Source organism: Burkholderia sp. 9777_1386, from assembly GCF_015712265.1.
In the GTDB taxonomy this organism is placed as follows: Bacteria; Pseudomonadota; Gammaproteobacteria; order Burkholderiales; family Burkholderiaceae; genus Burkholderia; species Burkholderia cenocepacia.
In genome coordinates, this window is record NZ_JACCQB010000014.1 from 56,663 (window position 1) to 112,815 (window position 56,153).

General features: G+C 68.8%; 51 protein-coding genes (2 of these 51 running past the window's edge). 25 read left to right on the forward strand and 26 right to left on the reverse strand.

The window, feature by feature from the left end:
- On the forward strand, positions 1-548 hold the 3' end of the coding sequence (locus tag H0X91_RS13630) for a glycerophosphodiester phosphodiesterase (protein WP_058903068.1). Its footprint begins 610 nt before the window's first position; only the last 548 of its 1,158 coding nucleotides appear in the window; its start codon lies beyond the left edge, outside the window; it ends in the stop codon at positions 546-548.
- A gap of 45 nt (positions 549-593) precedes the next feature.
- Here the strand turns inward: H0X91_RS13630 and H0X91_RS13635 are convergent, their stop codons facing one another.
- Positions 594-2,219, reverse strand: a complete 1,626-nt coding sequence (locus tag H0X91_RS13635) for a rhodanese-related sulfurtransferase (protein ID WP_058903067.1) — start codon at positions 2,217-2,219, stop codon at positions 594-596.
- A 105-nt stretch (positions 2,220-2,324) separates the two neighbouring features.
- Positions 2,325-2,891 carry a cysteine dioxygenase gene (locus H0X91_RS13640; protein ID WP_006482085.1) on the reverse strand — a complete coding sequence of 189 codons (567 nt, stop codon included), beginning with the start codon at positions 2,889-2,891 and terminating at the stop codon, positions 2,325-2,327.
- A gap of 17 nt (positions 2,892-2,908) precedes the next feature.
- On the opposite strand from H0X91_RS13640, the gene H0X91_RS13645 reads away from it, so the two are divergent.
- Positions 2,909-3,883 carry a LysR family transcriptional regulator gene (locus H0X91_RS13645; RefSeq protein WP_171984061.1) on the forward strand — a complete coding sequence of 325 codons (975 nt, stop codon included), beginning with the start codon at positions 2,909-2,911 and terminating at the stop codon, positions 3,881-3,883.
- 61 nt (positions 3,884-3,944) lie between these two features.
- On the opposite strand, the gene H0X91_RS13650 is transcribed toward H0X91_RS13645, so the two are convergent.
- The gene (locus tag H0X91_RS13650; RefSeq protein ID WP_058903065.1) at positions 3,945-5,309 is read right to left on the reverse strand and encodes an acyl-CoA dehydrogenase family protein; all 1,365 of its coding nucleotides are present in this window, start codon (positions 5,307-5,309) and stop codon (positions 3,945-3,947) included.
- A gap of 226 nt (positions 5,310-5,535) precedes the next feature.
- On the opposite strand from H0X91_RS13650, the gene H0X91_RS13655 reads away from it, so the two are divergent.
- The 8 genes from H0X91_RS13655 to H0X91_RS13690 all read left to right on the forward strand — a co-directional run bounded on the left by H0X91_RS13655 (position 5,536) and on the right by H0X91_RS13690 (position 13,648).
- Complete coding sequence (locus tag H0X91_RS13655; RefSeq protein ID WP_006494954.1) at positions 5,536-6,621, forward strand: LLM class flavin-dependent oxidoreductase; 1,086 nt, start codon at positions 5,536-5,538, stop codon at positions 6,619-6,621.
- Between the two features lie 23 nt (positions 6,622-6,644).
- Positions 6,645-7,484, forward strand: coding sequence for a class II aldolase/adducin family protein (locus H0X91_RS13660; protein WP_006482666.1), 840 nt, complete (start codon positions 6,645-6,647; stop codon positions 7,482-7,484).
- Between the two features lie 31 nt (positions 7,485-7,515).
- Positions 7,516-8,550: an ABC transporter substrate-binding protein gene (locus H0X91_RS13665; RefSeq protein ID WP_006494956.1), complete on the forward strand. Its 1,035-nt coding sequence runs from the start codon at positions 7,516-7,518 to the stop codon at positions 8,548-8,550.
- Positions 8,551-8,554: 4 nt separating this feature from the next.
- On the forward strand, positions 8,555-9,652 hold the full coding sequence (locus H0X91_RS13670; protein WP_058903064.1) for an ABC transporter permease: 1,098 nt from the start codon (positions 8,555-8,557) through the stop codon (positions 9,650-9,652).
- Complete coding sequence (locus tag H0X91_RS13675; RefSeq protein ID WP_058903063.1) at positions 9,646-10,467, forward strand: ABC transporter ATP-binding protein; 822 nt, start codon at positions 9,646-9,648, stop codon at positions 10,465-10,467. The genes H0X91_RS13670 and H0X91_RS13675 overlap by 7 nt, the downstream gene beginning before the upstream one ends.
- Positions 10,468-10,517: 50 nt before the next feature.
- Positions 10,518-11,699, forward strand: coding sequence for a c-type cytochrome (locus tag H0X91_RS13680; RefSeq protein ID WP_058903062.1), 1,182 nt, complete (start codon positions 10,518-10,520; stop codon positions 11,697-11,699).
- 33 nt (positions 11,700-11,732) lie between these two features.
- Positions 11,733-12,686, forward strand: a complete 954-nt coding sequence (locus tag H0X91_RS13685; RefSeq protein ID WP_006484257.1) for an ABC transporter substrate-binding protein — start codon at positions 11,733-11,735, stop codon at positions 12,684-12,686.
- Positions 12,687-12,781: 95 nt separating this feature from the next.
- Positions 12,782-13,648, forward strand: a complete 867-nt coding sequence (locus H0X91_RS13690) for an MOSC domain-containing protein (RefSeq protein ID WP_062885504.1) — start codon at positions 12,782-12,784, stop codon at positions 13,646-13,648.
- 19 nt (positions 13,649-13,667) lie between these two features.
- On the opposite strand, the gene H0X91_RS13695 is transcribed toward H0X91_RS13690, so the two are convergent.
- The 4 genes from H0X91_RS13695 to H0X91_RS13710 form a co-directional block, all read right to left on the reverse strand.
- Positions 13,668-14,564 (reverse strand): hypothetical protein, encoded by an 897-nt coding sequence (locus H0X91_RS13695; protein WP_143272472.1) that lies wholly within the window; start codon positions 14,562-14,564, stop codon positions 13,668-13,670.
- Positions 14,565-14,704: 140 nt separating this feature from the next.
- Positions 14,705-16,132: a sensor histidine kinase gene (locus H0X91_RS13700; RefSeq protein WP_062885665.1), complete on the reverse strand. Its 1,428-nt coding sequence runs from the start codon at positions 16,130-16,132 to the stop codon at positions 14,705-14,707.
- Positions 16,133-16,211: 79 nt separating this feature from the next.
- Positions 16,212-16,892 (reverse strand): response regulator, encoded by a 681-nt coding sequence (locus H0X91_RS13705; RefSeq protein ID WP_006484260.1) that lies wholly within the window; start codon positions 16,890-16,892, stop codon positions 16,212-16,214.
- Positions 16,893-17,018: 126 nt separating this feature from the next.
- Positions 17,019-18,254 (reverse strand): multidrug effflux MFS transporter, encoded by a 1,236-nt coding sequence (locus H0X91_RS13710; RefSeq protein ID WP_058903059.1) that lies wholly within the window; start codon positions 18,252-18,254, stop codon positions 17,019-17,021.
- Between the two features lie 101 nt (positions 18,255-18,355).
- Between H0X91_RS13710 and pdxR the strand changes: the two genes are divergently transcribed.
- The 5 genes from pdxR (at position 18,356) to H0X91_RS13735 (ending at position 25,318) form a co-directional block, all read left to right on the forward strand.
- Entirely contained in the window at positions 18,356-19,834 is a 1,479-nt protein-coding gene (pdxR, locus tag H0X91_RS13715; RefSeq protein ID WP_012493301.1) for a MocR-like pyridoxine biosynthesis transcription factor PdxR, read from the forward strand.
- Positions 19,835-20,030: 196 nt separating this feature from the next.
- A complete protein-coding gene (locus H0X91_RS13720; protein WP_006490712.1) occupies positions 20,031-21,131 on the forward strand; it encodes an ABC transporter substrate-binding protein in 1,101 nt (366 codons plus the stop codon).
- A 108-nt stretch (positions 21,132-21,239) separates the two neighbouring features.
- Positions 21,240-23,012, forward strand: a complete 1,773-nt coding sequence (locus H0X91_RS13725) for an ABC transporter permease (protein WP_058903058.1) — start codon at positions 21,240-21,242, stop codon at positions 23,010-23,012.
- Positions 23,005-24,072: an ABC transporter ATP-binding protein gene (locus H0X91_RS13730; RefSeq protein WP_034202413.1), complete on the forward strand. Its 1,068-nt coding sequence runs from the start codon at positions 23,005-23,007 to the stop codon at positions 24,070-24,072. The genes H0X91_RS13725 and H0X91_RS13730 overlap by 8 nt, the downstream gene beginning before the upstream one ends.
- Before the next feature lie 154 nt (positions 24,073-24,226).
- A complete protein-coding gene (locus tag H0X91_RS13735; RefSeq protein ID WP_034202414.1) occupies positions 24,227-25,318 on the forward strand; it encodes a porin in 1,092 nt (363 codons plus the stop codon).
- 144 nt (positions 25,319-25,462) lie between these two features.
- Here the strand turns inward: H0X91_RS13735 and H0X91_RS13740 are convergent, their stop codons facing one another.
- Together H0X91_RS13740 and H0X91_RS13745 are read right to left on the reverse strand one after the other, a co-directional pair.
- The gene (locus tag H0X91_RS13740; RefSeq protein ID WP_058903057.1) at positions 25,463-26,425 is read right to left on the reverse strand and encodes a quinone oxidoreductase family protein; all 963 of its coding nucleotides are present in this window, start codon (positions 26,423-26,425) and stop codon (positions 25,463-25,465) included.
- A gap of 30 nt (positions 26,426-26,455) precedes the next feature.
- Positions 26,456-26,707 (reverse strand): hypothetical protein, encoded by a 252-nt coding sequence (locus H0X91_RS13745; RefSeq protein ID WP_058903056.1) that lies wholly within the window; start codon positions 26,705-26,707, stop codon positions 26,456-26,458.
- Between the two features lie 95 nt (positions 26,708-26,802).
- Here H0X91_RS13745 and H0X91_RS13750 point away from each other — a divergent pair, with 95 nt between their 5' ends.
- Positions 26,803-27,594: an AraC family transcriptional regulator gene (locus tag H0X91_RS13750; RefSeq protein ID WP_006490701.1), complete on the forward strand. Its 792-nt coding sequence runs from the start codon at positions 26,803-26,805 to the stop codon at positions 27,592-27,594.
- Positions 27,595-27,672: 78 nt separating this feature from the next.
- Here the strand turns inward: H0X91_RS13750 and hpaI are convergent, their stop codons facing one another.
- From hpaI to H0X91_RS13785, 7 genes are read right to left on the reverse strand one after another with little or no spacing between them, the layout of a single operon-like run.
- Positions 27,673-28,479, reverse strand: coding sequence for a 4-hydroxy-2-oxoheptanedioate aldolase (gene hpaI, locus H0X91_RS13755; RefSeq protein ID WP_034202416.1), 807 nt, complete (start codon positions 28,477-28,479; stop codon positions 27,673-27,675).
- A 12-nt stretch (positions 28,480-28,491) separates the two neighbouring features.
- Positions 28,492-29,295, reverse strand: coding sequence for a 2-oxo-hept-4-ene-1,7-dioate hydratase (hpaH, locus tag H0X91_RS13760; RefSeq protein ID WP_006490710.1), 804 nt, complete (start codon positions 29,293-29,295; stop codon positions 28,492-28,494).
- Between the two features lie 20 nt (positions 29,296-29,315).
- The gene (locus H0X91_RS13765) at positions 29,316-29,708 is read right to left on the reverse strand and encodes a 5-carboxymethyl-2-hydroxymuconate Delta-isomerase (protein WP_006494969.1); all 393 of its coding nucleotides are present in this window, start codon (positions 29,706-29,708) and stop codon (positions 29,316-29,318) included.
- Between the two features lie 44 nt (positions 29,709-29,752).
- The gene (gene hpaD / locus H0X91_RS13770) at positions 29,753-30,601 is read right to left on the reverse strand and encodes a 3,4-dihydroxyphenylacetate 2,3-dioxygenase (RefSeq protein WP_006494970.1); all 849 of its coding nucleotides are present in this window, start codon (positions 30,599-30,601) and stop codon (positions 29,753-29,755) included.
- 46 nt (positions 30,602-30,647) lie between these two features.
- Positions 30,648-32,111 carry a 5-carboxymethyl-2-hydroxymuconate semialdehyde dehydrogenase gene (gene hpaE / locus H0X91_RS13775; protein WP_006490715.1) on the reverse strand — a complete coding sequence of 488 codons (1,464 nt, stop codon included), beginning with the start codon at positions 32,109-32,111 and terminating at the stop codon, positions 30,648-30,650.
- Positions 32,112-32,137: 26 nt separating this feature from the next.
- Positions 32,138-32,902 (reverse strand): fumarylacetoacetate hydrolase family protein, encoded by a 765-nt coding sequence (locus tag H0X91_RS13780; protein WP_034202418.1) that lies wholly within the window; start codon positions 32,900-32,902, stop codon positions 32,138-32,140.
- On the reverse strand, positions 32,899-33,588 hold the full coding sequence (locus tag H0X91_RS13785) for a fumarylacetoacetate hydrolase family protein (protein ID WP_062885503.1): 690 nt from the start codon (positions 33,586-33,588) through the stop codon (positions 32,899-32,901). The genes H0X91_RS13780 and H0X91_RS13785 overlap by 4 nt, the downstream gene beginning before the upstream one ends.
- A 153-nt stretch (positions 33,589-33,741) precedes the next feature.
- Between H0X91_RS13785 and hpaR the strand changes: the two genes are divergently transcribed.
- Positions 33,742-34,182, forward strand: a complete 441-nt coding sequence (hpaR, locus tag H0X91_RS13790) for a homoprotocatechuate degradation operon regulator HpaR (protein WP_006490704.1) — start codon at positions 33,742-33,744, stop codon at positions 34,180-34,182.
- 129 nt (positions 34,183-34,311) lie between these two features.
- On the opposite strand, the gene H0X91_RS13795 is transcribed toward hpaR, so the two are convergent.
- The gene (locus tag H0X91_RS13795; RefSeq protein WP_196433092.1) at positions 34,312-35,523 is read right to left on the reverse strand and encodes an SDR family oxidoreductase; all 1,212 of its coding nucleotides are present in this window, start codon (positions 35,521-35,523) and stop codon (positions 34,312-34,314) included.
- A 649-nt stretch (positions 35,524-36,172) separates the two neighbouring features.
- On the opposite strand from H0X91_RS13795, the gene H0X91_RS13800 reads away from it, so the two are divergent.
- The 4 genes from H0X91_RS13800 to H0X91_RS13815 all read left to right on the forward strand — a co-directional run bounded on the left by H0X91_RS13800 (position 36,173) and on the right by H0X91_RS13815 (position 40,769).
- On the forward strand, positions 36,173-36,520 hold the full coding sequence (locus tag H0X91_RS13800; RefSeq protein WP_006483554.1) for a DUF3564 family protein: 348 nt from the start codon (positions 36,173-36,175) through the stop codon (positions 36,518-36,520).
- Between the two features lie 414 nt (positions 36,521-36,934).
- Entirely contained in the window at positions 36,935-38,830 is a 1,896-nt protein-coding gene (locus H0X91_RS13805; protein ID WP_062885502.1) for a peptidoglycan D,D-transpeptidase FtsI family protein, read from the forward strand.
- A gap of 159 nt (positions 38,831-38,989) precedes the next feature.
- Complete coding sequence (locus H0X91_RS13810; RefSeq protein WP_058903052.1) at positions 38,990-39,985, forward strand: arabinose ABC transporter substrate-binding protein; 996 nt, start codon at positions 38,990-38,992, stop codon at positions 39,983-39,985.
- 19 nt (positions 39,986-40,004) lie between these two features.
- Positions 40,005-40,769, forward strand: coding sequence for an SDR family oxidoreductase (locus tag H0X91_RS13815; protein ID WP_006483553.1), 765 nt, complete (start codon positions 40,005-40,007; stop codon positions 40,767-40,769).
- Between the two features lie 70 nt (positions 40,770-40,839).
- Here H0X91_RS13815 and H0X91_RS13820 read toward each other — a convergent pair whose 3' ends face one another.
- From H0X91_RS13820 to H0X91_RS13835, 4 genes are all read right to left on the reverse strand, one after another.
- Complete coding sequence (locus H0X91_RS13820) at positions 40,840-42,555, reverse strand: cation:proton antiporter domain-containing protein (protein WP_006493088.1); 1,716 nt, start codon at positions 42,553-42,555, stop codon at positions 40,840-40,842.
- Between the two features lie 209 nt (positions 42,556-42,764).
- Positions 42,765-44,192, reverse strand: a complete 1,428-nt coding sequence (locus tag H0X91_RS13825) for a cytochrome c (protein WP_060265898.1) — start codon at positions 44,190-44,192, stop codon at positions 42,765-42,767.
- Positions 44,189-45,967 carry a GMC family oxidoreductase gene (locus H0X91_RS13830; RefSeq protein ID WP_011547848.1) on the reverse strand — a complete coding sequence of 593 codons (1,779 nt, stop codon included), beginning with the start codon at positions 45,965-45,967 and terminating at the stop codon, positions 44,189-44,191. Before H0X91_RS13830 ends, H0X91_RS13825 begins: the two co-directional genes overlap by 4 nt.
- Positions 45,967-46,707, reverse strand: a complete 741-nt coding sequence (locus H0X91_RS13835; RefSeq protein WP_006494978.1) for a gluconate 2-dehydrogenase subunit 3 family protein — start codon at positions 46,705-46,707, stop codon at positions 45,967-45,969. The genes H0X91_RS13830 and H0X91_RS13835 overlap by 1 nt, the downstream gene beginning before the upstream one ends.
- A 400-nt stretch (positions 46,708-47,107) precedes the next feature.
- On the opposite strand from H0X91_RS13835, the gene H0X91_RS13840 reads away from it, so the two are divergent.
- Positions 47,108-47,419, forward strand: coding sequence for a 2'-phosphotransferase (locus tag H0X91_RS13840; protein ID WP_012493299.1), 312 nt, complete (start codon positions 47,108-47,110; stop codon positions 47,417-47,419).
- A 19-nt stretch (positions 47,420-47,438) separates the two neighbouring features.
- On the opposite strand, the gene H0X91_RS13845 is transcribed toward H0X91_RS13840, so the two are convergent.
- A complete protein-coding gene (locus tag H0X91_RS13845) occupies positions 47,439-47,855 on the reverse strand; it encodes a DUF3995 domain-containing protein (protein WP_043204794.1) in 417 nt (138 codons plus the stop codon).
- 296 nt (positions 47,856-48,151) lie between these two features.
- On the opposite strand from H0X91_RS13845, the gene ald reads away from it, so the two are divergent.
- On the forward strand, positions 48,152-49,267 hold the full coding sequence (ald, locus tag H0X91_RS13850; protein WP_006494982.1) for an alanine dehydrogenase: 1,116 nt from the start codon (positions 48,152-48,154) through the stop codon (positions 49,265-49,267).
- Between the two features lie 40 nt (positions 49,268-49,307).
- Here ald and polX read toward each other — a convergent pair whose 3' ends face one another.
- The 4 genes from polX to H0X91_RS13870 form a co-directional block, all read right to left on the reverse strand.
- Positions 49,308-51,086 carry a DNA polymerase/3'-5' exonuclease PolX gene (gene polX, locus H0X91_RS13855; protein WP_058903049.1) on the reverse strand — a complete coding sequence of 593 codons (1,779 nt, stop codon included), beginning with the start codon at positions 51,084-51,086 and terminating at the stop codon, positions 49,308-49,310.
- A gap of 149 nt (positions 51,087-51,235) precedes the next feature.
- On the reverse strand, positions 51,236-51,628 hold the full coding sequence (locus H0X91_RS13860) for a TraR/DksA family transcriptional regulator (protein ID WP_012493297.1): 393 nt from the start codon (positions 51,626-51,628) through the stop codon (positions 51,236-51,238).
- 384 nt (positions 51,629-52,012) lie between these two features.
- Positions 52,013-53,419 carry an undecaprenyl-phosphate glucose phosphotransferase gene (locus H0X91_RS13865; RefSeq protein ID WP_034203353.1) on the reverse strand — a complete coding sequence of 469 codons (1,407 nt, stop codon included), beginning with the start codon at positions 53,417-53,419 and terminating at the stop codon, positions 52,013-52,015.
- 11 nt (positions 53,420-53,430) lie between these two features.
- A complete protein-coding gene (locus H0X91_RS13870) occupies positions 53,431-54,213 on the reverse strand; it encodes a Crp/Fnr family transcriptional regulator (protein WP_006494985.1) in 783 nt (260 codons plus the stop codon).
- A gap of 920 nt (positions 54,214-55,133) precedes the next feature.
- Between H0X91_RS13870 and H0X91_RS13875 the strand changes: the two genes are divergently transcribed.
- Together H0X91_RS13875 and H0X91_RS13880 are read left to right on the forward strand one after the other, a co-directional pair.
- Complete coding sequence (locus H0X91_RS13875) at positions 55,134-55,916, forward strand: Crp/Fnr family transcriptional regulator (protein WP_006494986.1); 783 nt, start codon at positions 55,134-55,136, stop codon at positions 55,914-55,916.
- Positions 55,917-56,096: 180 nt separating this feature from the next.
- Positions 56,097-56,153, forward strand: partial view of an acyl carrier protein gene (locus H0X91_RS13880; RefSeq protein ID WP_006490451.1) — the start only. The gene runs 195 nt beyond the window's last position; only the first 57 of its 252 coding nucleotides appear in the window; the start codon lies at positions 56,097-56,099; its stop codon lies off the right edge, out of view.

The following is a 56,153-nucleotide window of genomic DNA, read 5'->3' on the forward strand; positions in this document are numbered from 1 at the left end:
ACGCGCTGCTGAAGGATGCGTACACGTCGCGCACGGCGACCGTCTACATCCAGTCGTTCGAAGTCGCGAACCTGAAGGCGATCCGCAACCGGATCAAGTCGAGCCAGCCGAACTGGAAGCTCGTGCAGCTGATGGACGAAGCGCAGCAGCGCCCGTACGACTTCGTGAAGGCGAACGACACGCGCACCTACGGCGACCTGTCGACGCGCGACGGCATGCGCGAGATCGCGACCTACGCGAACGGCGTCGGGCCGTACAAGACGTCGATCATCGCGGTCGCCGCGGACGGCACGCTGCAGCAGCCGACGCCGTACGTGCGCTATGCGCACGAGGCCGGCCTCGTCGTGCATCCGTACACGTTCCGTCCGGAGAACAACTTCCTGCCCGCGTCGCTGAAGGACGGCGGCACGCCGGCCACGCGCAACACGGCCGGCTCGGTGCGCGAGATCCAGGCGTACCTGCGCGCCGGCATCGACGGCTTCTTCACCGACGATCCGGCCGTCGGCCGCACGGCCGTCGATACGTTCACGCGCCGATCCGCATCGTGACCGGGCGCGGCGCGCGACGCGCCGCAGCCGGTCGCCTCGCGTCGGTCAGATCACGTTGAAGTGGTGCGTGCCGTCCCGCTTCAACTGGTCGACGAGTCCGTATTCCCAGTCGAGATACGCCTGCATCGCGGCAGCCGCGTTGTCGGTGCCTTCGTACGGGCGCCGGTAGCGGTCGACGCGCGGCGACGCGAGACGGGTCTCGCCGCTCTCCAGCGGCAGCCCGGCGTCGATCCACGCGGCCGTGCCGCCGGTCAGCACGCGGATGTCGGCCGACTCCGGCAGCAGCGCGCGCGCATCGTCCGCCGCGAACCGTGCCAGCAGGCTCGATCCGCACGTGAACACGTAGCGCTTCGCGGGCGGAATCGCCGCCAGCGCGTCGCGCAGCTGGGCGCGCACCGCGAACCACGCGCCCGGAATATGACGCTTCACGTAGTTCGCGCTGGCCGTCACGTCGACGATCGCGAGCTCGCCCGGCGCGGCCTCCTTCAGCCAGCCGGCGAGCGTCGCGGGCGACACGTCGGTCGCGGGCGGCGTTGCCGGCACGTCGCGCGGCGGCTGGCCGCGCTCGGCGAATGCCGCGGTGCCGGCCGGCTCGACGACGCACACGTCCCAGCCCATCTGCGCGAGCCACGACGCGGTCATGTCCGCGCGCACGCCGTCGTCGTCGGCCAGCACGATCCGCGCGCCGCGCACGGCCGCGTGATGGTCGGTCTCCTGCACGAGCTGGCCGCCCGGCGTGCTCAGGAAGCCCGGCAGATGGCCGGCTTCGTATTCCTCCGGCGTACGCACGTCGAAGCGATACAGCGTGCGGCCCGGTTCGTCGAGCGCGGCGACGTCGGCCAGCGCGATACGCGGCACGCCGGCGCGCTCGGCCACCGCGCGGGCGGCCCGACGCGCATCGGCGCGCTGCGCCGCGTCGATCTCGTCCGGAAAGCGGCGCGCCGCGCCGCGCTCGAGCGTCTGGCCGGCCAGCGTCCAGCCGATCGTGCCGTTGCGCAGCGCGGCGACCGGATTCGGCAGCCCCGCGTTGACGAGCGACTGCGTGCCGATGATGCTGCGCGTGCGGCCCGCGCAGTTGACGATCACCTGCGTGTGCGGATTCGGCGCGAGCGCCCGCACGCGCAGCACGAGTTCCGCGCCCGGCACGCTGGTCGACGTCGGGATGTTCATCGTCTGGTATTCGTCGAAGCGCCGCGCATCGACGATCACCACATCGGCTTTCGCGTCGATCAGCGCCTGCACCTCCTGCGCGGACAGCGACGGCGTATGGCGCTCGGCCTCGACCCATTCGCCGAACGACTTGCTCGGCACGTTCACGTCGATGAACAGTTCGCCGCCCGCCGCGACCCAGCCCGCGAGGCCGCCGTCGAGCAGCCGCACGTCGGTGTAGCCGAGCCGCGCGAGCGTGGCGGCCGCGCGCGGTGCGAGATCCTCGCCGCCCGCTTCGCCGAACACGACGATCGGCGTGTCGCGGCGCGGAATCCGGGTCCACGCGTCGAGTTCGAGCTTCGACAACGGAAAGTTGGCGGCCCACAACGGATGGCCCTGCGCGTACGGATCTTCCTCGCGTACGTCGATCAGCGCGATCTCGTCACGGGCCAGCAGGCGCGCGCGTACGTCCTGGTACGACGCGACGGGAAAGCGGGAAATGGAATCGGCGGATTGCGTCACGATGTCTCTATGTTGAATACGTTGAAGTCGGTGAATGAAGCGGAACGGCTCGATCTTCGCCCTGCCGGCGCGCACCCGCAACGGGCCACGCCAGCGGGCTGTACGTCAGGCATTCGAATAGCCCGACACGAACGGCTTCACGGTCCCGTCGTCCAGGTACACCGCGCGCTCGACCTTGCCGATGTTCGCGCCGTACACGTGGATGCTGATCGATACCTGGTCGGCGAACGCGTTGGTCACGCGATGCACGTCGCCGATGCGCGGCGACACGGCCTCGACCTCGCCCGGCTGCAGCCGCACGGCGTCGCCCGCGGGCACCGGCTTGCCGGCCGCATCGAACCGGTACGGCTGCGAGAACTCGCCGCCACGCAGCATCCCGATCAGCCCCCACACCGTGTGGTCGTGGATCGGCGTCGCCTGGCCGGGCCCCCACACGAAGCTGACGACCGAGAAGCGCTCGTCCGGATCGAGATGCAGCAGGTACTGCCGGTAGCGCTCGGGATCGGGCTGCGCGAACGCGTCGGGCAACCAGTCGTCGTGTTCGACGAGCGCGGCGAGCAGCGCGCCGCCCTCGTCGAGAATGCGCGCCTCGTTCGCGCCGGACGCGAGCAGCGCATCCAGACCCTCGACGAACGGACGCAGCGGCGTCTGTTGCAACGAAAGCGTACTCATCGGCTGTCTCCTCGAATATGATGCCGAATATGATGGATCGTCATGATGCACCCGAAAGACCATGCAGAACAAACATGAAAATTAGCGATATCGACGCTTTTGCAGCGGTCGTCCGCTGCCAGACCCTGAGCCAGGCCGCAGCCGAGCTCGGGATGACGCAGCCCGCGATCACGCGGCGCGTCCAGAATCTCGAGGAAGCGCTCGGCGTGACGCTGCTCGACCGCAACACGAAACCGCCACGCCCGACCGACATCGGCCGGCAGGTATTCGACCAGTGTCGCGCGATCCTGCGCGAGGTCGATGCGCTGCGCGAACTGACGGCCGGCGGGCAACCGCCCGCTGGCGAATTCCGCATCGGGCTCACGCAAGGGCTCGGCGAGCTGATGCTGCCGGCGCTCATCGCGGATCTCGGCGCGCAGTGGCCCGCGCTCGCGACGCAGGTCACGACCGCATGGGGCGGCCAGCTCGTCGAACGCATCGCCCGCCGCGAACTCGAGGCGGCGCTGGTCTTCCTCGCGCGCGAGATGGTGCTGCCGGCGCAGGTCGAAGGCGTTCGGTTGCTGGCCACACGGCTCGTCGCGGTCGGCCGCAAGGGCGACTGGCCGCGCCGCAGCTACCGGCTCGCCGATTGCCACGCGCGCGGCTGGGTGCTCAATCCGGACGGCTGCGGCTTTCGTGCGGGCCTGCGGCGCGCGCTCGACGCGCAGGGCCTGCCGATGCCGGTCACGCTCGATGCGTACGGCCGCGACCTGCAACTGCAGAGCGTCGCGAACGGCTTCGGCCTCGGGCTGATGCCGTTGCCGCTCGTCGAAGGCAGCCCGCTGCGCGATGCGCTCGACATCGTGCCGCTCGCCGATTTCAAGCCGCAGATCGACCTGTGGCTGCTGCGCCGGCACGATGCGGCCCGCTTCGACGCGCCGCTCGCGGTCGTCGCCGCGCATGCGCGGACCGCGTTCGCGGTCGCCGAGCAGACGCACGACCAGGCCGCGTGACCACACCGGGCGGCGTCGGCAACGCGCCGCCCCAATGACCTGCGGGGCCACCCGACCCCGTTCACGCATCGCGTCGGTCGCGTTCGATCCCGTCGCGTGACGTTCCGCCCGCCGCCGCGTTCGTTGCTCCGGGCGTCGCCGCATCGAGCGCCGCCCGCCCCGCCGCCACCGCGATCGCATCGTCCTGCGGCGTATGCACGCGGCTGCACAGCACGTCGCGATAGTGGCGCTCCAGCGGATTGGTGCGGCTCAACCCGTGATTGCCCGACAGCTTCAGCGCCTGCTCGACCGTGCGGATCGCCTGCTCGGTCACGGTCCGCTTGACGAGGCCGCTGGTCGTCACCGACGGCGCATTGCCGGCGTCGGTGCGCGCGATGTGATCGTCGAGCAGCACGCGATTCGCGTGCAGCCAGCCCTCGATTTCGCCGACCGCTTCCTGCACGCGCGGCAGCGTCGCGAGCGGTGCGCCGAGCCCGCTCGGCGCACGCGTCGTCGCGAACTCGACCAGCCAGTCGCGCGATGCGCGCGCCACCGCGTCGTACAGGCTGCCGAGCAACGCGACCATCCACGCCTGCTGATCGGCCTGCGCGTCGGCATCCGCGTGCGTGGCAGCCGACACGACCCATGCGTCCGGCGCACGCACGTCGACCGCATGATCGGCCGGCAGCGGCACGTCGTCGAACACGACTTCATGGCTGCCCGACGCGCGCAGGCCGAGGTGATTCCAGCTTTCGATCACGCGGATGCGATCGCCGTCGGTGTCAGGGTCGCGCGGCACGAGAAACACGCCGACGCGCGGCGTCGGCTCGTCGGTGCGCGCCCACACGGCCAGCCAGCGCAGCGCCGGAATGCCGGTGCTGTACAGCTTGTGACCCGAGAGCCGCCAGCCGTCGCCATCGCGGCGCGCGATGGTCGCCGGCAGCCCGCCGCGCGACGGCGAACCGAGCGCCGGCTCCACGCGCAGCGCATTGATCAGCGCACCGTGCGCGACCGCGCTGTCGAACACCGCGCGCCGCACCTGCGCCGGCCAGCGGTTGTCGGCGCGGCCGAGCGCGCGATGCTGCAGGTACGTCATCGTCAGCACCAGCGCGGTGGCGGGATCGGCCCGCGCGACGGCAGCGACGATCCGGCTCGCCTGCGCCAGCGTCGCCCCGGCGCCGCCGTGCTCGCGCGGCACGACCTGCGCGATCAGCCCGGCACGATGCAGCCGCGCGAGGTTCTCGTGCGGAAACCGGCCGTCGACGTCGTTGCGGGCCGCATCGGCGGCGAGTTCGGGGGCGAGGTGTTCGAGCCGCGCGGCGAGGCGCGCGTCGTTCGTCCCGTCGGCGTCTGCGTCCGCAACGTCGGCGGTGCCGGCGGCATCGGCAGGCAGAAGGCGCAGCGCAGGTTGCGGCGGCGGCGAGGAAGCGGCAAGGCTGGCGGACATCGAAACGGATTCCCTGGGTAGTTCGGACACGGCGACGAGAACGGCGCCAACGCGCGCCCGATCATTCGCGAGCCCATAGCGTATGCGCAACGCATGCGGCCCCAAACCATGCAAATCTGATATTCAAATCGGGATTGATTATTTCCATTCCGCATGATCCCGGCGTTAACCTGCGCTCCATTCCTGCCCGGCCGTGCGCCGGGACGTCCCTGCACCGGAGACCCAGATGAGCGTCGAATTCATCGGCATGATCCAGAGCCAGAAGCAGTCGGAAATCCACCCGGCGTCCGGCCCCGTGGTCGATCCCGACTATGTGCGCGACTTTGCCCGCGCCCACGAAACAGCCGGCTTCGACCGGATCCTCGTGCCGCATCACTCGACCGGCCCGTCGGCGACGCTGACGATCGCGTTCGCGGCGGCCGCGACCGAACGCATCCACTTCATGCTCGCGCATCGCCCGGGCTTCACCGCGCCGACGCTCGCCGCGCGGCAGATCGCGACGCTCGACCAGTTCAGCCGCGGCCGACTCGCCGTGCACTTCATCTCCGGCGGCTCGGACAGCGAACAGCAGCGCGACGGCGATTTCCTCGATCACGACGCACGCTACGCGCGCACCGACGAATACCTGGGCATCCTGCGGCGGATCTGGACGGAAACGCAGCCGTTCGATCACGACGGCGCGCACTACCGGTTCAAGCAGGGCTTTTCGGAAGTGAAGCCGTTCCAGCAGCCGCATGTGCCGATCTACTTCGGCGGCGCGTCGGAAGCCGCGCTCGCGGTGGCCGGCAAGCACGCGGACGTCTATGCGCTGTGGGGCGAATCGCTCGACCAGGTGCGCGACCTGACGACCCGCGTGCGCGCCGAAGCCGCGAAGCACGGCCGCCAGGTGCGCTTCTCCGTGTCGTTCCGCCCGATCCTCGCGGCGACCGAGGACGAAGCGTGGGCGCGCGCGCACCGCATCCTCGACGAAACGCGCCGGCTGCGCGAAGCGGCGGGCCTCGGCGCCGGCGGCCCGCAGCAGAGCGAAGGCGCGCGCCGCCTGCTCGCCGCGGCCGAGCGCGGCTCGCGCGTCGACAAGCGGCTGTGGACCGAGATCGCGAAGCTCACCGGCGCGCGCTCGAATTCGACGGCGCTCGTCGGCACGCCCGAACAGGTCGCCGACGCGCTGCTCGACTACTACGACCTCGGCGTGACGACCTTCCTGATCCGCGGTTTCGACCCGTTGGAAGACGCGATCGACTACGGCCGCGAACTGATTCCGCGCGTGCGCAACGCCGTCGCCGAACGCGACGCGGCACGCCGCGCCGCCTGAGCCCAACGGAGCCCTACGCGATCATGTCCGCCGTCCTTTCGCCCCCCAACCGTACCGCATCGGGCCTCGTGCTCGCCGACACCCCGCGCCAGCACTTCTGGTTCGATCCGCCCGCGCCGCGCATCGACGTGGCCGCCGAGCGCCGCCACCGGCAGGAGCGGCTCGCAGCCGCGTTCCGGCTGTTCGCGCGCTTCGGCTTCGCGTCGGGCCTCGCCGGCCACATCACCGCGCGCGATCCGGAGCTGCCCGACCATTTCTGGGTGAACCCGCTCGGCGTGCATTTCTCGCAGATCAAGGTGTCCGACCTGCTGCTCGTCAACGCACGCGGCGAAACCGCGATCGGCCAGCGGCCGCTGAACAAGGCCGCGTTCGCGATCCATGCGGCGATCCACGAAGCCCATCCGCACGTGGTCGCCGCCGCGCACACGCATTCGACCTACGGCAAGGCCTGGTCGACGCTCGGTCGCCCGCTCGATCCGCTCACGCAGGACGCGTGCGTGTTCTACGAGGATCACGCGCTGTTCGACGATTTCACGGGGATGGTCGTCGACACCAGCGAAGGCGCGCGGATCGCCGAGGCGCTCGCGAAGCCGGACGGCACCACGCACAAGGGCGTGATCCTGAAGAACCACGGCATCCTGACGGCCGGCCCGACGGTCGAGGCCGCCGCGTGGTGGTACATCGCGCTCGACAACGCCGCGCACACGCAGTTGCTGGCCGAAGCGGCCGGCACGCCGCAGCCGATCGATCACGCGACCGCGCGCCATACGCACGGCCAGATCGGCGGCCCCGACGGTGCGCTGCATGCGTTCGACAGCCTGTTCGCGCGCGTCGTCGCCGACGAACCCGACCTGCTCGACTGAGCCGCCCTTGCGCTACCCCGGAGACCACACAATGACCCACACCACCGCACCCGCGCCCGCCGACGCACACGACGACCAACGCCGCCGGCTGCTGCGCGCGGCCGGCGCCGCCGCGCTCGCCGTACCGGCGATCACGCTCGGCCGCAAGGCCTGGTCCGCGCCGCCGCTGAAGAAGCTGACGTTCGCGTGGAACCAGAACGCGTTCTGCCTGACGCCGATCGTCGTCGCGCAGGAGCGCGGCTTCTTCGAGAAGAACGGGCTGAAGGTCGAGCTGATCAACTACAGCGGCTCGACCGACCAGCTGCTCGAGTCGATCGCGACCGGCAAGGCCGACGCGGCGGTCGGGATGATCCACCGCTGGCTCAAGCCGCTCGAGGCCGGCTTCGACGTGAAGATCATCGGCAGCTCGCACGGCGGCTGCGTGCGCCTGCTCGGCGCGAAGGCGGCCGGCGTCACGACGCTGCAGGCGCTGAAGGGCAAGACGGTCGGCGTCAGCGATCTGGCCGCGCCCGGCAAGCACTTCTTCTCGATCCTGCTCGCGAAGAACGGCATCGATCCGGAGCGCGACATCACGTGGCGACAGTATCCGGCCGACCTGCTCGGCGTCGCGGTCGACAAGGGCGAGATCCACGCGATCGCCGACGGCGACCCGAACCTCTATCTGCTCGAAAAACGCAGCAACGGCGCGTATACCGAACTCGCGACCAACCTGTCCGGCGAATACGCGCGCAAGGTGTGCTGCGTGATCGGCGCGCGCGGCGACCTCGTGCGCAACGACCGGCCGTCGGCCGCCGCGCTCGCGCGCTCGATCGTGCAGGCCACCGAGTACACGCACGACAACCCGAACGAAGCCGCGAAGGTGTTCGCGAAGTATTCGCCGAAGATCAGCCCCGAGGATCTGCGCAAGCTGTACGCAACGCTCACCTACACGCATCACCCGACCAACGTCGACCTGCAGCAGGAAATCGCGTTCTATGCGGACGATTTCCGCCGCATCAGCGTACTGAAGAAGAGCACGGACCCGCAGCGCTTCGCGCAGCAGGTCTATGCGAACGTACTGGGGTAATGCGATGTCGACGATCGAACACGCTTCCGCCGCACGCACCGCATCGGCTCCGGCCGGCGCCGCCGCCAACGCTACAGCTTCCGCTCGCCCGGCCTGCACGACGTGCGAGGCCACGCTGGCCGCGCAAGCGCGGCGCGAGCGTACCTGGCCGACCGGGATCGCCGCCGCAGTCGCGTGGGCCGCGCTCGGCGCGCTCACGCAACTGTGGCCGAACCGGATCGTCGGCTTCAGCGACTGGGCGTACACCGACACGTTCGGCACGGCCGCGTGGACGATCGCCGCGCTGCTGCTCGTCGCCGCGACGCTCGGCCATCTCGTTGCGGCGACCCGCACGCGGCTCGCACGCGTGCGTCCGGCCGGCCCGTGGCTCGTCGCGCTGCCGCTCGTGCTCGCCGCGTGGGAAATCGTCACCGCGAAAACCGGCTGGCTGCCGACGCCGTTCTTCGCGCCGCCGCAGGCGCTGATCGAAGTCTACGTCGACGACTGGCCGCGCCTCGCCGGCAGCGCCGCCAACACGCTGAAGCTGCTCGCGCTCGGCTTCGCGTACGGCGTCACGGTCGGCTTCGCAGTGGGCGTGTCGATCGGCTGGTCGCGCCGGATCGGCTACTGGGTGCATCCGGTGCTGCGCGTGCTCGGGCCGGTGCCGGCCACCGCGCTGCTGCCGCTCACGTTCTACTTCTTCCCGTCGAGCTATTCGGCCGCCGCGTTCCTGATCGCGCTCGCCACCGGGTTCCCGGTCGCGGTGCTCACGTGGTCGGGCGTCGCGAGCGTGAACAAGCAGTACTACGACGTCGCGCGCACGCTCGGCGCGAACGCACGCTTCCTCGTGCTGCGCGTCGCGATTCCGGCCGCACTCCCGCACGTGTTCGTCGGCATTTTCATGGGGCTCAGCGCGTCGTTCACGGTGCTGGTCGTCGCCGAGATGATGGGCGTCAAGTCGGGGCTCGGCTGGTATTTGAGCTGGGCGCAAGGCTGGGCGTCGTACGTGAACATGTATGCGGCGCTGATCGTGATGGCGCTGCTGTTTTCCGGGCTGATCGCGCTGCTGTTCGCGCTGCGCGACCGTGTGCTCGCGTGGCAGAAAGGAACCGTCAAATGGTAAGCGCCGCCGTACTCGAACCGTCCGCGGCCACTGCCGCGGCGCCCGCCGTCACGCCGCCGCGCGGCGCGCGCATCGACATCCGCCGCGTGAGCCACGCGTTCGACGGCCCCGGCGGCGCGCTGCCGGTGCTCGACGACGTGTCGCTGTCGGTCGCGGCCGGCGAATTCGTCGCGCTGCTCGGCCCGAGCGGCTGCGGGAAATCGACGCTGCTGCGCCTCGTCGCGGGGCTCGACGCCGCGCGGCAAGGCACCATCGCGCAGGACGGCGTGCCGATCGAGCGCCCCGATCCGTCGCGCATCGTCGTGTTCCAGGACCCGACGCTGTACCCGTGGCGGCGCGTGCGCGCGAACGTCGCGCTCGGCCTCGAAGCGCGCGGGGTGGCGCGCACCGCGCAGCATCGCGTCGACGATGCGCTCGCGCGCGTCGGGCTGCAGGAGTTCGCGAACGTGTTTCCGCATCAGTTGTCCGGCGGGATGGCGCAGCGCGTCGCACTCGCCCGCGCGCTCGTCAACGATCCGCGCCTGCTGATCCTCGACGAGCCGCTCGGCAAGCTCGATTCGCTGACGCGGCTCACGATGCAGGCCGAGCTGACCGCGCTGTGGCAACGCGACGGTTTCTCCGCGCTGCTCGTCACGCACGACGTGGAAGAAGCGCTGTTCCTCGCGCAGCGCGTGATCGTGTTCGGGCCGCGGCCGGCCCGGATCGTCGCCGAACTGCGCGTCGACCTGCCCTACCCGCGCCATCGCGGCGACCCGCGCCTCGCCGCCTTGCGCCACGACGCGCTGCGGTATCTCGGGCTCGATGCGAGCTGGTAGATGCCGGATGCCGTTCGACGTTTGATTACCGTCCGGCGGAGACGCGCGCGATGAATGCGCCGCCGTTCGCCGACTGGGCCATCGCATTCCTGCAACTGCTGTATCGCGCGCAAATCGCGCTGGCGCATGGGCTCCACGCGATCGGCCTGACCGGCGACGCCGATGGCCAGGCCGCGTGGCCGTGGGCGCATCGCATCGCGCTCGAAACGCTGCGCATCGATGCGGGGCTCACACGGCAGCTCGCGCTCGCCTGCGGCGTGACGGCGCTGGCCGTCGTGCTCGCGTGCACCGCGCTCGCTTCGCGCAAGTGGCGTATCGCATCGGCCATCGCCGCACTGGCCGTCGCATGGTTCGCGCCGTGGCCGCCCGCTTCGCTGTGGCTCGCGCCGGCCGTGCCGACGAGCTTCCAGCGCGATCCCGCGCCGTTTTCCGTAGCGAACGTGATGCGCGGCGCGCACCTGTATACGCAACATTGCGCGGCCTGCCACGGCGCGGACGGACGCGGCGAAGGGCCGCTCGCCGCCACGCTCGCGCACTGGCCGCCGACCTTCGCCGGCACGCTGCTCGCGCGTCGCCTCGACGGCGAACTGTTCTGGCGCGTGCGCCACGGCACGCAGGACGAGCACGGCGCGTCGACGATGCCCGGCTTCGCGGCGACACTCGGCCCGCAGGACACCTGGGCCGTGCTCGACTACCTGAAAGCGCTGGCCGCCGGCAGCGGCGCGCAGGCGCAAGGCGCGTGGCCGGTGCCGGTCCCGCTGCCGGCCCTCGACGTGCGGTGCGGCGACGCCGCGCCTCAAGCGCTCGAGCGCTGGCGCGAAGGCCAGCGCGTGCGCGTCGTCGCGCTCGAGCCGGGCACCACGCCACCGCCGGAAGATGCGCGCTGGCAGACCTTGCTGGTCACGGAAAACGGGGGGGCGGTGCCGCCGTCGACCGGCTCGCGCGCGAACTGCGTCGCGACGACCGCCGATGCGTGGCGCGCGTTCGCGACGATTGCCGGCGTCGCGCCCGAGGCACTCGGCGGCACGCAACTGCTTGCGGATCGACGCGGCTGGCTGCGCGCGCGGGCGTTGCCGGGCAGCGCCGGCTGGTCGGACGCCGACCTGCTGTGCCGCTCGGATGCGGTGGCCCGGCCGGCCGCGCGCGCCACCAGCGGCGACGCACTGACCGCGCTGCTGCTGCGCGTCGACAACGAACCCGTGCGCGACGTACAGGCCGGGCTCCCGCATTGAACCCACGAATCCTTCCTTCAACCGAACTTCACGATGAATCCGACCCGACGCCACTTCCTCGCGCAGGCGAGCGCCCTTGCCACGATCGCCGCCGCCCCGACTGCGCTGCGCGCGCAATCCGGTACACGGCCGCTGCTGCGCGCCGGCGACCAGAAAGGCGGGCTGCGCGCGCTGCTCGAAGCGGCCGGCGAACTGAACGGCCTCGCGTACGACATCGCGTGGACCGAATTTCCGGCCGCCGCGCCGCTCGCGGAAGCGCTGAACGCGGCCGCGGTCGACTGCGGGCCGATCGGCGACGCGCCGGTGATCTTCGCGCTCGCATCGGGCGCCCGCATCAAGGTGATCGGCGCGAACCGTTCCGATCCGTACGGCACGGCCGTGCTCGTGCAACCCGACGCCGCGCTGAAAGGCGCGGCCGACCTGAAGGGCAAGCGCATCGGCACCACGCGCGGCTCGATCGGCCATTTCGTCACGCTGAAGGCGCTCGATGCGGCCGGCCTGCCGCCCGATGCCGTGTCGTTCCGCTTCCTGCCGCCGGCCGACACGATGCTGGCGCTCGCCACCGGTTCGATCGACGCGTGGGCGACCTGGGAGCCCTACACCGCGCTCGCCGAAACGAGCGGCCGCGCGCGCGTGCTGGTCAACGGCCGCGGACTGTGGTCGGGCCTCAGCTATCTCGCGGCAACCGACGCGGCGATCGCCTCGAAGCGCGACGTGCTGCACGATTTCCTGCGACGCGTCGTGCGCGCGCAGGCCTGGTCGTACCGGCACGCCGACGCGTATTCGGCGGCGCTCGCGCGCATCATCGGCATTCCGCCGGCCGCCGCGAAGCTGCAATTCGAGCGCCGCGGCACGCGTTGGCTACCGATCGACGCGACGGTGATCGCCGAACAGCAGCGCACGGCCGACTTCTACCTGAAGGCCGGGTTGCTGCGCCAGCCGCTCGACGTGCGCACGACCTTCGACACCGGCTTCCCGCTCGGGTGACGGATACGTGGCGGTAGGCGGTACGCGGCCGCCCAAACGGCTTCGGCCCGATCTGGCACAATCGCGATTCGATCATCCCGCCGTCAGCCAGCGTCATGCCAGCCATCACCGAACTCTTCGTCTACCCGATCAAATCCTGCGCCGGCATCGCGCTCACGCGCGCGCAACTGCTTGAAACGGGCCTCGCCTACGACCGCCACTGGCTGATCACCGATCCGCGCGGGCAGATGCTCACGCAGCGCACGCATCCGCGTCTCGCGCTGATCCGTCCGACGCTCGACAACGATGCGCTCGTGCTGAACGCGCCGGGCATGCCGGCACTGCGCACGCCGCTCGACGGCGACGCGACGCCCGCCACGCCGAAGATGGCGGCGACCGTGTGGCGCGACACCGTCGACGCGATCGACACGGGCGCCGAAACGGCCGCGTGGCTCACCGAATTCCTCGGCGTGCCGACGAAGCTCGCGCGCTTCGGCCCCGATGCACGCCGCGGCTGCAATCGCAAATGGACCGGCGAGATCGATACGCATACGCAGTTCGCGGACGGCTATCCGCTTTTGGTGATCGGCCAGTCGTCGCTCGACGACCTGAACGCGCGGCTTGCCGCGAAAGGCGCGCCGGCGATCCCGATGAACCGCTTCCGGCCGAACATCGTCGTGTCGGATCTCGACGCGTACGAAGAGGATTTCGTCGAGCATCTCGACGTCGACGGCGACACGCCGGTGCGGCTGCGACTCGTGAAGCTGTGCACGCGCTGCCCGATGCCGACGATCGACCAGGCGACCGGCGCGCCCGATCCCGCATGGCCGCACGAGCCGACCGACACGATGCAGACCTATCGCGCGAATCCGAACTACGACGGTGCGCTGACGTTCGGCATCAATGCGATCGTCGTCGAAGGTGCGGGTGCGTGGCTCGAAGTCGGGCAGCCGGTCGAAGCGGAGATCGGCTTCGGCGATTGAGCGGCACTCAAAGCGGTGCTCAAGGAACCGTATAGCCCTCGCAATCGGGAAGCGGCCGGTCGGGCGTATAACTGCCGGCTGACGGATCGAACCGGAACGTGCGCCGATACGTGCAGGTGCGATCCACTGCCGTCACCAGGTCGCGCTTGCGCAGCGGCGGCGCGGCAAGCGAGTCCTTGTCGCGCGACACGTGCCCGGGAAAGCTCGAGGCGCGCGTGGCATACAGCAGTCGCGGCAAACCGGCGCGGACGCTCCGGTCCAGACTCAACGTCGCGTCGAACGCGTAGTCGTCGTGACAAGCGCCGAGCCGCCTTCGCTGGTCGCGTTCGGAAAAGCATGCCCGGATCGTCGCCGATCCCGACAGTGGCACCGCAAGCACCTGTTGCGTCCGCGGTACTCGATCGCCGGCCACGACGCGGATCAGGCGCAACTCCGAAGCCGATGCCCCTCCGCCCGAGTAGCCGGTGGACATATCGAACCTGACGCCGACGATCACGTCCCCACCCGCGCCCCGCAGCACGCGCGGCCACAATGCAAAGCGCCCGTGGCCGTCGGACGGATCGTCGAGATCGACGTGCACGTCGGCCGGTTGCCCGGCGAACCGCGTGATTCGCAACGCAGGTTCGTGATCGGCATCTCCCCGAACGATCTCGACGCAGAGCTGCCGGTCGGCGGTACAGCCTTCCTCGTCGTTGGACGATTGCGCAGCGGTCATCGGGTTCAACGACTCCAGGCGATTGCCCGCGCGATCGACTTCGATCGCCTGATCGGCCTGGTCGGCCGCATGTACATGTGAAGGCACACCGACCGTGAACACGGACAGTACCGCGGCCATGCCGAATGCGGCACCACGGACGCCTCGCGCGGATGCGAACGAGAAACGGAAGCGGGAACGCGAACAAGTTGTGAAATTCATCGGAATATCCTGACATTTATGAGGCTACGGAGCGCGCTTTTCGGCACGATGCGCGGCCTCGGTATGTGGGGCGTGGTTGAAACGTGCGCGGTTCAGCCCGTCCGCGCCGTCACGCACGTCACCGTACGCTTGCCCGCCCCTCATGCGCCGTCCGACCGCGCACGCTCCACAGCCCGCGCCGCCGGCAGCCGGATCGTCACGATCAGCCCGCCGCCGGCCGCATCGGCCAGCGTCACGCTGCCCTGATGCACACGCGCGATTTCCCGCACGATCGACAACCCGAGCCCCGTTCCTTCGACCGTCTGCGTCTTGCTGCCGCGATGGAAGCGCTCGAACACCGCGTCGCGTTCGTCGGCCGGAATGCCGGGCCCGTTGTCGATCACGTCGAGCCGCGCGTCCGCGCCGTCGCGCGAGACGCGCACCGTGATCACCGCACGGTCGCCCGCATAACGGATCGCGTTGTCGATCAGGTTGCCGACCATTTCACCGAGCAAGTCGGACTGCCCGAGCACGTCGACGTCGGCCTCGTGCTCGAAGCCGAGATCGATGTCGCGTGCGCGCGCGACGGGCGACCAGTCGAGCGTCACGCTGCGCGCGAGCCGGTGCAGCGCGACCGGCTTGTGCGCGACCGCATGGCCGCTGTCCGAATCGAGCCGCGACAGCGACAGCAATTGCTGGACGATCTTCGCGGCCTGCCGCACCGCGCCGTTCGCGCGCCGCAGGTGCACGTTCGCGCGCGGCTGCTCGTCGGGCCGCAACGCGAGCTCGACGCCCGCCTGCACGGCCGCGAGCGGCGTCTTCAGCTGATGGGCCGCATCGGCGAAGAAACGCCGCCGCGCCACCTGCATCCGCTGCGTGCGGCCGATGTACTGGTTGATCGAATCGACGAGCGGCGCGAGCTCGCTCGGCATCGCGCCGGTGTCGAGCGGCGTCGTGTCGTCCTCGCTGCGCGCGGCGACGGTGGCCGACAGCCGGTTCAGCGGCCGCAGCCCGCGGCCGACGCCGAGCCACACGATCCCGAGCGCCAGCACGACGAGCAGCCCTTCCTGCAGCAGCGACCCGATCAGGATCTCGCGCGCGAGCGCCTGGCGCGCCTCGATCGTCTCGCCGACCATCACCCAGACGATGCGCGACTGCGCGGTCGGCACGTCGTGCACCGGAATGCGCAGCGCGGCCATCCGCAATTGCTCGCCGCGATACACGACGTCGTAGTAGCGCGTGACGAACGGCGCGCCGTCGCCCGCGTCGCGCCCCTGCGGCAGCGGCAGGTCCGGATAGCCGGTGATCGTGTGGCCGTTGTCCTCGCGGATCAGGTAGTAGATCTTGCCGCCGTCGCTCGATTCGAGCATTTCGAGCGCGAGATACGGCAGGTCGACCTCGACCTCGCCGTCGTTGAGCCGCACGCCTTCGCGGATCGACTTCAGCGACGACGACAGCGTGCGGTCGAACGCGACGTGCGCGGCGCTCATCGCACGCTGGTACGTGAGCCACGAGTCGAGCGCGAGCAGGCCGAGCAGCGGCAGCAGCAGCCACAGCGCGACCTGCGCGCGCAGGTTCGGGCGGGTCATCATGCCTGCCGCCGCGCCGCCCCGAGGAACGCATGCGCTCCCTCGGGAGGCAGCGAATGACCGTGAGCGCGGGGGCCGCTCATTCAGCCGTCTCCGCCTTCGCTTCGAGCAGATAGCCCAGGCCGCGCAGCGTGACGATCGCGACGCCCGTGTTCTCCAGCTTCTTGCGCAACCGGTACACGTAGATCTCGATCGCGTCCGCGTTGACCGATTCGTCGAGCCCGAAGATCTTCTCCGACAGCGTGTCCTTGTTGATCGCGCGACCGTTGCGCAGGATCAGCACCTCGAGCACCGAGCGCTCGCGCGGCGTGAGCGACAGCGGCTCGCCCGCGAGATGGAAGCTGCGGTCGATACTGTCGTACGAAAGCGGCCCGCATTCGACGCGCGAATGCTCGTGACCGAGGCTGCGCCGGATCAGCGCGCGGGCGCGCGCCTCCAGTTCGGTCAGCTCGAACGGCTTCGCGAGGTAGTCGTCGGCGCCGAGATCGAGCCCCTTCACGCGGTCCTCGACCGACCCGTGCGCGGTAAGGATCAGCACCGGCACCGGATTGCGGCGCGCACGCAATCGCCGCAGCACCTCCAGCCCGTCGAGCTTCGGCAACCCGAGATCGAGGATCACCAGCGCGTAGTCCTGCGTGCGCAGCACGTGGTCCGCCGCCTCGCCGTCGGCCATGTGATCGACCGCGAAGCGCGCGGCGCTCAGCGCGTCGTTCAGCGACTGGGCCAGGTTCGGGTTGTCTTCGACGAGCAGCACACGCATGGGGATTCCGGTGAGGTCAGCGAACAGCCCGCTACATTACATGATCCTTTCCGTCTCCACGCCTCGCGGAAACACGGGTTGCGCGGGTGTCGCGAACCCGCCGCGCGCGATGCCGGCCACCGCGCCTCAGCGTTCGGCCGCCGCACGGTTGCGCGCCGCGATGCGCGCCTCGCCGGCCACGCCGCGCTCGCGAAAACCGGCCACCACCGCGACGAACGCGATGCTCGCGCCGGCCGTGACGACGATCATCGGGTGCGCGGTACCGTCCGACAGCCACGCCAGCACGCCGCCGCACGCGGCCGTGATCGCCATCTGGATAAAGAAGAACAGCCCCGACGCGGTGCCGGCGATCTGCGTGTACGGCTGCATCACCGCGAACTGGCAGGCCGGAATCGCGATCCCGACCGCGATCATCACGACGAACATCGGCACGACGAGCGCCGTCACCGACGTCGGGGCGATCGCGCCGCCGACCCACAGCGCGGCGGCGCCGGCCAGATTGACGACCGCCGCCGCCGCGATGACCGAATCGGCGGACCAGCGCACGCTGGTCCGCGCGAACGCATTCGAGCCGATCAGGTAGCCGAGCACGGTCACGCCGAAGATCGCTGCATAGACCGGCCCGGACACCCCGATGTGCCGCTGGAACAGCGTCGACGATTCCGCGATGAACGGATAGTAGGTGCAGTAGGCAAAGCTGATCGCGAATGAATAGCGCAGGAAACGCCGGTCGCGCAGCAGGCCGGCGTAGGTCCGCAGCAGCCCGGCGCCGGCGGGCGGCCGCGCGTCGCGTTCACGGGTTTCAGGCAGGTAGCGCAGCACCATCGCGGTCGCGACCAGCCCGCCCGCCGCCAGCCAGCCGAACACGCCGCGCCAGCCGAGCCACTCGGCAATCGCGCTGCCGGCCAGCGGCGCGACCACCGGCGACAGCGCCATGCCGGCCGAAATATGCCCGAGCATCGTGGCCTGCGTCGCGGCCGGAAAGCGCTCGCGCACGATCACGCGGCCGATCACCGTGCCGCTGCAGCCGCCCAGCGCCTGGCACACGCGCGCGGCGATCAGCGCCGGGATGCTGGTCGACCATGCGCACGCGACGCTCGCGACGACGTACAGGCACAGGCCGCCGAGCAGCACCGGGCGTCGGCCATAGCGGTCGGACAGCGGCCCCGACACCAGCATCGACAGCGCATAGCCGACCATGTAGAGGGTCAGCGTGAGTTGCAACTGCGCGTCGGTGCCGTGCAGCGCATCCGCCATCGCGGGCAGCGACGGCAGGTACGCATCGATCGTGACGCGCGGCAGGCACACGACGAGCATCAACAGGAACAGCCAGCCCCGGCGGGGTAGTGAGCGCGTCTTCATGCGGTAGGTCCGTGTGGGTCGGATGAGTGGGGTCGACAGCAATCTAAGGCGAAAGTGATATAAGCTGAAGGACCATTAAATCGCCCATTGACTGGACCACTATGCCGCGAGGCAAAGCCGCGATTCCGCTGGACCTGCCGCGCCCTGCCGGGCTGTCGGGCGGCAGCCCGCAGTCGAAGCAGGAATGCATCGCCGACACGATTCGCGACGCGATCCTGAAACGCCTGCTGCCGGGCGACAGCCCGCTGCCGTCGAGCCGGACGCTGGCCGCGCGCTGGGATGTCGCGCGCGGCACCGTCGAAGCGGCGTACGACATCCTGTGCGCCGAGGGTTACATCGCCCGTACGCAAGGGTCCGGCACGCGCGTGTGCGCGGTCGTGCCGGACAGCTATCTGCGCGCGACGGCTCAGTCGCGCGGCGGCGCCCCGCGCCCCATCCCGGCTTCGCCGGCGCCGGCCGCCCCGGCCGAGCCCGAGCACGGCGTGCGCCCCGGCGTCCCGTTCGTCGCGCGGCTCGCCGATCCCGGCCTGCTGCCGATGCAGCAATGGAAGAAGGCGCTCGGCGCCAGCCTGCTCGCCGCGACGGCGGACGATCTCGGCGCGACGCCGGCGCAAGGCGTCGAGGGCCTGCGCGCGGGAATCGCCGCGTACCTGCGGGAATACCGCGGCATCCCGTGCGGGGCCGCCGACATCGTCATCACGACCGGGATCCGCCACGCGATCGACCTCGTCGCACGCACGCTGCTCGCGCCCGGCTCGACGGTGCTGATGGAGGACCCCGGCTATGCGTCGGCGTGGCAGATCTTCACGTTCGCGGGCGCGACCGTGATCGACGTGCCGGTCGACCGGGAAGGAATCGACACCGCGTCGCTGGAGCGCCATCCCGATGCGCGCGCCGCGTACGTGACACCCGCCCATCAGGCGCCGCTCGGCGTCACGATGTCGGTCTCGCGCCGGCTCGAACTGCTCGACTGGGCGCAGCGCCACCGCACGTGGATCATCGAGGACGACTACGACGGCGAATTCAGCTACCAGACCGCCCCGCTGCCCGCGCTGAAATCGCTCGACGCGTGCGACCGCGTGATCTATTGCGGGTCGTTCAACAAGACGCTGTTTTCCGGGCTGCGCATCGGCTTCATGGTGGTGCCGGCGGCACTGCGGCCGGCGCTGTCCGCCGTCTGGCACGCGACCGCGCGCTCGGTCGGCGTCGCGCCCCAGCTGGCGCTGGCCCGCTTCATCGGCCACGGCGATTTCGCGAAGCACCTGCGCGCCGCCCGCCACGCGTACCGCCAGCGGCGCGACATCGTGCTCGACCAGTTGGCCAAACATGCCGGCGGCCGGTACACGGTGACCGGCGAGCACGCGGGCTTTCATTTCGTGCTGTGGCTGCCGCCCGGCCTCGACGACGCGGGCTGGGTCGCGCAAGCCCGCGCGGCCGGCATCGCGCTGCAGCCGATCCGCGGCTTCTGTCGAAGCGCCCGGTGCGAAGCGGGCGTCGTCGTCGGCTATGCCGCGCTGACGGCCGCGCACGCGCGGCATGGCGGCCGCGTCCTCGGCCAGTTGCTGGCCGCCTCCGCATAGCGCGCGACCACGCGCCGCGTCCTCCCCCTTCACGCCCCGCCGCACGCCGCGCAACCCGCGGCGGCGGCCGCGTCGACCTCGGGAAATCCATGACACGGACGGCGCGATTGCGCACCGGAATGAAAGCAGGCTGAAAGTGCCCCGCAATTAACATCCGCGTCACTCGAACAAAACCCACGCATCACTGGAGGAAGACATGCCGTTTGCACCGAAGCAACTCGCCGCCGCGCTCGCGGTCGTTCTGGGCACTGCCGCCGGCAGCGCCGTCGCGCAGGTTCCGGCCGGCTACCCGGGGAACTACCAGGGCGTGATCGACGCCGCGAAGAAGGAAGGCAAGCTGATCGTCTACTCGACCACCGACACGGGCCTCGTGCGTCCGCTGATCAAGGACTTCGAAAGCCTGTACGGCGTGAAAGTCGAGTACAACGACATGAACAGCACCGAGCTGTACAACCGCTACATCAGCGAGAACGCGGCGAGCAGCACCAGCGCCGACGTGCTGTGGAGCTCGGCGATGGACCTGCAGGTCAAGCTCGTCAACGACGGCCTGATGGCGTCCTACGATTCGCCCGAAAGCCCGAACGTGCCGCAATGGGCGCAGTACCAGAAGCAGGCGTACGGCACGACGTTCGAACCGCTGGCGATCGTCTACAACAAGCGCCTGATCCCCGAGAACGAGGTGCCGAAGACCCGCGCCGACCTGATCAAGCTGCTCACCACGCAGGCCGACAAGTTCAAGGGCAAGGTCACGACCTACGACATCGAGAAATCGGGCGTCGGCTTCAACTACCTGACGCAGGACGCGCACGTGAACGAGAAGGTCACGTGGGAACTCGTGAAGGCGATCGGCGCGACCGGCCCGAAGCTGCAGTCGAGCACGGGCGCGATGATGGAGCGCATCTCGTCGGGCGAGAACCTGATCGGCTACAACATCATCGGGTCGTATGCGTACGCGAAGGCGAAGAAGGACAAGTCGATCGGCTACGTGTTTCCGAAGGACTACACGCAGGTCGTGAGCCGCCTCGCCACGGTATCGAAGAAGGCGAAGAACCCGAACGCCGCGAAGCTGTGGGTCGACTACCTGCTGTCGAAACGCGGCCAGACGCTGATCGCGAACCAGGCGAACCTGTACGCGATCCGCACGGACGTGAGCGGCGAAACGTCGGCCGCGAGCCTCACGAAGGAGCTCGGCGATTCGCTGAAGCCGATCCAGATCGGCACCGGTCTGCTCGTCTATCTCGACCAGTCGAAGCGCCTCGCGTTCCTGAAGCAATGGCAGCAGGCGATCAAGCGCTGATGCGCTGAGCCGCTGACCTCGGGCCGCCCGCCGCACGTCGCGCGGACGGCCCCTTCCCCTTACCGACTTCCTTGAGGCGGCCATCCGGATGGCCGCAGGGGCGAACTCATGCTTTCAACCAGCACCCGCGGCACGGCACCGGCCGTTCCGCCCGCCACCGGCCCGCGCGACGCGATTCCCGCGCTGCCGGTCAGCAGCCTGCAGCCGCTCGCCGGCATGCTGCGCTGGATCGTCGTCGCGGTCCTGACCGTCGCGGTCGCGCTGCCGCTCGGCTTCATCCTGTTCCAGAGCCTGCTGTCCGCGCCGTTCTTCGACGCGAACAAGACGCTCGGCATCGAAGGCTTCCGCTTCATCTTCAGCGATCCCGACTTCTGGTCGGCCGTGAAGAACTCGTTCATCATCGCCGGCGGGATGCTGTTCATCTCGATCCCGCTCGGCGGCATCCTCGCGTTCCTGATGGTGCGCACCGACCTGCCCGGCCGCCGCTGGCTCGAACCGCTGCTGCTCACGCCGGTGTTCGTGTCGCCGATGGTGCTCGCGTTCGGCTACGTGGTCGCGGCCGGCCCGGTCGGCTTCTACTCGGTGTGGTTCAAGGAACTGTTCGAGGTGCAGAGCGTACCCTGGAACGTGTATTCGATCTTCGCGATCACGGTGATCGTCGGCCTCACGCACGTGCCGCACGTGTACCTGTATTCGTCGGCCGCGCTGCGCAACCTCGGCTCGGACGTCGAGGAAGCCGCCCGCGTGACGGGCGCCCGCCCGTTTCGCGTCGCGCTCGACGTGAGCCTGCCGATGACGATGCCCGCGCTGCTGTTCGCCGGCGTGCTGGTGTTCTTCCTCGGCTTCGAGGTGTTCGGGCTGCCGCTCGTGCTCGGCGATCCGGAAGGCCACCTCGTGCTCGCGACCTACCTGTACAAGCTGACCAACAAGCTCGGCGTGCCGTCGTATCACCTGATGGCCGCGGTCGCGGTGTGCATCGTCGCGATCACGTTCCCGCTCGTGCTGCTGCAGCGCCGCCTGCTGAAGACCGCGAACCGCTTCGTCACCGTGAAGGGCAAGGCCGGCCGCGCGACGGTGCTGCCGCTCGGCGTGTGGCGCTGGGTCGCGCTCGCGATCGTCGCGCTGTGGCTGATGCTGACCGTGATCGTGCCGATCTCGGGCATCGTGCTGCGCGCGTTCGTGACCAACTGGGGCGAAGGCGTGCCGCTCGCCGACGTGCTGACGCTGTCGAACTTCATCGAACTGTTCGAGCAGGACAACCTGGTGCGCGCGATCGTCAACACGCTCGGCATCGGCGTGATCGGCGGCGCGCTCGCGATCGGCTTCTACTCGCTCGTCGCGTTCGCCGGCCACCGCCGCCCCGACTGGGCGACCAAGCTGCTCGACTACCTCGTGCTGCTGCCGCGCGCGGTGCCGGGTCTCCTCGCCGGTCTCGCGTTCCTGTGGATCTTCCTGTTCGTGCCCGGCCTGCGCGAGCTGAAGAACTCGATGTGGAGCATCTGGATCGCGTACACGGTCGTGTGGCTCGCGTACGGGATGCGGCTCATCCAGAGCGCGCTGCTGCAGGTCGGCCCCGAGCTCGAGGAAGCCGGCCGCAGCGTCGGCGCGACCCGCAGCCGCGTATCGCTCGACGTGACCCTGCCGCTCGTGCGCTTCGGCCTGCTCGCCGCGTGGCTCCTGATCTTCATGATCTTCGAGCGCGAATACTCGACGGCCGTCTACCTGCTGTCGCCCGGCACCGAAGTGATCGGCGCGCTGCTCGTGTCGCTGTGGGCGACCGGCGCCGTCGACCAGGTCGCCGCGCTCTCTGTCATCAACATCGCGATGGTCGGCGCCGGTCTCGGCGTGGCCCTGCGCTTCGGAGTGAAACTTCATGGATAAGCTCATCGTCGACGACCTGCATCTCAGCTACGGCGCCAACCCGATCCTCAAGGGCGTGTCGTTCGAACTGAAGGCCGGCGAAGTCGTGTGCCTGCTCGGCGCGTCGGGCAGCGGCAAGACCACGCTGCTGCGTGCGGTGGCCGGCCTCGAACAGCCGTCCGACGGCCGCATCCAGCTCGACGACCGCGTGTTCTTCGACGGCGCGCAGCGCATCGACCTGCCGGTCGAACAGCGCTCGCTCGGCCTCGTGTTCCAGTCGTACGCGCTGTGGCCGCACCGCACCGTCGCCGACAACGTCGGCTACGGGCTCAAGCTGCGCCGCGTCGCACCGGCCGAACAGAAGCGCCGCGTGCAGACCGCGCTCGACCAGCTCGGCCTCGGCCATCTCGCGGAACGCTTTCCGCATCAACTGTCGGGCGGCCAGCAGCAGCGTGTCGCGATCGCCCGCGCGCTCGTCTACAACCCGCCCGTGATCCTGCTCGACGAGCCGCTGTCGAACCTCGACGCGAAGCTGCGCGAGGAGGCACGTGCGTGGCTGCGCGAGCTGATCGTGTCGCTCGGGCTGTCGGCCCTTTGCGTGACGCACGACCAGACCGAAGCGATGGCGATGTCCGACCGCATCCTGCTGTTGCGCAACGGCCGCATCGAGCAGGAAGGCACGCCGGCCGAGCTGTACGGCGCGCCGCGCTCGCTGTACACCGCCGAATTCATGGGCAGCAACAACCGGATCGACGCGCGCGTCGCCGCGATCGACGGCGAATGCGTGACGCTCGCCGGCGACGGCTGGCAACTGCAGGCGCTTGCCCGCGACGCGCTCGCGCCCGGCCAGGACGCCCAGGCCGTGATCCGCCTCGAACGCGTGCAGGTCGCCGACGGCCCGGGCGCGAACCGGCTGCAGGCCGACCTCGTCACGTCGATGTATCTCGGCGACCGCTGGGAATACCTGTTCCATTGCGGCGAGATGCGCCTGCGTGCGTTCGGCCATGTGCCGCGCGCGGCCGGCAAGCACTGGATCGAATTCCCGACCAACGACTGCTGGGCGTTCGCGAAAGCGGGCTGACCCGGGCGCGGCGGCTCGCCTGCCGCCGCGCATGTCGCGCGCCTCACGCCACGCAACGGCCTTCCGTCCGGCGGACGCTTCCCGGCGTCCGCCGCAGGCGGTCGCGCGCCGTATCCGTTTCACCCAACCCACAAGAACCAAGGAGACACCGCCAATGAAGTCATGCGCACACCGTTCCCTTCGCGCCGCCGTCCTGACCGGGTCGGCCGCCGTGGCCGGCCTCGCGGCAGGCGCCGCGCACGCGCAGTCGTCGGTCACGATGTACGGGATCATGGACGCCGGCATCGAATTCACGAACCATGCGGCGCCGCAAGGCGGCAATTCGGTCAAGCTCAAGTCGGGCAACAAGAACACGTCGCGCTGGGGCCTGCGCGGCGTCGAGGATCTCGGCGGCGGGCTGAAGGCCGTGTTCCGCCTCGAAAGCGGGATCGACCTCGCGAACGGCGCGTCCGACGACGGCCCGGACTCGATCTTCGCGCGCCGCGCGACGGTCGGCCTGAAAGGCAAATGGGGCGAACTGTCGCTCGGCCGCAACTTCACCGTCACTTACGACTACATGCTGCCGTTCGACCCGATGGGTTACGCGCAGAACTACTCGTGGGCGACCTCGTCGATGGCGACCGGCGGCCGCAAGGACGGCCTGTTCACGCGCTCGTCGAACGCGGTGCGCTACGACGGCGAATTCAGCGGCTTCAAGTTCGGCGCGCTGTACGGTTTCGGCAACGTGCCGGGCAGCATGAAGACCAGCTCGAAGTACGATTTCGCGGTCGGCTACGAGACGGGGCCGTTCGCCGCCGTCGTCACGTTCGACCGGCAAAACGGCGCGGCCGACAGCGTCACGCCGGCCGATACCGTCAACTACATCCAGAGCATCCACGCGGGCCTGAGCTACGACTTCGGCAACCTGAAAACGATGGCCGGCTATCGCAACTATCGGCGCACGTTCCACACCACGGCCGCGAACCAGTTGAGCGACATGTACTGGCTCGGCGGGTCGTACCAGTTCACGCCGACGTTCTCGCTGATCGCGGCCGTCTATCACCAGAACATCAAGGGCGGCACGGACGCCGACCCGACGCTGGTGTCGGTGCGCGCGAACTACGCGCTGTCGAAGCGGACGGTGCTGTATGCGGCCGGCGCGTTCGCGATCGCGAAACACGACCAGAAGGTCGGCGTGTCGCGCGATTTCGCCGGGTATGGCACCACGCAGGTCGGGGTCACGGCGGGGATTCAGCAGCGGTTTTGAAGCTGACGTGACGAGCGGCAGCGGGTGATCGGCCGCCCCGCCTGCTTTCACGTTACGCGCGGCGGCATGACGGCGAATGGCCCGATGCCGCCGCGCAACCCGGCGCTCACGCCACATCCGGCCCGCCACGTGGCGATCCGCCGCTCACCCGCCACGCATCGTGAACACCGGACGCACGACGCTGCTCGAATCGCCCCAGTGTTCGCCAACGGCCGACAGCGGCACCGTGCGCGTGTCGATCGCGAGTCCTGCCTCGCCGGCCGCTTCGAACACGCCGCGCACCGACGCCAGCAGGCGCGGCAACGGCACGCTGCCCAAGCCGCTGCCCATCAGCTCGATCGCGGTCGCGCGCAGCACGGCGCCCGGCAACAGCACATCCGCGCCGCTGATCGAGCCGATCTCCACGAAACGCAGTCGCCGGCCGCCGGGCGTCGCCTTCGCGGCGACAACCAGCAGCGTCTGCGCGCTGGCGCCCCACAGATAATCGAGCACGACGTCCACGCCCGCGCGGAAATGCGGTTCGAGCGCCCGCGCCAGATGCACGTCGTCCTGCTGCAGCGACACCACCGCGTCCGCGCCGGCACTCAGCAACGCCTGCAACGCGGCCGCGTTGCGGCCCGTCGCGATCACCTTCGCCGCGCCGAGATGCTTCGCGATCCGCACCGCGAGCCGCCCCGACGTGCCCGTTGCGCCATTGACGAGCACCGTCTCGCCCGCGACGAACCTCGCGCGTTCGGTCAGCGCCGCCCACGACGACATCCCGGGAATCGCGATCGCCGCGGCCGTGACATCGTCGAGCGCGTCCGGCAGCGGCACGCACTGCGTATCCGGCGCGATCGTGCGTTCGGCCATCGCACCGAACGGCGCGGGCGCACCGAAGAAGTAGACGCGCCGGCCATCATCGAGACGCCCCACGCCGTCGACACCCACAACGAACGGATAAGCGCCAACGGAGGAATAATGCGTACCCGCCGCACGCCCCTGCGCGATGCGGCTCAGCGCGGACGCCGTCACGTCGATCAGGCTGTGGCCCGGCATCGCACTCGGCGATTCGAACTCCGTATGAACCGGACGCTGTCCGGCGCCTTCGACGACTGCTGCTTTCATGGTGATTCCTTCGATTCTGGAGGGTAGGCCTTACCGGGCATCGAGCCATGCGCGCAGCGCGGGATCGCGTACTTCCAGCACGTCGAACAGGCCGAGCGCACGCAGCGCGGGCAACGCATCGATCGCGTCGGCCTCCGCACGCGCCCGCTCGGCCGGGGCAGCGTTCGGATCGGTCAATACACGCGCGTTGACCAGAAACGCGCCGACGGTCCCCTTGCGGATCGTCGTTCCGCCGGCATCGATCCGGTCGGCATGGTCGGGAAGCATCTGTTCGGCTCGCATCGCGTCGTACTCCGGTTGTCATCGATGGACGCAGTGTAGGCGTGCGAATCCGGCCGATCTCCGGTATAACAGCCATTCGATACCGATATCCGGCCATGTCCGATCCACTCCTGCCCGCCCGCTTCGTCACGTCCGACGACGGCCCGTTCGTGGTCGCCGCCGTCCTGTCGCAACGCGACCCGCGCATCACCGCGCCGCATTCGCATGCGCGCGGCCAGCTCGTCGGCGCGCTGAGCGGGCTCGTGACGATCGGCCTCGACGACCAGGAGTGGGTCGTGCCGGCGATTCATGCAATCTGGATTCCGCCGCATTGCCGGCATTCGTTGCGTTCGTTCGGGCCGATTGCCGGCTGGTCGGCGTTCGTCGCCGAAGCCCGCTGCGCGGCGCTGCCGGCGACGCCGCGCGCGATCCGCACGACGCCGCTGCTGCGCGAAGCCGTGCAGCGCGCGGCGAGCTGGGGCGATTCCGATCTGAATGCCGCGCAGACGCGGATCGCCGACGTGATTCTCGATGAAATCGCGGCGTCGGAAGCCGAGGCCCTGGGGCTGGTCCGGCCGCGGGACCCGCGGCTCGTGAAGATCACCGATGCGCTGGCCGCGGATCTCGCGAACGACCGGCGGCTGGAGGAATGGGCCGAATGGGCCGGCATCGGCGCGCGGACGATGAGCCGCCGCTTCGTCGCCGAGACGGGGCTGACGTTCGCGCAGTGGCGTCAGCAGGCCAGGCTGCTGCGGGCGCTGGAGCGCATTGCCGACGGCGTGCCGGTGACGACGATCGCGCTCGATCTCGGGTACGACAACGTGAGCGCGTTCATCGACATGTTCCGGCGCGCGCTGGGGACGACGCCGGGAAGGTACCTGGAGGCGGGACGGCAAGCACCGGGATAAGTAGGGCCGCCATGCGCCGGCATGACGCCGCGCGACGAACGGCCGGCGCTCGGCACGGGAAAACCGCCCGCCGCTGCGTCAATACGTGCCGTCGCCCTGCTTCGCGGCGGCGCCGCCGCTCCCCTTGAACTGCGCGGCGAGCCGCTCCGCGCTCCGTGCCAGCAGCGTCGTATCGACGCCGACCGCGACGAACGACGCGCCCGCTTCCAGATAGCGCCGCGCGGCTGCTTCATCCGCGCTCAGGATGCCCGGCGCCTTGCCGGCCGCCTTGATCGCGCGGATCGCGCCGTCGATCGCGGTCTGCACGTCCGGGTGCCCCGGATGGCCGAGATGGCCGAGATCGGCCGCAAGATCAGCCGGCCCGATGAACACGCCATCGACGCCGTCGACCCGCGCGATCGCATCGATCGCCTCCAGCCCCGCGCGCGTCTCGACCTGCACGAGCACGGCCATCTCGTCGTTCGCGCGATGCAGGTACTCGCCGACGCGATTCCACCGCGATGCGCGCGCCAGCGCACTGCCGACACCGCGAATCCCGTGCGGCGGGTAACGGGTCGCCGCCACCGCCGCGCGCGCCTCGTCCGCGCTCTGCACCATCGGCACGAGCAGCGTCTGCGCGCCGAGATCGAGTACCTGCTTGACGATCACCGGATCGTTCCACGGCACGCGCACGACCGGATGCGACGGATACGGCGCGATCGCCTGCAGTTGCGCGAGGATCGTCGGCACCGTGTTCGGCGCATGTTCGCCGTCGATCAGCAGCCAGTCGAAACCGGCGCCCGCGACCACTTCGGCGCTGTACGGATTCGCGAGACCGAGCCACAAACCGATCTGCGCGTCGCCGCGCGCGAGCGCGGCCTTGAAGACATTCGACGGAATCTGCATCGTTCGCTCACCTCACTCGAAATAGCACTGGATCGTCCCGAGCGGGCCGTAGTCGACGCTGAACGTATCGCCCGAGCGCGCCGCGCACGGCCGCGTAAACGACCCGCCGAGCACGATCTGCCCCGGCTCCAGCGCGACGTCGAAGCGCGACAGCCGGTTCGCGAGCCACGCGACGCCGTTCGCCGGATGGTTCAGCACGCCGGCTGCCACGCCGGTTTCCTCGACCACGCCGTTGCGCGACATGATCGCCGCGACCCAGCGCAAATCGACGTCCTGCGGGCGCACCGGCCGGCCGCCGATCACGACGCCCGCGTTCGCCGCGTTGTCGGCGATCGTGTCGAACACCTTGCGCGGCCGCTGGGTGTCGGGGTCGATCGACTGGCTGCGCGCGTCGATGATCTCGAGCGCGGGCACCACGTAGTCGACCGCGTCGTACACGTCGAAGATCGTGCAGTTCGGGCCGGTGAGCCGCTTGCCGAGCACGAACGCGAGCTCGACCTCGACGCGCGGCACGATGAAGCGGCCGGTCGGGATCGTGCCGCCGTCCGCGAAGAACATGTCGTCGAGCAGCGCGCCGTAGTCGGGCTCGTCGATCTGCGACGAACTCTGCATCGCCTTCGACGTGAGGCCGATCTTGTGTCCCTTCAGCGTGCGGCCTTCCGCGAGCTTGAGGGTTACCCACGCGCGCTGGATCGCATAGGCGTCGTCGATCGTGATGTCGGGATGGTCGAGCGAGATCTGGCGGATCTGCGTGCGTGCGCGCTCGGCGTCGTGCAGACGGTGCGCGAGCTGGTCGATGAGGGCGGGTTCGAGCATGGTCGGATCGGGAATGGGGTTCAGCCGGCCCGCTTGTAGCGGGCGTGAATGTTGTTGTGCTTGTACGAGCCGCTTTCGCTGAACTCGGTCAGTTCCATCGACAGCGCGAGATAGCGTTTCGCGTACAGCTCGGCGAAATGGGCCTTGATCGCGTCGAACAGCGCGTCGCACGCGGCTTTTTTCTGCGCATCGGTGCGGCCCGAGCCGATCTTCAGCGTCACGTGGACGAACGCGTCGTCCTCCGTGCCGTCGGCGACGCAGTAGTCGTGCAGCTCGATCGCGCGCGACCGGATGCCGCCGGTCGGGAACACGCCGCCCTGCGCGATCAGCGTCGCGTTGATCGTGCGCAGCAGCGCGGGAATGCGAGCGTCGTCGCGGATGTTCGCGGTGTATTCGACGACGATGTGCGGCATGGCAACTCTCCGGTCGGATTCGAGGGCGTGGCGGGCGGCAACGCTCAGGGCAGCGGGAAGATCGCGTTGATCTGCCCGGTGCCCGAGCTCGCGAAATAGTCGGTGACGATCTCGACGGGCCGGTCGTAACGATCCCAGCCGAGCAGCCCGAGCAGCATCGCGGTGTCGTGCATGCCGCCTTCGCCGTGGCAATGCGTGTTGTACTCGGGCAGCATCGCGCAGAAGGTCTTGAAATCGCCCTGCTTCCACAGCTCGACCACGCGCAGGTCGACCTGCCGGAAGAATTCGCGACTGATCTGATGGATCGATTCCTCGGGGCTGCCGTTGTCGTTGAAGCGGTGCGACAGCGAGCCGCTCGCGAGGAACGCGACGTTCGAATCGCTCTTCTCGATCGCTTCGAGCAGCGCCTCGCCGAAGCGCCGGCTTTCGTCGAGCGTGTGCCACATGCACCAGCCGGCGATCGACACGACCTTGAAATGCTGGTCGCCGTTCATGTAGCGCATCGGCACGAGCGTGCCGTATTCGAGTTCGAGGCTGTCGATCTCGTGTGCGCGCGTCGCGACGCCGCGCTCGGTGGCCGTTTCCGCGATCAGCCGGCCAAGCGCCGGGTTGCCCGGATACGCGTACTGCATGTCGCGGATGAAATGCGGCAGCTCGTTGCTCGTATAGGTGCCCGCGAACCGCGCATTGCAGTTCACGTGATAGCCCGCGTTGACGAGCCAGTGCACGTCCGACACGACGATCGTGTCGACGCCGAGCGCGCGGCAACGCTCGCCGATCAACTGGTGGCCGCGGATCGCCGCTTCACGGCAGCCGTGATGCTTGCCGGGCAATTCCGACAGGTACATCGACGGCACGTGCGTGATTTTCGCGGCGAGGGACAGTTTGCCCATCGTTCAAGTCTCCCTATCGTTCTTGCGACAACACGGCCTGCGCCCGTCACACGCCCCAGCGCGGGACGTGATGCGAACCCATCGAAATGCACACGTTCTTGATCTCCGCGAACACCTCGAAACTGTACTCGCCGCCCTCGCGCCCGGTACCCGATTCCTTCACGCCGCCGAACGGCTGGCGCAGGTCGCGCACGTTCTGGCTGTTGACGAACACCATCCCGGCCTCGATGCCGCGCGCGAGGCGATGCACCTTGCCGACGTCCTGCGTCCAGATGTACGACGCGAGGCCGTACGCCGTGTCGTTCGCAAGCCGCAGCCCGTCGTCTTCGTCGTCGAACGGGATGATGCACGCGACCGGCCCGAAGATCTCCTCCTGCGCGATGCGCATCCGGTTGTCGACGTCGGCGAACACGGTCGGCCGCACGAAGTTGCCGTTGCGCAGATGGTCGGGCAGCCCGGCCGGCTTGTCCGCGCCGCCGGCGACCACGCGCGCACCTTCCTGCTCGCCGATGCGGATGTAGCCCGTCACCTTTTCCCAGTGCTGGCGCGTGATCATCGCGCCGAGATTCGTGCCCGGATCGGCCGGATCGCCGACCACCAGGTTGTTCGCGCGGCGCGCGAATTCCTGCACGAAGCGGTCGTAGATCGTGCGTTGCACGAAGATCCGCGAGCCGGCGGTGCAGCGTTCGCCGTTGATCGAGAAGATCGTGAACAGCGACGCGTCGAGCGCGCGATCGAAATCGGCGTCGTCGAAAATGAGCACCGGCGACTTGCCGCCGAGCTCCATCGAATACTTCTTGAGGCCCGCGCGTTCCATGATCCGCTTGCCGGTGACCGTGCCGCCGGTAAACGACACCGCGCGCACGTCCGGATGCCGCACGAGCGCATCGCCGGCCGTCGCGCCGTAACCCTGCACGACGTTCAGCACGCCGGGCGGGATGCCGGCTTCGAGTGCGAGCCGGCCGAGCTGGTCGGCCGTCAGCGGCGACAGCTCCGACATCTTCAGCACGGCCGTGTTGCCGAGCGCGAGGCACGGCGCCGTCTTCCACGTGGCCGTCATGAACGGCACGTTCCACGGCGACACCAGCGCACATACGCCGACCGGCTGGTACAGCGTGTAGTTGAGCATCTGGTCGTCGACCGGATAGGTGCGCCCGTTCATCTGCACGCACACTTCCGCGAAGAAGTTGAAGTTCTCGGACGCGCGCGGAATCAGCTGCTTGCTCGTCTGCGCGATCGGCAGGCCGGTATCCTGCGTCTCCAGCGCGGCGAGCATCGGCACGTTCTTCTCGATCAGTTCGCCGAGCTTGCGCATCAGCTTTGCGCGCTCCTTGGCCGGCGTGTTCGCCCATTTCGGGAACGCTTCCTTCGCGGCGCGCACGGCCGCGTCGACCTCGGTCTCGCCGCCCGACGCGACGTCGGTGATGACTTCACCCGTCGCCGGGTTCAGCGTCGTGAAGGTTTCGCGGCTCTCCACTTCGCGGCCGCCGATCCAGTGCTTGATGGTCATGTGCTCTCCTTCCTTGGGCGACGGCCTCAGCCGGCGCGATAGTAGTCCGCTTCGCCGACGATCGTGTTCACGAGCCGGCCGATCCCTTCGATTTCGGTCACGACTTCGTCGCCGGGCTGCGTGTCCGCCAGCCCCTCGGGCGTGCCGGTCAGGATCAGGTCGCCCGGCGAAAGCGTCATGAAGCTGCTGATGTGCTCGATCAGCGCCGGCACGTCGAACACCATGTCGCGCGTGCTGCCGCGCTGCGTCTCCCGGCCGTTCACCGTCGTGCGCAGCATCAGGTCGCCCGCGTCGCCGATCTCGTCGCGGCTGACGAACCACGGCCCGAGCGGCGTGCAGGTGTCGCGGTTCTTCACGCGCAGGTTCGGGCGGTAGTAGTTTTCGAGATAGTCGCGGATCGCGTAGTCGTTCGCGACCGTATAGCCGGCCACGTAGTCGATCGCCTGCGCGCGGCTCACGCGGCGCGCCGGGCGGCCGATCACGACGGCCAGCTCGCACTCGTAATGCATGTGCGTGGCGTCCGCCGGGCGCACGGTGAGCGACCGGTGGCCGACGAACGTGTTCGGCCCCTTCAGGAAAATCAGCGGCTCGGTCGGTGCGTTGAACGCGAGTTCCTTCGCGTGGTCGGCGTAGTTCAGGCCGAGCGCGAAGGTCGTGCGCGGCGCGACGGGCGGCAACCACGCCACCGCGTCCTCGGCCACCACCCGCCCCGTATCCAGGCGGATCGCGCCGTCGCCTGCCGGTTCGGCCGCATGCAGTGCGCCGTTGTAGATCACGCGCGCCGTCTTCATCGTGCTCCCTCCGCCATCAGCGTATGCCGCAACGTGCCGATGCCGGCCGCGGCGATCTCGATCGTGCTGCCCGCGCGGGCATGCGGTGCGCCGCCCGCGACGCCGAGCAACAGCACGTCGCCCGCGTCGAACGACATGAACGCCGTCACGTCGGCGATCAGCGCGCGCACCGGGCGAATCAGCGTCGCGGTCGACGCGGACGCGGCCACCTCGCCGTCGATCCGCACCGTCAGGCCGATCGCGTCGACGTCGGCGAGCGCGGCGGCCGGCACGATCGCCGGGCCGAGCGGGCAGAAACCGTCACGGCACTTGAAGCGCACGGCCGGCCGGTAGTAGTCGGGATGCAGCACCGACACGTCGCTCGCGAGCGTGAAGCCGTGCACGTAGTCGAGCGCCTGCGCGGCCGCCACGCGCGTCGCGCGCCGGGCGAACACGACGGCCACCGACGCGCCGATCTCCAGCGCATCGACGCCGGCCGGCACGACGACGGCGGCGCCGTCGGCCGCATGCGTGTTGGCGGATTTGATGTACAGGATCGGCGCCTGCGGCGGGCGGCCGTAAGGCGGCGCATTCACGGCGTCGCCGAGCGCGTCGAGCGCCGCGCGCTCGTTGAGCAGCGCCCCGTAGACGGTACCGATGGCGACCGGCAACGGCGGCGCCGCGGCGGTCGTGCAAGACAGCTCCATGCGTCATTCCCCTGCCGCGCGTCGCGGCGCATCGTCAATAGTTAATATCTTAAGTAAACAATCGTGCGCTGGCAACCTCGATTACCCTGATAGGCGAAATTCATCAGCTTCGGCTGTTAAGATTGATGCGTCCCCGTCCTCTGCTCTCCCCCGATGAACCGTACGCTCGACCATCGCAACCTGGCCATGCTGCTGCTCGAGGCTCGCGAAACGCTGATGGGTTTGTTTCGCCCCATTCTCAAGGAATTCTCGCTGACCGAACAGCAATGGCGGATCATCCGCGTGCTCGACGGCGAACCGGCGCAGGCGCTCGAAGCCGGTCAGATCGCGAAACGCTGCTGCATCCTGAGCCCGAGTCTGACCGGCGTGCTGGAACGGATGGAGCGCGACGGCCTGATCACGCGCACGCGTGCGCAGGAGGATCAGCGCCGGCTGCTGGTCAGCCTGACGCCGCAAAGCAGGAAACTGGTGACGGAAATCGGTCCGCGCATCGACGAGCAATATCGTCAGCTCGAGTCGCGGTTCGGCCAGGACGGCCTCGAAGACATCTATCGCGCGCTCGACCGGCTCATCGAGCTCGGCAGCCACGCGTAAAAACGGCGCCCGCGCCGCGATCGGCAGGAACGGGCGCCGGTGTGGCGCGGGCGGTCGAACGGGCTTGCGCCGGCCCCACGAATGCACTTTTCCAGACAGGGAAACGTGCGTCGTTCGCGTGAACGGGCCCTAATGGATCGCGCCGCGCATCAGCTCGGTCACGGCCACGCCGCGCGACGTGCGCATGCACTCCTCGACGTAATCGATGAACGGCAACGGCTCGAAATCGATTTCGTCGCGCACGCGGCGATTGTCGAACACGCGATCGACCGTCGCGAATTCCCCGCAGCGCTGCAGCGCCCGGCCGATCACGCGCTCGAGCGCCGGATCGGGGCGCCCGAGCACGTCGCGCACCACGAGCGGCAGCTCGGCCGGCGCGCACGCCGCGTAGCGCGGCGCCCCGCTCATCCCCGTCGCCTCGTCCATCGCGCGCACGATCTGCGCGACCTGCGGCGCCTCGTCGCCGGCCGACACGTGATAGACGTCGTGCGCGAGCGTCGGCTTGACGGCCAGCAGCATCGTCGCGCGCGCCACGTCGTCCACCGACACGATGTCGATGCGCGTCATCGGCCGCGCGGTGAAGCGGCGCGCCGCGTGCGCGAGCCGGAACATCCAGAACGAATTCGGCGCGGGCCGCGTCCCGAGCACCGTGTGGCCGACCACATGCGACGGCCGCACGACGACGAGCGGCAGTCCGAGCGCGCGCAGGCGCTGCTCCGTTTCCGCCTTCGCGTGCAGGTAGTCGGCCGCGAGCACCGCGCCCGGCAGCCCGTCGTCGCCCGGCGCGGCGTCGTTCCCCGCGTCGCGCTCCGCCTCCTCCTGCACGATTCCGCCGCGGCCCGCATGCGCGTAGGCCGTGCCGACGTACACGAAGCGCTGCAGGCGCGGCGCGCGCGCAAAGCGTTCGGCAAAGTGCACCGCATCGGCGATGTCGGCCCGCAGATGCGCGCCGTCGGCCGGCGACGCGTGGCCCGCGCAGTGAATCACGTGCGTCGCGCCGGCCAGACGCGGTGCATCGGCGCCGTGCCACACGTCGCCGAGCGCGCCGACGATCACGTTCGCATCGGTCAGGCGCGACGCCCAGTACGGCGCAAGCCCCGCGCGCAACGCCGCTTCACGCAGCCGCGCGACCGCATGGCCGCGGTCCTGCGCACGCACGACGCAGACGATGCGTTCGAGCAGCCCTGCATTGACGAGCGCCGTCAGCACGGTACTGCCGATGAAGCCGGTGGCGCCGGTCAGCACCAGCCGTCCGACGTTCGCCGCCGCGACCGGTGCGCTGGCCGGCGACACGAGGCTCGTCCGCCAGTTGAGCGACAACGCGGTTTTCCAGATCAGCACGATAGTCTCCTTCGAAGAGTCGGCCGGGCGGCGCGGTGCCCGCGGTTGCGGGCGGCGCACGGCTCACCGGCCGGGCCGGGGCTGACGCGCGCCCCGGCGGCTCCCGATCGGGCGTGCGGCCTGCGATCGCGTCGATCGCGCTCTGGCACGAGGTGGCGGCAGCCGGCGCGGACGGGCGTCCGCGGCACAGGATCGGGAAGGTCCCAGTGTGGGGCCCGAACGCATGCAAGTCTGTCCCGAAAGTTTCGTGAAAGTGTGCCGATTTGTACGCGATTGTCGGAGTGTGTCGTGCCGGCCGCCGCGTCAACACGCTGAAACGTTCGCTCGGGCGGCGTCCGGGCGGTGCCGGATCGCACTCCCGCGGCGGTTTCGGCGGCGGCCGGCGCGCGACCGATCGACGCGGCCGGCGGCATTGTCATCCCATGTCTGGACCGCCGCGCGTCTTCGCATGGACATCGCGATCGCCGGTGTCCCCCGCGTGTGCTGACGCCTCGGGAATGACCATGAATCGTCAGACGTCGTTTCATCTGAAACCGAAATAGACCCAATACGGATTTATTGCGGATTATCACTTGCGTTTCACACCAGTCTATCTAGACTGTTCAAGTCCAAACGGTCGAATGTGTCATTTTTTTCAGGAGACGATGCAATGCGCCTCACCATTCGGATTAATGGCAGCGAATCGGCAACCCGGCATTCCTTCGCGGTACTGTGGGTCGATACCGACGAGGGGCTGTGGTCGCGCGAGGCACATCAGGGCATCGACCTTCCGACCTGGGGCAAGGTCCGCGACGTCGAGGGCGCGATGGCGCTCTGCGCGGCCGACAGCGGCAATGCCGTCTGTCAGTTGAAGGGGTTGTCGTTCGATGCGACGCGGCGTGAACAAGGGCCCGCGGTGCTCGCCGGCGAACATCCCGACGGCGCGTGGCGGCTGCAGGCGGTCGATACCTGCACCACCCAGCCGGAATATCGGGAATTTATTTCCGTTGCCCGATAGGTATTATTGACATGAATCGTCTGCGGTTTTCGGGTTTATTCCGGTATCGGTGATATTCATTTCGATATTCAGCATGAATGGCGCCTCGGTTCGAGGCGCTTTTCATTTTCTGGATTAAAGAAATAACCGGGGTGCGGGCAATTGATCGCGCGCCGGGACGCTCGCGATCGAGCGGCGGCGAAGACCGCACGCTCGGATCGGCATGCGACGCTCGTGCGTGTTTCGTCCTGTGCAGCCGCCGCGAATGCCTGCCCGACCCCGCCTTCCTCCCTTTTCCGCCGTGTTCCCGATCGCCTGCCATTCTCCTTTTTGCGGGGCCGGAACATACTTTCCCCACACGGTGTTTACTCATTTATTACAATCGCATTATTCAGACTGACCCGCCGCCGCCCGGCGGCCCGACCCGGCCATTGCATGAGCGTAAAAAAGAAGACCCACCCTGCCGATCCGTACGCAGCGGCGACCAAGAATCCGATGCTCGCGTCGCGCCTGCCGATGTGGCGCTCGCGGCTGATCGTGGTCGTCGTGTTCCTCGCGTTCGCCGCGCTGATCGCGCGCGCTTTCTGGGTGCAGGTCGCGAACCAGGATTTCTACGTCGGCCAGGGCCAGAAGCGTTATCAGCGCACGATCGAGCTCGACGCGATGCGCGGGCGCATCGTCGACCGCAACGGCGCGATGCTCGCGGTCAGCCTGTCGACCTATGAAATCTGGGCGAACCCGAAACAGGTCGCCGACACCGATTACCCGCAGATCGCGAAGCTGCTCGACATGCCGCTCGTCGAGGTGAAGCGGCGTCTCGGCAACGACAAGACGTTCGTGCTGCTCAAGCGGCAGGTCGACGCGGATACCGCGAGCCGGCTCGACAAGCTCGCGATCGACGGCATCACGCAGATCGCCGATTCGAAGCGCTTCTATCCGGAAGGCGAATCGGCCGCACACGTGGTCGGCTTCACGAACGTCGAGGACAAGGGCCAGGAAGGCGTCGAGCTCGCGGCCAACGCGCGCCTGCAAGGCACGTCCGGCCAGCGCGAGGTGATTCGCGACCGGCTCGGCCGCATCGTGTCGGACACGCGCCCGCTCGTCCCCGCGCAGCACGGCGCGACGATCGAGCTGACGATCGACCGCCGCATCCAGCAGCTCGCCTTCAGCCAGCTCAAGGCGGCCGTGATCGAGAACAACGCGGTAGCCGGCAGCGTCGTCGTGCTCGACGCGCAGAACGGCGAGATCCTCGCGCTCGCGAACTACCCGACCTTCGATCCGAACGACCGCGCCCGCCTCACCGGCCAGCAACTGCGCAACCGCGCGGTGATCGACACGTTCGAACCGGGCTCGACGATCAAGCCGCTCGTCGTCGCGCTGTCGATCGACGAGCGCAAGGTCACGCCGAACACGATCATCAACACGTCGCCGGGCACCTACAAGATCGGCCCGGCGGTGATCCACGACACGTCGAACCACGGGTCGCTGACGGTATCGCAGGCGCTGCAGAAGTCGAGCAACGTCGCGCTCGCGAAACTGGCGCTGAACCTGCCCGCCGAAACGATCTGGAACAAATACCAGGAGTACGGGATCGGCCGCGCGCCGGAGCTGACGTTCCCGGGCGTCGCGTCGGGCCGGCTGCGCGGCTACAAGCGCTGGCGGCCGATCGAGCAGGCGACGATGGCGTACGGCTACGGGCTGTCGATGTCGCTGCTGCAGATCGCGCAGACCTACACCGCCTATGCGGGCGACGGCACGCTGCACCCGGTGTCGCTGCTGAAGAACGGCACCGATCAGCAGACGATCGACGCGCACCGCGGCCACCGCGTGACGTCGCCGCAAACCGCCGCCGCGATCCGCTCGATGCTCGAGATGGCGGTCGGCGAAGGCGGCACGGGGCGCCGCGCGCGCGTCGACGGCTACCGGATCGGCGGCAAGACCGGGACCGCGCGCAAGCAGGTCGGCGCGAGCTACGCGAAGGGCAAGTACCGCGCGCTGTTCGCGGGGATGGCGCCGATGAGCAACCCGCGCCTGATCGTCGCGGTGATGATCGACGAGCCGCGCGGCAAGGGTTACTACGGCGGCACGGTGGCCGGCCCGGTGTTCGCGTCGGTCACGAGCGGCTCGCTGCAGCTGCTCGGCGTGCCGCCCGACGCGCCGGTCGAAGCGGAGAAGAACGCGCCGGCGAAGGCCGCCGCGCCGCAGAAGACGGTCGCCGCGCTGAAAGCGGCGACAGCGACGACGACCGTCACGCAGAAACCGTCGGCGTCGCCCAGGACCACCGCGCAAGCCGGCCCCCCCGCGCCCGCGAAGCCGGCCGCCGCCGGCTGACGAAGCCACGGGCGATGCCGGGTCCGCATCGCCCCGCCCCATCCCACTCTCTAGGAACGCACCGCATCATTTGAGCGTTCCCGCCGCGTCCTCCTACAATTTTTGCGCGCCGCAGGCGGCCTTGCCTGCGCGCCCGACTACAACAACGGAGAGAGACGCATGCGATTCCCCTGGAAAACGCTCGTGCTGGCCACCGTGAGCGTCACGCTGCTGGGCGGCGCCCCGGCCCGGGCGGCCGATGCCGCCGACGTGAAGATCGGCTTCCTCGTCAAACAGCCGGACGATCCGTGGTTCCAGGACGAATGGCGCTTCGCCGAACAGGCCGCGAAGGAACAGCACTTCACGTTGATCAGGATCGCGGCGCCGAGCGGCGAGAAGGTGTCGACTGCGCTCGACAGCCTCGCCGCGCAAAAGGCGCAAGGCGTGATCATCTGCGCGCCCGACGTGAAGCTCGGCCCCGGCATCGCGGCGAAAGCCAGGCGCGCGGGGATCAAGCTGATGTCGGTCGACGACCAGCTCGTCGACGGCCACGGCGCGCCGCTCCCGGGCGTGCCGCACATGGGCATCTCCGCTTACAAGATCGGCCAGCAGGTCGGCCAGGCGATCGCGGACGAGACGAAGCGGCGCGGCTGGAATCCGGCCGAAGTCGGCATCATCCGGCTCGCGTACGACCAGTTGCCGACCGCGCGCGAGCGCACGACCGGCGCGGTCGACGCGCTGAAGGCCGCCGGCTTTCCGGCCGCGAACGTGATCGACGCGCCCGAGATGACGGCCGACACCGAAGGCGCGTTCAACGCGGCGAACATCGCGCTCACCAAGCATGCGAACTTCAAGCGCTGGGTCGCGTTCGGCTCGAACGACGACACGACGGTCGGCGCGGTGCGCGCCGCCGAGGGGCGCGGCATCGGCGCGGATGCGATGGTCGCGGTCGGCATCAACGGCAGCCAGATCGCGCTCAACGAGTTCGCGAAGCCGAAGCCGACGGGCTTCTACGGTTCGATCCTGCTGAATCCGCGCCAGCACGGCTACCAGACGAGCATCAACATGTACGACTGGATCACGAAGAACCAGGCGCCGCCGCCGCTCGTGCTGACGTCCGGCACGCTGATCACGCGCGACAACGAGAAGCAGGCGCGCGCCGCGCTCGGCCTGTGAACCCGCACCAGGAGCCGACATGACACGCACCACCCTCGTGACGGGCGCCGCCGGCGGCATCGGCCAGGCGCTGTGCCGCACCTTCCTCGCAGCCGGCGACCGCGTGCTCGCGCTCGATCGCGACCGCGCGGCGCTCGACCGCTTCATCGGGACGCTCGCCGATGGGCGCGCGACGCCGGTCGTCGACGATCTCACCGACGCCGAGCGCCTGTGCTCGATGCTCGAATCGCATCCGGAAGTCGACGTGCTGGTCGCGAACGCGGGCACGGCCGCCTCAACCACGCTGCGCGACACGACGCCCGCAAGCTGGCGCACCGATCTCGATGCGAACCTGACCGCCACCTACGTGAGCGTGGAAGCCGTGCTGCCCGGCATGCGCGCCCGCGGGCGCGGCGCGATCGCGATCATCGGTTCGGTCAACGGCGTGCATGCGCTCGGGCATCCGGCCTACAGCGCGGCGAAGGCCGGGCTGATCAGCTACACGAAGTCGCTCGCGATCGAATACGGCCGCGACGGCGTGCGCGCGAACATCGTGTTGCCCGGCACGGTCAAGACACCCGCGTGGGAAGCGCGCGTGCAGCGCAACCCGCAGGTATTCGAGCAATTGAGGAAATGGTATCCGCTCGACGATTTCGCGACGCCCGACGACGTCGCGCAGGCGGCGCTGTTCCTGTGCTCGCCGGCCGCGCGGATCATCACTGGTGTCGCGCTGCCGGTCGACGGCGGCCTGCTGGCCGGCAATCGCGTGATGGCGCAGGAACTGACACTCGAGACGTTCTACTGAGACTGAAGCCGGCAGCGCCGGCGGCCGCCCGCGCCGCCGTGCGCTGCCCGGTGCGCGATGCCGCGCGCCGTCAATGCGCGGCCGCGACCGGCTTCGCCATCCGGCCGAGCACGTGCTCGGTCATCCCGCGCGCGAGTTCGGTCTCGCCCATGAACACGGTGCCGATCCCCTCGTTCGACAGCAGCGCGGCCTCGTCGCTACTGTTCGTGCACAGCACGACTTCGAGCGTCGGGTTGAGCGTGCGCGAAATCTCGACGATCTGCCGCACGTCGAACACGTCGGGCAGCGTGACGACCAGCATCCCGGCGCGGGCGATATGCGCCTGCACCAGCACGATCGGCTCGATCGCGTCGCCCGACACGGCCGCGATGCCGTCCGCGCGCAGCTTCTCGACGAGCTCGCGATTCTGCTCGACGACGACATACGCGATCCCCCGCTCGTCCAGCGCATGCGCGATCCGCGTGCCGACCTTGCCGTAGCCGACGATCACGACCTGCCCGGTCAGGTGCGTCTGCGGCGTCGACATCGGCAGCGCGGCGAGCGGATCGTCGCGCGCCTCGAGCTTGCGCGCGAACGCCGAATGCTTGCGAATCCACGCGAGCGCCGGATCGATCATCGCGAACAGCAGCGTGTTCATCGCGATCGAGATCAGCGCGACCGCGAGAATCAGGCTCTGCCCTTCGGCCGACAGCAGCCCGAGCGCACGGCCGAGCCCCGCGAGGATGAACGAGAATTCGCCGATCTGCGCGAGGCCCGCGCCGACGGTCAGCGCGGTGTTCAGCGGATAGCGGAATGCGATCACGAGCGCGACGGCCGCGACCGTCTTGCCGATCAGCACGATCGCCGCGACCTCGATCACGTGCAGCGGCTCGTCGAGCAATACTTTCGGGTCGAACAGCATGCCGACCGAGATGAAGAACAGCACCGAGAACGCGTCGCGCAGCGGCAGCGTCTCGTCGGCCGCGCGCCGGCTGAATTCCGACTCGCGCATCATCATCCCGGCGAAGAACGCGCCGAGCGCGAACGACACGTCGAACAGCTTCGCCGCGCCGAACGCGATGCCGACCGCCGCCGCAATCATGCAAAGCGTGAACAGCTCGCGCGAGCCCGTGCGCGCGACGAGCCACAGAATGCGCGGGAACACGCGCTTGCCGACCACCAGCATCAGCGCGATGAACGCGGCGACCTTCAGCATCGTGACGCCGAGCGTGCTCCACACGCTGCCGCCGGCCGCGTGCGCGTCACCGGGCGGCGTGCCGCCGAGCAGTCCCGCCACCGGCGGCAGCAGCACCAGCACGAGCACCATCACGAGATCCTCGACGACCAGCCAGCCCACCGCGATACGCCCGTTGACCGTTTCGACGAGCCCGCGTCCCTCGAGCGCGCGCAGCAGCACGACGGTGCTCGCGACCGACAGCGCCAGCCCGAACACCAGCGCCGCACCGAGGCTCCAGCCCCAGGTGAGCGCGAGCCCGCCGCCGAGCAGCGTCGCGACGGTGATCTGCACGATGGCGCCCGGCAGCGCGATCTTGCGCACCGCGAGGAGATCGCCGAGCGAAAAATGCAGGCCGACGCCGAACATCAGCAGCATCACGCCGACTTCCGCGAGCTGCTGCGCGAGCGACAGATCGCCGACGAAACCGGGCGTGCCGGGGCCGATCACGATCCCGGCAAGCAGATAGCCGACGAGCGGCGGCATTTTCAGCAGCGACGCGAGGTAACCGAAGATCATCGCGAGACCGAAACCGGCCGCGAGCAACGCAATCAGGCTGACGTCATGAGGCATCCCCCCTCCCAAGCTCTTGTAACTATTTAGTAAGGTTCAAGAGTGAAAGGATAAGGGATGAGGCGGAAGAATGGCGCGCAGCCGCGAAAATTTCACGCGGCGGCGCCGGTTGGCGGGGCGCGACCCCGGCGAAGTGAAAGGCATGGCGGGCCCGGTCGCACGTCGACGTGGACCGCGCGACAGGCGGGGCGAGCGCCCCGCCGCTCCCGTCAGCGCGACGCTTGCGGGAACCGCGCGCCCGGCGGCGGCTCGGGCCGCGTCGACGGCACGCTCTTGCGCACCTTCGCGACCTGCGCGGCCGTCACCGGCGCGCCCGTGTTGCCCCAGCTCGTGCGCACGAAGTTCGACACGTCCGCGACTTCCTGGTCCGACAGGCGCCAGCCGAACGGCGGCATCGTGAAGGTCGACGGCGCGGTGCGCGTGCCCTGCAGCGCGCTGCCTTCCAGCACGACGTGGATCAGCGAGGTCGGATCGTCGCCCTGCACGACCGGGTTGCCGGCGAGCGCCGGGAACACGCGCGTGTAGCCGTGGCCGTCGCTGCGGTGGCAGGCCATGCAGTTGTCGCGATAGACGGCCGCGCCCGGCTTGCTCGCGTCGCCGGTCTGCAGCGCCTTCGCGGCGGCCGCGTCGTACACGTGCGGCTGCTCGCCCTGCACGCGCGGCGGCAACGTCTTCAGGTAGCGTGCGATCGCGTTCAGGTCGTCGTCGGTCATGTGCTGCATGCTGTGGCCGACCACGTCCGTCATCCCGCCGAACGCGGCCGTGCGCAGCGTGCGGCCGGTCTTCAGGAACTGCACGATCTCGGTTTCGTTCCACGTGCCGAGGCCCGTGCGCGGCTCGCCGCGCAGGCTGGTCGGCACCCAGCCGTCGATCGCCGCGCCGCCGGCCAGGAAGTCGAGGCCGTCCGCGTCGGTCAGCCCGCGCTCCTGCATCGTCGGCGCGCGCGGCGTGTGGCATGCGCCGCAATGGCCGAGCCCCTGCACCAGATACGCGCCGCGGGCGACCACCGGGTCGGTGTACGGCGCCGCGTCGAACGGCTTCGGCGCCGGCGCGAACAGCTTGCGCCAGATGCCGAGCGGCCAGCGCATCGACAGTGGCCACACGATGTCCACCTTGCGGTTCTCGTGCTCGACCGGCGCGACGCCGTGCATGAAGTACGCGTACAGCGCCTTCATGTCGTCGTCGGTCAGGCGCGAATACGACGGGAACGGCATCGCCGGATACATCGTGTCGCCGTTCTTGCGCACGCCTTCGCGCACCGCGCGGGTGAAGTCCTCATAGGTCCAGCCCCCGAGGCCCGTCTTCGGGTCCGGCGTGATGTTCGTCGAGTAGATGCCGCCGATCGGCGTGTCGAACTTCAGGCCGCCGGCGAACGGCTTGCCGCCGTTCGCGGTGTGGCAGGCGATGCAGTCGCCCGCGCGGGCGAGGTATTCGCCGCGCTTCACGAGCGCCGCGTCGGCGGACTGGGCGACAGGCGCAGCCGCCGCGCCCGAAGCCGCGGCCGGCGTAGACGCCGGCTGCGCGAACGCGGCGCCGCCCGCCAGACCGAATGCCGCCCAGGCCGTGCCGATCGCCAGCGCGCGCCGCAGCGGGGACACCGGACGCGCGGCGTTGTGGTGGTTCATCGTCCTCTTCATACGGTCACCAGCGGGGCGGGATTTTTCAGGTATTGCTCGCGGATCGCACGTGCCGACCAGTAGGCCAGCGCCGCGATGATCCCGGTCGGGTTGTAGCCGATGCCCTGCGGCAGCGCGGACGCGCCCATCACGAACACGTTGTGCACGTCCCAGCACTGCAGGTAGCGGTTCAGCACGCTCGTCTTCGGGTCGGTGCCCATGATCGCGCCGCCGACGAGGTGGGTCGTCTGGTACTGGCGCGAGTCGAAGTGCTTGCCGAACTCGCGGGTCGACACGCCGATCGCCTTCGGCCCCATCGCTTCCGCGATCTTCTTCATCTGCCCGGTCACGTACTGCGCCATCTTGATGTCGTTGTCCTTCCAGTCGAACGTCATCCGCAACAGCGGCTGGCCGTACGAATCGCGATAGGTCGGGTCGAGATCGAGATACACGTCGCGGTACGACATGTTGGTGCCGTGCGCGTCCATCGAGATCGTGTGCGCGTAGTTGTCCTTGACGGCCTTCTTCCACGCCGAGCCCCACTGCGGCGTGCCGGGCGGCGTGGCGATGCCGCTGATCGGCTTCACGCCGGCCTGGTTCACCCACAGCGGCGAGCCGCCGACGAAGCCGAGCGGGCCGTGGTCGAAGTTGTCCGCGTTGAAGTCGTCCACCGCGACGCCGTTGCCGCCCGCCCCGATGAACGGGTTCGTGTAGGTGTCCTTGTCGAAGAACGCCTTGATCGTCGACAGGTTCTGGTACGCGAAATTGCGGCCGACCACGCCTTCGCCCGAGATCGGATCGTACGGCTTGCCGATGCCCGACAGCAGCAGCAGGTGCACGTTGTGATACTGGAACGCGGCCACGATCACGAGATCGGCCGGCTGGTGCACTTCACGCCCGGCCGGATCGACGTAGGTCACGCCGGTCGCGCGCTTCTTCGTGTCATCGAGGTCGACGCGCAGCACGTGGCACTTCGAGCGCAGCTCGAAGTTCGGCGCCTGCTTCAGCGCCGGCAGGATGTTCAGGTTCGGCGACGCCTTCGAATACATGTAGCACGCGTAGCCGCTGCAGTAGCCGCAGAAGTTGCACGGGCCCATCTGCACGCCGTACGGGTTCGTGTACGGGCCCGACGTGTTCGCCGACGGCAGCCGGTACGGATGCAGGCCGAGCGAGTGTGCGGCATCGAAGAAGCGCTGCGCCGAATACGTATTGAGCTGCGCCGGCAGCGGGAAGTTGTCGCTGCGGTTCGCCTCGAACACGTTGCCGTCGCCGACCACCTTGCCGCCGACCTTGTACGCCTGCCCCGACGTGCCGAACACCTTCTCGGCGAAATCGAAATGCGGCTCGAGCTCGTCGTACGTGACGCCCGTATCCTGGATCGTCATCCCTTCGGGGATGAACTTCTTGCCGTAGCGCTCTTCATAGTGGCTGCGCAGGCGCAGCTCTTCCGGCGTGATCCGGAAGTGCACGCCCGACCAGTGCAGCCCCGCGCCGCCGACGCCTTCGCCCGGCAGGAACGCGGCGAGCTGCCGGTACGGCAGCGCGGTGTCCTGCAGGCCGTGGCGGATCGACACGGTCGTCTTCGACAGGTCGAGGAACAGCTTCTTGCGGATGTTGTAGGTCAGCTCGTCGATCGTGTTCGGGTACGCGCCGTCCGGATAGGTGTCGCGATATTCGCCGCGCTCCAGCGCGACGACGTTCAAGCCCGCTTCGGTCAGTTCCTTCGCGAGAATCGCGCCGGTCCAGCCGAAGCCGACGATCACCGCATCGACGTGCGGCTTCTTGTCTGCGGCCATCAGCTGCGCTCCCCGTTGATCGAGACGGGGCCGTACGGATAAGGCTTGCCGCTCTGGTTGACGAAATCCATGAAGTCCGCGCGTGCGCCCGGGAAACCGATCATCTTCCACGCGGCCATGTCGCGATTGCCGCCATGCACCGGATCGCAGAAGTAGCCTTCGCGCGTGTTCTGGAGCAACTGGCCGAGGAACACGCCGGGCGGGACGTCGTCGATCTGCGCGCCGCCCTTCTCCAGCGCGCCGAGCACCGTGTCGCGCGTCGGCGCGTCGAGATCCGCGAACGCCTTGCCGTGCGCCTTTTCGCAATAGCGGTTGACGGCCGCGATGCCGAGCCGGTAGATGTCGCGCGGCACCAGCTTCAACTGGTAGCCGAGCTCGGGCACGCCCTGCTGGAACGGCCCCTGCATGTACCACGTCGCGCCGTGCGCATACGGCGTCTCCATCTGGCGATCGATGAATTCCGGCACGCCCGCTTCGAGCGCGCCGGGGCCTTCGGCGTCGGCCGGAATCAGCCGGTCGACGGCAGCCTGGACGAACGCCCATTCCTTCGCATCGAAAAAGGTCGGCTTGTACGGCGCGCGTTCGGCGCTGGCCGACGCAGTGGACGCGTTGCCGGCGGTCGTCGCGGACGGCGACGACGAATGCAGGTCGCAGCCGGCGACCGACGCGATCGGCACGAGCGCGACCGACGTGCGCAGGAAACGGCGACGCGAATTGGGTTTGTCAGGTGGCGTGGACATGGTCGGATGTTGATCGTTGGGGATCGGGGTTCGGACGCGCGCATTCCGCATGCCGCGTGCCCGGCACGGCAGCCGTGCCGCAAGCGGCCGGTCGCCCTGTTCTTTCGTGTGTTGCGCACAACCTCGACGCTGGCGCCCGGCCGCGATTCGCGGTGGCGCCGTCATTGCAGCCGCACTCGCCCCGGGGCCGGCGGCGTTGCGCGGATCGACCTCTTTGCGGGCCCTATCGTCGGACAAATACCGGCATCGGCCGGCATCTTTCCGTCATCGCCCATGACCCTTATTCAACTTAGACGTCGCGCCTGCCGACGGCAAGCGCAACGTGCACGACCCTCTTTCCGGGCCTGGCGACGAGTGCCGCGAATTATATATGGAACCGGTTCCATTGCTAGAGGGTTCAATGCAATTCAGTGCATCGAAATCAGCAACAATGGAAAAACCGGATGCCGGAATGTGCAAGGATGAGGAAATGGCGGACAGCGACGATCAGGCGGCGACGGAACCCGGCGCCCCTCATCACGTGTATCTGCCGGCGGACATCCGGACGGCGCTGGCCGTCGGCGCGCGTTACGGCGTGCCCGCAATCCTCGAAGTGGCGGCGCAGCTGATGCACCGGCAGGGCCACACGTTCTTCGCCGCCGAAAACGATGTGTGGCTGATCGATGCCGTGCCGGCCGAATATCTCGAGCTAATCGATACGCGCGCGGATTGAATCACGCACCGTTCCTCTCTCACCACGGCCAGAACATCGACGCGATCGACAGCGCCAGCGCCGCGCACAGCGGCGAGTAATACAGCGTATCCATCCGCGCGAAACGCGACCCGCGAATGCGTTTGAAGAAGCCGACGTAGCGGAAATCGCCGACGGCCCGCACCGCGAAGATCAATGCGAGCGCAACGATCGCGAACGCGATCGTGCAGGGATACGCGTTGCGCCCCAGCCAGCCGGCACGCGCGGCGACCGCGCCTGCACCGCCCAGCAGCGCGAGCGCGACGGCAAGCGTGCCGACCGCAGTCGGCCGCAACAGCGGTACGCCATCCTGCTCCGGAATGGCCGCGCGCTTGCCCAATCGCCCGCCGAACGCCCAGTACACGTGCACGAGCGCGATGGCGCAAAGCGTCGGTACGCTGAAATACGCAGCGGTCATGTCGATCAAGGTCCTCGTCTCGTTGTCTCGTCGTTTTGCCGAAAGGTGTTCGGCTCGCGGCCCCGGCCCGCGCCACGCATGACGATACCGAAACCCGGTCACGCGCACATTGCGACGTCCGGTCGCAACCGACGGCGATGCATGCTGCGTTGCAGTGCGCATGCGTCGTCGCACAGCCCGGCCGCTTGACTTCCCTCCGCGCACTACTACCCTGTTATTCCAGTACTGCGGTCGGCCTGCCGCTGCGCGACCGGCTGCTCGCACGACGACGATAACGAAGGCCATGGAGGCGACTCATGCTGATCGGTGTGCCGAAAGAGATCAAGAACCACGAATACCGCGTCGGCCTCACGCCGGCCGGCGCGCGCGAACTCACGCGGCACGGCCATCGCGTGCTGGTGCAGCGCGGCGCGGGTACGGCGATCGGCCTGCTCGACGACGACTACACGGCCGCGGGCGCGTCGCTCAGCGACGGTGCCGAGGACATCTTCGCGCGCGCCGACATGATCATCAAGGTCAAGGAACCGCAGCCGGCCGAATGCGCGATGCTGCGGCGCGGCCAGATCCTCTACACATACCTGCATCTCGCGCCCGATCCCGATCAGGCCGCCGCGCTCGTGAAATCCGGCGCGGTCTGCATCGCGTACGAAACCGTGACGGGCCCCGGCGGCGGCCTGCCGTTGCTCGCGCCGATGAGCGAAGTCGCGGGCCGCATGTCGATCCAGGTCGCGGCGACCCACCTCGAAAGCCCGCGCGGCGGCCGCGGCCTGCTGATGGCCGGCGTGCCGGGCGTGCCGGCCGCGCACGTCGTCGTGCTCGGCGCCGGCGTGGTGGGCACCGGCGCGCTGCAGATGGCGGTAGGCCTCGGCGCGCGCGTCACCGTGCTCGACAACAACGTGAACCGGCTGCGCCAGCTCGATCTCGTGTTCGCCAACCGGATCGCGACCGTCTGTTCGAATGCGCAGACGGTCGACGAAGCCGTGCGCGATGCCGACGTCGTGATCGGCGCCGTGCTCGTGCCGGGCGCGTCGGCGCCGCGGCTCGTCACGCGCGACATGATCGCGACGATGCGCAAGGGCGCGGTCGTCGTCGACGTCGCGATCGACCAGGGCGGATGCTTCGAGACCTCGCATGCGACCACGCATGCGGCGCCGACCTTCGTCGTCGACGGGGTCGTCCACTACTGCGTCGCGAACATGCCCGGCGCGGTCGCGCGCACGTCCACCTTCGCGCTGAACAATGCAACGCTCGGCCATGCGCTCGCGCTCGCCGACAAGGGCTGGAAGCAGGCGATGCTCGACGATCCGCATCTGCGCGCGGGCCTGAACGTGTGCGACGGTCACATCACGTACGAAGCGGTCGCGCTGGCGCTCGGCCTACCTTACGTCCCCGCGACCGGCGTGCTCGGATGACCCTGCCGGCATGAGCTGAACGCATCGCGACCGGCCACGCTCACGCGCCCTTCGACCGACTCCGCTTCGCACCGCCGCCCGCGCTGCCCGCACCGCCCATCGTGCGCGCCAGCAGCGGCCGCAGTTGCGCGAGCGTGCGCGTGTTCAGCACGTCCTGCCGCGTCAGCCAGCCGCGCCGCGCCTGATCGACGCCGAACGCGAGGTTGTCGAGCTCGTCCGCGCTGCATGCATCCGAACCGATCGCGACCGGCACGCCGGCCTTCGCGGCCTCGCGGCACCACACGTCCGGCAGGTCGAAGCGCCGCGGCTGTGCATCGAGTTCGACGAAACAGCCGCGCGCGGCAGCCTGCGCGAGCACGCGCGGCACATCGAGTTCGCAGGCGTCGCGCTCGCCGAGCAGGCGGCCGGTCGGGTGCGCGAGAATCGAGAAATGCGGATGATCCATCGCGCGCAGCATGCGATCGGTCTGCGCGCCGCGCGGCAGGTCGAAGCCGTCGCGTATCGCACCGACCACGAGATCGAGCCGGCCGAGCAGCGCGTCGGGCACGTCCAGGCTGCCATCCTCGCGAATGCCGGCCTCCACGCCCTTGAGCAACACGAAATCGTCGAACGTCGCGTTGAGGCGATCGATGTCGTCGAGTTGCCGCGCGAGCCAGTCGAAACCGTTGCGAGCGCCGCCGTCGGGTGGGGCGCGGTCGGTGACGGCCAGATAGGCGAGCCCGCGTGCACGCGCGGCGGCGGCCATCGCGCGCAGGCCGTCGCGGCCGGCCGACGCATCGGTGTGCGCGTGCAGGTCGCCATGGAGATGCTTGCGCTCGACCAGCGCCGGCAGCGTGCCGGCACGCGACGCATCGATCTCGCCGCGACCCTCGCGCAACTCGGGCGGCACCTCGTGCAACCCGATAGCCGCGTAGACCGATGCCTCCGTCGCTCCGGCAATCCGTTCGTCGCCACGAAACACGCCGTATTCGTTGATTTTCAGGCCGCCGGCCTGCGCGAGCCTGCGCAGCGCGATGTTGTGCGCCTTCGATCCGGTGAAGTAGACGAGCGCCGCGCCGAACGCATCGGCATCGACGACCCGCAGGTCGACCTGCAATCCGTTGACGAGCATCACGCTCGAGCGCGTCTTGCCGTGCGCGAGCACGCGCGCCACGTCGTCGTAGCCGACGAACGCTGCGGTGACCGCACCCGCGTCGCGCGCGGTGACGAGGATGTCGAGATCGCCGACCGTCTCGCGGCGGCGGCGGAAGCTGCCGGCCGGCACGGCCTGGCCGACGCCGGTCACCGCCCGCAGGCGTTCGAGCAACGGCATCAGCGCATGTGCGGCGTCGGGCAGCAGGAAGCGTTGCGGCTCGCGCTGCAGGCGATCGTCGATCGCTTCGAGCAGATGCGCTTCGGTTTTCGCGCCGAAGCCCGGCAGCTCGCGCACATGCCCGCTCTTCGCTTCGGCGCGCAACTGTTCGAGCGAATCGACGTTCAGCGCGTCATGCAGCGCCTTCACGCGTTTCGCGCCGAGCCCGGGCACGTCGAGCAGCTCGACGATCGCGCCCGGCAGCGCATGACGCAAGGTTTGCTGCAGTTCGCAGGTGCCGGTCGCGGCGATCTCGCGCAGCTTCGCCGCAAGATCGGCCCCGATCGACGGAATCTTCCCGAGATCGTCGCCTTTCGCGATCATCGTCGGAATATCCCGGCCGTAGTCGGCGATCGTACGCGCGGCGTTGCGGTACGCACGCACGCGAAACGGGTTGGCGCCCTGGATCTCGAGCATGTCGGCGATCTCGGCGAACACGGCCGCGCACTCGGCATTGTGGATCGGCATGATCGGCGTGGCTCCCTTCCACGTGGATGGCGCCGCGCCCCTGCGCGACGGCGTCTGCCCGCCCGGCGCCGCATGTCGACGCCGCCGGGCGCCCGTTGGTCATCCTGCGCCGGCCGCGCGGCGCGTACCGCGCGGCTGGAGCCGCGGCGTCAGAGCGACGCGCGCGGTGTCGTCGCGTAGCGTCGTTCGTAGATCGATTGGCAATGCGTGCAACGTTCGGCGGTCGGCCGCGCCAGCAGCCGCTCGTAGCCGACCGCGCCGTCGCAGTCGATGCATTCGCCGTAACTGCCGTCACGCATCCGCTGCTGGGCGCGCCCGATCGCGCGCAGTTCGGTCAGCTTCATCCCGATCAACGCATGGTCGACGTCGACGAACAGGTCGGCATTCGCCTCGTCGCCCTCGTCCGGCGCCGCGCCGGCCAGATCCGCATAGGATTCCGACGCGCGCTGGTCTTCGCTCGTGCGGATCTCCGCACGCAGCGCCTGCTCGCTCTCGTTCAGCCGCTGTTTCAGCGTCTGCCGTTGTTGTTGGTCGAGCGACATGGCCGTCTCTCCTGTTCCGGTTCCGCGCGAAGAAAGGCGGCGCGCGGTATCGCGCCGGTGCGCGACGCGCAGGCATGACCTGCGCCGCCGCATCCGGATGATGCGACCGGACGCGCAAAACGCCGGACGCATTCGACGCAGGATAAACCCATTGAACACGCGTGTGTTGACCGGAATCAGCGTGCCGGTCATGCGACGGCGGAGGGACGAAACTGGGGACGGACGCGGAATCGCGACCGAAGGGGCGCGTGGCGAAGCCCCGTCGGCGCAAACGCAGCGCAGCAATTTCCCATGCGGCCACATCGCTTCGTTCCGTGCGCACGAGCCGGCCTCATTCCGTCGATACGGTCGCTCACGCGGCGCCGCTTCGATGATTCGTCTTCCTTAGAATGCATTGCGCCCGATGAAGCCGCGCACCACCGTCATCAGGATGATCTTGATGTCGAACCAGAAGCTCCAGTTCTGCATGTAGAACAAATCGAACTTCACGCGCGCCTCCATCGCCTCGACCTTGCGCGTTTCGCCGCGATAGCCGTTCACCTGCGCCCATCCGGTGATGCCGGGCCGCACGCGGTAGCGGTACATGTAGCAGTCGATCAGTTGCCGATAGAGGTCGTCGTGTTCGATCGCGTGCGGACGCGGGCCGACCACCGACATCTGCCCGAACAGCACGTTGAAGAACTGCGGCAGCTCGTCGAGCGACGTGCGCCGCAGGAATGCGCCGACACGCGTGATGCGCGAATCGTTGCGCGACGCCTGCCGCACGACGCCCGGCTGCACGCGGTGCACGCGCATCGTCCGGAACTTCAGGATATGGAACTCGCGGCCGTCGACGCCCTTGCGGCGCTGCTTGAACAGCACCGGCCCCGGCGACGACAGCTTGACCGCGATCGCCACCATCGTCAGCAGCGGCAGCAACGGAATCAGCACGCCGAACGCGAACAGCCGGTCGAACGCGAACTTGGCCCATAGCTCCGGCGCGGCGCGCGGCGTGGTCGCGAGATTGATCGCCGGCATGCCGAGCAGGTCGGTCGCGGAGCGATCGACGACCGCCATCTGCCGCACGTCGGGCAACAGCCGCAACTCGACGAACTCGTCGCGCAATTCGCGCACGATGCGCTGGATCCGCCACTCGTGCGACATCGGCAGCGTGAGCCAGACCTCGTCGATGTCGCCGCCCCGAATCAGGTCGCGCAACGTGGGCCAGTCGTCGATCACCGGCACGCCGCCGATGCCGCCCGCGGCGGTCTGCGCATCGTCGTCGAATACGCACGCGGCCACGAACGGGCCATTCGGCGCGCGCTGCATCCGCTCGATCGCCACCCGCCCGTAGCCGGTTGCGCCGACGACGGCGACGCGACGTTGCCGCCCCCGCGGATCGCCGCGCGTCAGCGCGAACGCCAGCAACGCCGCGCGGCCGAGCAGCAGCGCCGCGTCACCGGCGAGCACCGTGCGCACGATCCAGCGGGTCGTGACGGTGCCGCCGCGATTCATGATCCACATCGTGCCGGCCACCGTCAGCACGCTCGCGCACACCACCGCCACCAGCGTGTGCGTCAGCGCGTGCGCGCCGCCCTGCACCGCGACGCCGCCGCGCACAGTGCGCAGGTAGCGCGGCAGCAGCGCCACCGTCAGCACGCACAGCAGCGCGATCGCGCCGCGCTGCGCGTCGGACAGCGCATGCCAGCCGAGACCCGACGCAGCCTGCGCGACGAGCGCGCCGGCCAGCACGAGCACGACGTCGGCCGCCGCGATCGCGGCGCGCCGCATCGCATTCGTTCCACCGGACATCGACTGCATCGTCACGCACCGTGCGCCGGGAAACCGCAACGCCCTTCCGGCATGCGCGGGCGAACCGTCGCCGGCCTCGTATTCCCGCGCGTGCCGAGCAGCCGGCGATAGTCCGCGCGAATCAGGTCGTAGCATTCGCACGCGTGATGTTCGAGGCCATCGCGGTCGAGCACCGTGATGCGGCCGCGGCGCTGCCGGATCAGGCCGGCTTCCTGCAGGTTCCCGGCCGCTTCCGTCACGCCTTCGCGCCGCACGCCGAGCATGTTCGCGATCGTCTGCTGGGTGACGGTCAGCTCGTCGCCGTCGATCCGGTCGTGTGCGAGCAGCAGCCAGCGGCTGAGTTGCTCGCTGACCGAATGGTGCCGATTGCACAGTGCGCTGCGCGAGATCTGCGCCATCGTCGCCTGGCAGGTGTTGAGCAGCAGCCGATAGGTCTGCGGCGACCGCTCGAACTCGGCGCGCATCACGCAACTCGGCACGCGATACGCCATCCCGCCGATCCGCACCTCGACCCGGCTCGACGCGGCGACGCCGCCGACCAGCGTGCCCAACCCGACCACGCCCTCGCGGCCGACCACCGCCACCTCGACCATCGCGCCGTCTTCCATCAGGTGCTGGACCGACATCATCGCCGTCGTCGGAAAGTGCAGATGACGCATCGGCTCGCCGACCCGGTCGAGCATCCCGGCCTTGATCCTGACCAGTTCGAGATGCGGTGCGATGGTGCGGATGCTGTCCTCCGGGAGGGCAGCAAGGATGGCATTCGCCGAGTAGCTCGAGTGAAGATGAAGCATGTCTGTATCCCTTTTATTGTCCGCGCCGCCTGCAGCCGCGTGCACGGAACTCGTTATCGCGATGCGCGCCCGGACATTGACAGCGGTTGCGGCCCACAACCCTGAATCCGACTGACCATCGGCTTGTCATCGCCGGATTGAGTCGACTGTCCCGTTTCGACACGCCAGCCCGAATAAGCGATTTACGTGCCAATAGCCGTCCATCCTTAATATATGAATCACGTCCGATTTAGCGCGCCCGAATAACCGTCCCCAAAATCGAAAAAACGTCTCATTTCCGGACACTCCTCCACGCAACGGACACAGCGCGCATTCGACTGATCAATTCCCGTGCATCGGCCGCGGGCGATCGGGTGACGGTCGCGACGCTTACCGTTCAAATACTTACAGCCGATTTTCAATTGTTTCCGTGATGTGCAGCGCAGCATTTGCCGACGCCGCCACACCTCACACGCTTGTTTCAAACTGTCTCAAATTTGAATCGGGACACTAATTCGAGGCTCTGTCCGCTACCGCACACATCATGCTCAAGCCATTGATCCCAATGAAAAATCAGGCGCTCCCCGTTTATTTGTCAAATAATGTTCAATGGCGCGGGAGCCTTTCGTTGTACGATGCGCCACGTCGTTCGATTGATTCCGGTTCGACATCGAATGACAGGAAAGCGCACCAATCCATTTCCGGACAATTAATCCCTTGAAAATGAATCATTAAATCGGCATAACGTTTGCACTGAACCGCAATCGTCAAACTTTGTGAAATGACGTAATGCGAAATTGCCCGAATTCGATTGCGTGCTAGCCTTTTTCGCCAGTATCGTCATTCCGCTTTCGATCAACACAAGTCCGCACGATCGTGCGAAATCCCCGTTGCGGGATTCGCCGCGACGACGCGCGACCGCCACCCTGCGAGGATGCGCCGTGACTCACCAGGCCCCCGACGCCGTCGCGTATGCGAACGGCATGATCGAGCTTTCCCACAGCTTCGACGCCAACCGGTTTCTCGCGGCCATCGACCGCGACGAACTCGCCACGCTGACGCCCCACCTTCAACTCGTTCACCTGAAATCCGGGCAAGTGCTGTGCGAACCCGGCGAAATGCTCACGGCCGTCTACCTGCCGGTCACGACCGCGATTTCGCTGCAGTACGTGTCGTCCGGCGGCATGACGCTGGAAGTCGCGGAGATCGGCAGCGAAAGCGTGGTCTGCGACGACGTGATCGGCGGCAGCGGCCGGATGCCGTGTCGTGCGCTCGCGTGCCGCGACGGCTTCGTCTACCGGCTCGACCGGCGCGTCTTCGCCGCCGCGTTCGACGCGTCGCCGGTGATTCGCCATCTCGTGTTCGTCTGCGTGCGGCTGCTGATGGCGCAGGTGTCGCAGATCACGTTCTGCAGCCGTCACCACGTGCTCAAACATCAGTTATGCAGATGGTTCCTGCTCGCGTTCGATCGCACGCGCAGCATCGAGATCCAGGTGACGCACAGCATGCTCGCGCAAATGCTCGGCGTGCGGCGGGAGACGGTCACGGACGCCGCCGGCGAAATCCAGAAACTCGGCCTGATCCGGCAATACCGCAGCTCGATCGAGCTCGCGGACCTCGACGGCCTCGAAAAAATGTCGTGCGGCTGCCGCGCGATCGTGCGCGACGAGATGAAGCGCATCCTGTCGGCCGACTCGGGCGTGCCGGCCGCGTCGCGCACGTGATCAACGTGCCGGACCGGGACGGCGCGACGGCGCCGCCCGCGTGCAGGGTCAGCTGTTTGTAGGGTGGCGAACAGAACGCCGTGTCTGCCAATGGTCTACTGATGCCGGACTGCCGGGGGGATGTCAGCGCTTGTCGCGCGTCTGCCCGAGCGGACGACACCACGCACGCCGGAGCAGCACGTGAAAAACGAAATCAGAACCATCCTGAAGCACGTCGCCCATCTCGAAGCCGCGATC

Excerpts from the sequence above, each read along its gene's own strand:
- H0X91_RS13640 (WP_006482085.1), bottom strand. The coding sequence starts at position 2,891 with ATGAGTACGCTTTCGTTGCAACAGACGCCGCTGCGTCCGTTCGTCGAG.
- H0X91_RS13645 (WP_171984061.1), top strand. The coding sequence starts at position 2,909 with ATGATGCCGAATATGATGGATCGTCATGATGCACCCGAAAGACCATGC.
- H0X91_RS13650 (WP_058903065.1), bottom strand. The coding sequence starts at position 5,309 with ATGTCCGCCAGCCTTGCCGCTTCCTCGCCGCCGCCGCAACCTGCGCTG.
- H0X91_RS13655 (WP_006494954.1), top strand. The coding sequence starts at position 5,536 with ATGAGCGTCGAATTCATCGGCATGATCCAGAGCCAGAAGCAGTCGGAA.
- H0X91_RS13660 (WP_006482666.1), top strand. The coding sequence starts at position 6,645 with ATGTCCGCCGTCCTTTCGCCCCCCAACCGTACCGCATCGGGCCTCGTG.
- H0X91_RS13665 (WP_006494956.1), top strand. The coding sequence starts at position 7,516 with ATGACCCACACCACCGCACCCGCGCCCGCCGACGCACACGACGACCAA.
- H0X91_RS13670 (WP_058903064.1), top strand. The coding sequence starts at position 8,555 with ATGTCGACGATCGAACACGCTTCCGCCGCACGCACCGCATCGGCTCCG.
- H0X91_RS13675 (WP_058903063.1), top strand. The coding sequence starts at position 9,646 with ATGGTAAGCGCCGCCGTACTCGAACCGTCCGCGGCCACTGCCGCGGCG.
- H0X91_RS13680 (WP_058903062.1), top strand. The coding sequence starts at position 10,518 with ATGAATGCGCCGCCGTTCGCCGACTGGGCCATCGCATTCCTGCAACTG.
- H0X91_RS13685 (WP_006484257.1), top strand. The coding sequence starts at position 11,733 with ATGAATCCGACCCGACGCCACTTCCTCGCGCAGGCGAGCGCCCTTGCC.
- H0X91_RS13690 (WP_062885504.1), top strand. The coding sequence starts at position 12,782 with ATGCCAGCCATCACCGAACTCTTCGTCTACCCGATCAAATCCTGCGCC.
- H0X91_RS13695 (WP_143272472.1), bottom strand. The coding sequence starts at position 14,564 with ATGAATTTCACAACTTGTTCGCGTTCCCGCTTCCGTTTCTCGTTCGCA.
- H0X91_RS13700 (WP_062885665.1), bottom strand. The coding sequence starts at position 16,132 with ATGACCCGCCCGAACCTGCGCGCGCAGGTCGCGCTGTGGCTGCTGCTG.
- H0X91_RS13705 (WP_006484260.1), bottom strand. The coding sequence starts at position 16,892 with ATGCGTGTGCTGCTCGTCGAAGACAACCCGAACCTGGCCCAGTCGCTG.
- H0X91_RS13710 (WP_058903059.1), bottom strand. The coding sequence starts at position 18,254 with ATGAAGACGCGCTCACTACCCCGCCGGGGCTGGCTGTTCCTGTTGATG.
- pdxR (WP_012493301.1), top strand. The coding sequence starts at position 18,356 with ATGCCGCGAGGCAAAGCCGCGATTCCGCTGGACCTGCCGCGCCCTGCC.
- H0X91_RS13720 (WP_006490712.1), top strand. The coding sequence starts at position 20,031 with ATGCCGTTTGCACCGAAGCAACTCGCCGCCGCGCTCGCGGTCGTTCTG.
- H0X91_RS13725 (WP_058903058.1), top strand. The coding sequence starts at position 21,240 with ATGCTTTCAACCAGCACCCGCGGCACGGCACCGGCCGTTCCGCCCGCC.
- H0X91_RS13730 (WP_034202413.1), top strand. The coding sequence starts at position 23,005 with ATGGATAAGCTCATCGTCGACGACCTGCATCTCAGCTACGGCGCCAAC.
- H0X91_RS13735 (WP_034202414.1), top strand. The coding sequence starts at position 24,227 with ATGAAGTCATGCGCACACCGTTCCCTTCGCGCCGCCGTCCTGACCGGG.
- H0X91_RS13740 (WP_058903057.1), bottom strand. The coding sequence starts at position 26,425 with ATGAAAGCAGCAGTCGTCGAAGGCGCCGGACAGCGTCCGGTTCATACG.
- H0X91_RS13745 (WP_058903056.1), bottom strand. The coding sequence starts at position 26,707 with ATGCGAGCCGAACAGATGCTTCCCGACCATGCCGACCGGATCGATGCC.
- H0X91_RS13750 (WP_006490701.1), top strand. The coding sequence starts at position 26,803 with ATGTCCGATCCACTCCTGCCCGCCCGCTTCGTCACGTCCGACGACGGC.
- hpaI (WP_034202416.1), bottom strand. The coding sequence starts at position 28,479 with ATGCAGATTCCGTCGAATGTCTTCAAGGCCGCGCTCGCGCGCGGCGAC.
- hpaH (WP_006490710.1), bottom strand. The coding sequence starts at position 29,295 with ATGCTCGAACCCGCCCTCATCGACCAGCTCGCGCACCGTCTGCACGAC.
- H0X91_RS13765 (WP_006494969.1), bottom strand. The coding sequence starts at position 29,708 with ATGCCGCACATCGTCGTCGAATACACCGCGAACATCCGCGACGACGCT.
- hpaD (WP_006494970.1), bottom strand. The coding sequence starts at position 30,601 with ATGGGCAAACTGTCCCTCGCCGCGAAAATCACGCACGTGCCGTCGATG.
- hpaE (WP_006490715.1), bottom strand. The coding sequence starts at position 32,111 with ATGACCATCAAGCACTGGATCGGCGGCCGCGAAGTGGAGAGCCGCGAA.
- H0X91_RS13780 (WP_034202418.1), bottom strand. The coding sequence starts at position 32,902 with ATGAAGACGGCGCGCGTGATCTACAACGGCGCACTGCATGCGGCCGAA.
- H0X91_RS13785 (WP_062885503.1), bottom strand. The coding sequence starts at position 33,588 with ATGGAGCTGTCTTGCACGACCGCCGCGGCGCCGCCGTTGCCGGTCGCC.
- hpaR (WP_006490704.1), top strand. The coding sequence starts at position 33,742 with ATGAACCGTACGCTCGACCATCGCAACCTGGCCATGCTGCTGCTCGAG.
- H0X91_RS13800 (WP_006483554.1), top strand. The coding sequence starts at position 36,173 with ATGCGCCTCACCATTCGGATTAATGGCAGCGAATCGGCAACCCGGCAT.
- H0X91_RS13805 (WP_062885502.1), top strand. The coding sequence starts at position 36,935 with ATGAGCGTAAAAAAGAAGACCCACCCTGCCGATCCGTACGCAGCGGCG.
- H0X91_RS13810 (WP_058903052.1), top strand. The coding sequence starts at position 38,990 with ATGCGATTCCCCTGGAAAACGCTCGTGCTGGCCACCGTGAGCGTCACG.
- H0X91_RS13815 (WP_006483553.1), top strand. The coding sequence starts at position 40,005 with ATGACACGCACCACCCTCGTGACGGGCGCCGCCGGCGGCATCGGCCAG.
- H0X91_RS13820 (WP_006493088.1), bottom strand. The coding sequence starts at position 42,555 with ATGCCTCATGACGTCAGCCTGATTGCGTTGCTCGCGGCCGGTTTCGGT.
- H0X91_RS13825 (WP_060265898.1), bottom strand. The coding sequence starts at position 44,192 with ATGAAGAGGACGATGAACCACCACAACGCCGCGCGTCCGGTGTCCCCG.
- H0X91_RS13830 (WP_011547848.1), bottom strand. The coding sequence starts at position 45,967 with ATGGCCGCAGACAAGAAGCCGCACGTCGATGCGGTGATCGTCGGCTTC.
- H0X91_RS13835 (WP_006494978.1), bottom strand. The coding sequence starts at position 46,707 with ATGTCCACGCCACCTGACAAACCCAATTCGCGTCGCCGTTTCCTGCGC.
- H0X91_RS13840 (WP_012493299.1), top strand. The coding sequence starts at position 47,108 with ATGCAATTCAGTGCATCGAAATCAGCAACAATGGAAAAACCGGATGCC.
- H0X91_RS13845 (WP_043204794.1), bottom strand. The coding sequence starts at position 47,855 with ATGACCGCTGCGTATTTCAGCGTACCGACGCTTTGCGCCATCGCGCTC.
- ald (WP_006494982.1), top strand. The coding sequence starts at position 48,152 with ATGCTGATCGGTGTGCCGAAAGAGATCAAGAACCACGAATACCGCGTC.
- polX (WP_058903049.1), bottom strand. The coding sequence starts at position 51,086 with ATGCCGATCCACAATGCCGAGTGCGCGGCCGTGTTCGCCGAGATCGCC.
- H0X91_RS13860 (WP_012493297.1), bottom strand. The coding sequence starts at position 51,628 with ATGTCGCTCGACCAACAACAACGGCAGACGCTGAAACAGCGGCTGAAC.
- H0X91_RS13865 (WP_034203353.1), bottom strand. The coding sequence starts at position 53,419 with ATGTCCGGTGGAACGAATGCGATGCGGCGCGCCGCGATCGCGGCGGCC.
- H0X91_RS13870 (WP_006494985.1), bottom strand. The coding sequence starts at position 54,213 with ATGCTTCATCTTCACTCGAGCTACTCGGCGAATGCCATCCTTGCTGCC.